We start from the raw sequence: 57,529 nt of genomic DNA, 5'->3' as shown, positions 1-57,529 counted from the left end.
TGACCGATCCGATAACGTGCACGCCGGCATGCTGCGCACGACCCCAATGAAGGTATTCGCCACGACCTGACAACATTTTTGGGGTTTGGAGGTAGAAATCTGCAAACATATGCTTGATTTGCAACAAGCAGAGCATCAATAGCACTGCGCCCAGGCTGGCAGTCAAATTGTTCCTCCCGATATCGTCCATTGAAAAGTTTAGGCGCTAAAGTGGTGCGGCGCAAATGAACTAGTTCACAAACGGCAAATAAATGATCAAACTGGAAATTATTTGCATCCTCTGTCGCGGTTGCGATAAATTCAGGCTGTTGGATTTTCGGCGCTGTCGTCAAGATCGGAACGGTGATCCAGAGCAGGGGCAAGTTATATAGAACGTTCAATTTTCCAGTTTATTTGGAAGTACTCCAAACGCGATCAGCTCATTCTGTTGGCCGTGACCGCTACGCTATTTCCGCTGCTGTATCTGACATTGGAGCTACCCAAACGGATCATCAACGACGCAATCGGTGCCGCCAGCCCGATCGTGGATTTTCTGGGGTATGAACTTACGCAGACGACGTTTCTTGTGATCCTGTGTTTCGCGTTTCTGGCGGCTGTGCTTGCCCACGGCCTGATGAAGATGCGCATAAACACCATGAAGGGTGTGCTAAGTGAACGGATGCTGCGCCGGCTGCGGTACCAGTTGATCAATCGTGCGCTCAGGTTTCCCCAGCCGTATTTCGAACGGGTTAGCCAGGGCGAAATGGTCTCGATGATCACTGCAGAAAGTGAGCCGATGGGCGGGCTGATGGGGGATGCAATTAGTCAGCCGGTCTTGCAAGCCGGGCAGATGATCACGATCCTTTCGTTCCTGTTCCTGCAAAGCGTGTGGTTTGGATTGGCCGCCGTGGCGCTGATTCCGCTTCAAGCCTGGCTGATTCCCAAACTGCAACGCCAGATCAATCTTCTGAACAAGAAACGCATTCAAGAAGTCCGCATCCTTGCTGGCCAGATCGGCGAGAACGCCGCCGGGGCTTCGACCCTGCGCGCGAATGGTGGGTGGCGCTACCGCAGGGCGATGATTTCAGAGCAACTTGGGCGGTTGTTCGGCATTCGGTTCGAGATTTACCAGAAGAAATTCTTCATGAAGTTCATAAACAACTTCATATCCCAACTGACGCCTTTCATGTTCTATCTGGTAGGCGGAATTCTGGTGTTGCAGGGATCGGTTTCGTTGGGCGCGCTGGTGGCGGCGCTTGCAGCCTACAAGGATCTGAGCTCGCCGTGGAAAGAGCTGCTGACTTACTACAATCAGACGCAGGATATGTCTTTGCGGTGGGACGTGGTCATCGAACGCTTTGCCCCGCCGGGAATGCCTGACGAAAAACTGTTCGAAGGTGACCCTAAGACGCGGCCAAATCTGAAGGGGGACATCGTTCTGGATGGCGTTTCCGTCCGGGATATGGACGGAAATCAGGTGCTGGATGATCTGAACCTTAGCTTTACGGGCGGAAAGACCGTTGGTATTGCCGCACCGAGCGAAGAGGACAGGCGCGCGCTGGCTGAATTGTTAACGCGGGAAATTCTGCCCAGTTCGGGACGGGTTGAGATTGGGGGCGAAAACCTTTCGACCCTGCATCAAGCCGTGGTGGCCGCGCGCATTGGCTATGCCTCGTCGCGCCCTGTTATGTTCCAGGGCACTCTGGGGGATAACGTCATGATGCCCATACGGCAAAAGCCCATGACGATGCGAAACGATGATCCCGACTTTGCCGAGACGCAGCGTGCGGGTAACAGTTCTGATCCGTTCAACACCGAATGGCTGGACCCATCCCTTGCCGGGTTGAGCACCCCGAAAGAGCTGCGTGAGTGGTGGATACGCCTGATTGATGGAATGGGGTCGGGGGCTGCTCTGCTCCGCCGCGGGTCCGAGCAAATCTTTGATGCTACCCAGCACCCGGAATTGGCGCGCAAATTGATTGAGGTGCGGCCTCTGGTTCAGCAGGCAGTGCGAAAGGCAGGGCTGGAACAACAGGCACTGATATTCGATCGCAGCACTTACAACCCAGCATTGCCTGTTGCAGAAAACCTGCTGTTCGCAACGCCGCGGGTTCCGGTCACGCAAGAACTGTTGGCCAACCAAACGGTTTTCCTTGGACAACTGCGCGAATTGGGGCTGGATGAAACTTTGGTCGGCCTGACCCGTGACGTGATCGAGATGCTGCGCCAAATCTTTGGCATCGATGGTACCGACCACCCGCTGTTCCGCAAACTCGGGCTACAGGCCCACACTTACGAGGCCGCGTTAGAATTGGTCGAGCGGACACGGAACGAAGGTGTGTCCGGTCTGGATGATGAGCAGTTGGCCAATTTATTATCCGTACCCTTCGTGATTTCCGCCGAACAAATCGGACCTGCCTTCACGCGAGAGCTCAAGGATCGCATTCTTGAGTTGAGGCACAGCCATTCCGAGAAACTGTTGGAGCGGTTGCAAGATGTTTTTGTACCGCTGGATAAGGACGAGTTTGCACCCGGATTGACGGTGATGGAAAACGCGTTGTTCGGTAAGGTAAGCCAGATTGGGGGCGGACGGTCGGATGACGCGCGCAAGCTGATCGTCGATGTTCTGGACGAAAACAATGCCCGGTCGCTTGTGGTTGAACTGATCTATGACATGCCGGTTGCTATCGGTGGTCAGAACTTGCCAGCCGTTCTTGCCGAACCTCTGGCCTTTACTCGTGCGACGATCAAAAAGCCGGATATCCTGATCCTGGAGAACGCGCTGGCCAGTTTTGACATGGCCACTCAGGTCTCTGTTTACAAAAACCTGCGGGAATTGCTGCCGGATACAACGGTGATTTATCTGAACGATCACTTCGAAAACCCCGATGTATTCGACATTTATGTCGAAATCCGGCAGGGTCGGGTGGTTTCGGATGAAGGGGATGCGACCGTGGAAGAGGACAGCGCCGCCTCGGCAGACCTTGCGCGAAAGCTGCGCGCATTGGAACAGACACCGCTGTTTTCGGGTCTAGACCGCAGACAGATTCGACTGCTGGCTTTTGGTGCGCAATGGTTTGATGCAAAACCGGGTGAGGTTGTGTTCCTGAAAGACGATCAGCCTACCGATGGCGCCTATGTGGTGCTCAAAGGCGAGGCTGCGTTGTACCTGCCGCAGATGGAAGGCCCTGATCAACTGATCACGAAGGTCGGACCGGGGGCATTGGTCGGAGAGTTGGCCCTGATCCGCAAAGAACCCCGTGCCCTGACCATGATTGCCGAATCCGAACTGTCCTGCCTGCGGATCGGTGAGGAAGAATTCCTGGCGGTGGTTGAAAACGACGCCGCGACCGCGTTCAAGCTGATGCAGGTGATCGCGGGATACGTCACGAATTAATCGTTGGACCGATAGGGAACATGATAGATTCTCTTGGTGACTTGCGCGTTTCCAGAGGCTTTTTCCGTATTGTCTTCGAAATCGGGGGTGTTTGTTACCCCTCGGTCGCGGGTGCGCCACCCTGAAACGCGTTACCGTTGGCATAGTCGCAAGGGTCTTCCTGCATTTGCAGATGCAGGCCGTCGCCCGAGTAAGGGTTTGCGCGCGCCAAATCTTCGTCTACTTCGATCCCAAGACCCGGTGCGGTAGGGGCCGTCACAAAGCCTTGGTCAACGCGCAACGTACCCTTGATCAGCTGATCGTGGAAAGGGGTTTCAATGGTTTCCAGCAACAACAGGTTGGGGATCGATGCCGCCAGATGTATATTGGCCGCCCACTCAATGGGTCCAGCATAGAGGTGCGGTGCCATCTGAGCGTTGAATATCTCGGCCATGGCTGCGACCTTCTTCATCTCCCAAATGCCACCGGCGCGGCCTAGGGCGGGCTGCAGAATCTCGGCGGCACCTGCACGCAGGACGGCCCCGAATTCGGCTTTGGTGGTCATGCGTTCCCCGGTCGCGACCGGGATGCGGACGTTGCGGGCGACGCGGACCATGTCCTCGATCATGTCGGGCGGGATCGGCTCTTCGAACCAAAGCGGCGAATAGGGCTCCAGCGCCTGCCCCAGCCGAATGGCGCCTGCGGTGTTGAACTGACCATGGGTGCCGAACAGGAGATCGGCCTTGTCCCCAACAGCCTCGCGGATCGCTTTGCAAAACGCCACCGACATCGAGATATCGGACATCGCGGGCATATGCCCGCCGCGGATCGTGTAGGGGCCAGCGGGATCGAACTTGACCGCTGTGAACCCGCGGCGCACCATCTCTGCCGCGCATTCTCCGGCCTGCTCAGGAGAGGTCCAGAAATCTGTCAGATTATGCTGGGGCAGGGGATAAAGATAGGTGTAAGCCCGGATTCGTTGGTTCATCAGACCGCCCAGCAGAGCATAGACGGGGCGGTTGCGATCTTTGCCAAGAATGTCCCAGCAAGCGATTTCCAACCCCGAAAATGCGCCCATCACGGTCAGGTCCGGGCGCTGGGTGAAACCGCTGGAATAGGCGCGGCGGAACATCAATTCGATATTCTCGGGGTTTTCGCCCAGCATATGCCGTTCAAACACGTCCTGGATGACATGGCGCATCGCCTCGGGTCCGACCGAAGAGGCATAGCATTCGCCCCAGCCGGTGATACCGCTATCGGTTGTGACTTTCACCAAGATCCAATACCGCCCGCCCCAACCCGGCGCGGGCGGCGCGGTTACGATGACGTCGAGGTCCTGCAGTTTCATCCCAAGCCCCTTCTGGTCAGTCTCTGTTGAACAGGATCACGTTGCGCTTTGCCGATCCGGTTTTGGTGTCCGCAATCGCCTCATTGATCTGATCCAGCGACCATCGGCCCGAGATCAACTCGTCCAGTTTCAACCGCCCTTGATCATAGAGGTCGATCATCCACGGGATATCGCGCTGAATAACCACATCACCCATTTTAGAGCCAACGATTCCCTGGCCCAGCGCTGCCAAAACGACCGGCTCATAAGTGGACATATCACCCGAATGCGGCATGCCGATCATGATCGCCTTGCCGCCCCGCCCCAGATATCGTGGCGCTTGATCATAGGCCGGGATCGCGCCAACAGTGATCAGGACCACGTCTGCACCGCGCCCACCCAGCGCCTTGAAGGCGGCTTTCCAGGGGTGCTGAGTGCTGGCCAACACACCATGCGTTGCCCCGAACTCCTTGGCGATTTCCAGCTTCTCCTCGGTCATGTCGACGGCCACGATCCGCCGTGCGCCGGCAAGCCGCGCGCCCTGAATGGCGTTCAGCCCCACGCCGCCAGCGCCGATTACAACCACGTCCTGACCCGGACGAAGCTTGGCGGCATTCACCGCAGCACCGACCCCGGTGATGACCCCGCAAGACAGCAGACTGGCAACATCTTTCGGCATGTCCGATGGGATTTTGACGATCTGCCGGTGGCTTACAACGACCTTTTCGGCAAAGGCACCGCAGGCCATCGCCTGATCCAGTGGCCCGTTGTCCGCGGTCCGCAATGGGCCTTTCACGGTATCATAGGGTGTCTCGCATATGGTTGGCTGTCCGCCCGCACAGGACGGGCACGTCCCGCATGCACGGATCAGGGTGACAACGACGGCATCCCCAACCTTGAAATCGCCGACAGCATCACCGATTGCCGTAACAACCCCAGCAGCCTCATGCCCGTAAACGGCGGGCAGATGGCCACCCCACGCGCCGCTGGCGAAGGTGATGTCGGAATGGCAAATCGCGACCGCGTCAAGAGTTACCTCAACCTCACCCGTTGCAGGGGGCGCGATCAGAATATCCTCGATAACCAGAGGTTCGTTGAATGCCCGACATACGGCGGCTTTTATTTTTTGCATGCTGGTATTTGCTCCCTTTTCGGCACGGTGGCGCGGGAAACCGCAGGCCGCAAGACAGAAACCGTCATCAATGCGTCGTTGTTACGCCACGGCAGGGCGCGCGCGCAAAAACATCGCGAATCCCGCGCACATCAGCAACATGGCAAGTAGGAAAGGCGCGCCGGGCAGGTAGAATGTCGCGTCCGGTCTTATGAATTGCGCAAACACGGTCGTCATCACCAGCGGGGAGATTACCATCGACAGAGCATGCAGTGAGGTGAGCACACCCTGCAACTCTCCTTGCTGGGAGTCCGGAGTCGCCCGGGACGTCAGCGCCTGTAGGGCAGGGGTGACAACAGCGCCGATCGCAGTAATGGGGATCAGCATAAGCGCGATGAACCCTTTGGTTAGAAACGCCAGTAGAAAAAAGCTGACAATCTCAAACGCCATACCATAGATAATTGTGACCCTCTCGCCCAGATACCGTGTTGCGGGGCGGATCAGGCCACCTTGAACAGCGGCCATCCCAATTCCGTAGATGCCCAGCGACAGGCCGATCATCTGGGGTGACCAGCCGAATCGTTCAGTCGTGAAATAGGCCCAGATTGCAGGATAGACGTAGATAGAAACCGAATAGAGGAAATAAACCCACAGCATTGGACGGATGCCTGGCAGCGCGGCGATTGCGCGCAAAGAGTTCACGGGATTGGCGCGTCGCAAGCTGAAGGCACGGCGTGTTTTGTCGGTCACCGTTTCCGGCATCACCATCAAGCCGAGTAGAAAAGACAGGGCTGACAAGACGGCAGCCGCCCAGAACGGCGCGCGGGTGCCATATTCGCTCAGCCCTCCTCCGATCACGGGGCCCAGCACGAAACCAACACCGAACGCCGCGCCCAAAAGGCCAAAGTTCGCGGCCTTTTCATGGGGCTTTGAGACATCTGCCATGAAGGCGGCCGCGGTGGCATGGGTGGCGGCCGTGATACCGCCGACAATCCGTCCGATCAGTAACAGCCATATGCTGCCGGCCAGCGCCATCACCACATAGTCAAGGGACATGACAAACAGCGAAACCAATAGAATCGTGCGTCGTCCATAAGCATCAGACAGATTGCCGAGGATTGGCCCGAACACAAACTGCATCGCAGCAAAAGCCGTGCTGAGAACTCCGCCCCAAATCGCCGCATCGGCCAGCGTGCCGCCCTGAACCTCGACAATCAGTTCCGGCATGATCGGCAACACCAGGCCGATACCCATCGCATCGATCATGACCGTGCCGAGAACGAAGAGAAAGGGTAAACGCATGGTGACCGCTCGTGAGTTTCACCGGGACCCTATCACGCATCGTTCACCTGTGAAGCACTTACGTCGCTTGGTTACGCCGCAGGCAGACTCTGTTCCAGATCATTCAGAACTTCCGCCAGATGACGCGGGTGCGAGAAAAACGGGGAATGCGCACTGTCGATCGCCCTGCGTAATCCTTCGGGTGCGATGTGGCTCATCTGCTCTTCGTATTCCGGTGGGATCGTACGGTCATCTGTGGCGCGGATATAGGCCTTGGGAACGTGCGCAAACTTGTCGGTCAAAGACAAAGGTGTCTCTTGCGGCGCGATGGCCTGCGGACACAGGCGCGCAAGGGCATAGGGCACCGTTTCGGGCGGGCAATCATGGTAAAAAATATCTCGGACCGCGCCTGGCTTGACGGTGTATGCCTGTCCATCGGTTGACTTTTCAATTGCGTCGGTGATGAGCTGGCGCGGGGCACGTCGGCGCATCTCGATCATGGAAAGCCCGTCTTGCGGGACATAGGCGCACAGATATATCAGCGCGCGCATTGCTTTGGGGTCGGCCTCAGCAGCGGCGCTGACAGGATAACCACCCCAGGAATGCCCAACGACAATTGTCTCCGGCGCAGAGGCTGACAACACCGCGTCGCGGCAACTGTCCAACGTGACATCCGCAATCGGTGTCGGGTCCGAGCCGTGGCTTGGCAGGTCAATGGCGCGAACAGTATGCCCAAGTGCGGTTAATGGCGGAATCAGATCACGCCAGCACCAGGCGCCATGACAAGATCCATGGACCAACAGAAAATCTGCCACAATCTTGCTCCTTCAAATATGCCCGATGTAGGTCAGGAAACTTCGCAGCAGCGCGGCGTATTCCAATGGTTGTTCAACACAGGGCAAGTGCCCCGCCCGGCGCATCAGCTCGAACTTGGAACCCGGGATCAGGTCGATCGTTTCGCGCACGAGGTCGGGCGGAGTCGATCCGTCCTCACTGCCTGCAATTCCCAGTGTGGGAAGGCGCAGGCCGCTGGTGGGCGTGTAGAAATCGGTGCCAGAAATTGCGGCGCAACATCCAAGATAGCCGCCTACTGGCTGCCGCACCATCATGTTGCGCCACAGCAGGTGATCCGGCGAAGCGCGGAATGATCTGGAAAACCACCGCTCCATCGTCGCATCGGCAAGTGCTTCGATACCACCTTGCCGAACCGCATCCATCCGCTCTTGCCAGATAGAAGGCGTGCCGATCTTGGCGGCGGTGTTCGACAGGACCAACGCACGAACCTGATCCAGACGTTTTACGGCCAGACCCTGCGCGATCAAACCGCCGATGGAAAGGCCAACAAAAACACAATCCCGAACCTCCAGATGATCCAGCAGGGTTTCGGTATCGCGGACCAACGCACCCATCGAATAGGGGGCTGGCGGTTGTGACGACAAGCCATGCCCGCGCTTGTCAAAACGGATGATGCGCAGACCTGTGGGAAGATGAGGCAGCACCGCGTCCCAAAGACGCAAATCGGTACCTAGTGAGTTGGCAAAAACGATGGGCGCGCCGCTCGGATCACCATCGACCCGATAGTGCAGACGCACCTCTCCTATATCCAAGATTTGCATGACTTAATCCCCTATCGTCATACGTTGATGTAGCAAAGAGACTGGACTATTGACCTGTGTCAGGTCAAGAATTTCAGTGCTTTGCCAAAGACTTCGGGGTCTGCATTGCCCCCTGACGCCACGACAATCACTGCGTCACCTTCGATTTCATCCTTTCGAAACAGTGCCGAAGCCAGCGATGCGGCGCCTCCGGGTTCCAGCACGATTTTCAAACGTAGAAACGCCAATGCCATTGCATGCATCGCTTCTTTCTCTGTGATCGTCAGACCCGGCCCGCATAGGCGGTGCATGATCGGAAAGGTGATGTTTCCGGGCTGCGGCGTCAGGATCGCGTCGCAGATATTGCCCGCAGTCGCGGTGTTGCCTTCTATCTGCCCCGTGGCCAAGGATCGTTTGACATCATCAAAGCCCTCAGGCTCACACGGGCGGGTGCGAAGGCCGGGTGCGTGGCCTTCAAGTGCCAGCGCGATCCCCGAGGTCAGACCGCCACCACCGCAACACACCAGAACATCGGCTTGTTCCACGCCCATGGCTGCCGCTTGCCTGGCGATCTCCAGCCCGGTTGTGCCCTGACCGGCAATCACCTGAGGCTCATCGTAGGGGCGGATCAGGGTTAGGCCACGTTCAGCCGCCAGTGCCTCGCCAATTTCTTCTCGGCTCTCGTTTGATCGATCGTACAAAACAACCTCACCACCCAGCGCACGGGTGTTGTCGATCTTCAGCCGTGGCGCGTCCGAGGGCATGACGATCACCGACGATGTCCCGTGCATAGCCGCCGCATGCGCGACCCCCTGCGCGTGGTTGCCAGAGGAATACGCAATCACGCCGCGCTGCCGTTCTGCATCGCTGAGCGCGGAAATCGCCGACCAAGCGCCACGGAATTTGAAACTGCCGGTATGCTGCAAGCATTCAGGCTTGACCAACACACGCCGCCCGGCCAGTTCATCCAGAAAAGGCGAGGTCAGCAAAGGCGTTTCCCGAATGTGGCCCTGTAACCGCCCGGCGGCGGCTTCGATCATCTTCAATGTCGTCATAGTTTGCCAATTACCTTACGGATAAGGTCCAGAGACTGCGGTTCGTCCAGAAACGGCACATGGCCGCGATCAGGGACGTCGGCGGATATAAGACCGGGATGGCGTCTGTGCATTTCATCAAGCGTGTTCTTGCCCAAGACGTCTGAGTTCGCACCACGAATAACTCCGGTCGGGATGTCGCGCAGTGCGTCGAAGAACATCCACATATCGGGCGTAGCACCAGCCGCTGCCTGATCCAGAAGCGCAGTCCGTAACGCGGGGTCATAGCGCAGGACCAACCCCGTTTCGGTCTGTTCGTACTGTATTTCAGCTTGCTGCCGCCATCGGTCCAGCGACACACCGGGGAAATGCTGCGCCATTGCAAGCTGTAGCGTCTTCGCGGCCTCATCATAGGTGCTTGAGGCGGGTTGTTTGCCTACATAGTCCATGATCTTGGCAATGCCGACGGGTTCGATCACCGGGCCTACGTCGTTGAGAATCACAGCCGAAAGACGCTCGGGGTGGCTGGCCGCCAGCGCCATGGCTATCAGACCGCCGCGCGAGGTGCCAAGAAGGACCACGCGCTCAACGCCCAAATGATCCAACAACTCGATCACATCGTGGGATTCGCGAAAGATGTTGTAGTTCATGAAATCCGGATCGTGATCCGATTGGCCACGCCCCCGGTAGTCCATCGTGATCATTCGCAGGTCAGTGACATGCGGTGCGAGAAACGAGAAATCCCGGCTGCAACGGGTTAAACCGGCAAGACACAGCAGCGGGATTCCTGCGCCGGTATCCGAATAAAACAGGCGTCTGTCATCGGAGGTGGTGAAAAAAGCCATTAAAGCCCAGCGAGTTGAGGGATCGTCGTCAGGTCGCACAGTACATGCGCTGGTGTCCAAGGCAAGCGGTCTATCGGCTCGTTGGCTCTGTTTACCCACGCGGTGACGAATCCGTATCCGCTGGCTCCTGCCGCATCCCAACCGTTTGAACTGACGAACAAAACGTTATCCCGTTCGCCACCAAAGCGTTTCTGCACCAGATCGTAGACACTGGAATGCGGTTTGAAGACGCCGACGCTTTCGACCGAAAGTACGTCGTCCAGCACGTCACCAATACCAGCCGACTGCACCGCGCCGTCCAACATCGGCAATGAACCGTTCGACAGGATCGCGGTTTGCAAACCTCCGGCTTTCAGGTCGGCCAGCATCTGGGGAACTTCCGGATAGGCCTGCAACTGCCAGTACAGGTCCAGCAGACGCTGACGCAAGACCGCGTCGCCTTCCAGCCCCGAGGCCTCAAGCGCCCAATCCAACCCATCTTGTGTGACGTCCCAGAAATCGGCATGCGCACCCGTGATCGCGCGCAGCCACGTATACTGCAGCTGCTTTAGCCGCCAGTTATTAGCCAACTCGGGCCATTTCTGCTGCAGTTTCTCGAATCCGGGTTCGGCTGCAGCCTGTCGCGCGGCTGCGGCCACGTCGAACAGCGTACCATAGGCGTCGAATACACAGGTGGTGATAGGCATCAAGTCTTCTCCCTTGGTCAGGCGCAGCGTGTCACAAGAGTTCGGGACGCAAAAGAGGGAAGGGTTTACAATGCCGTGACAGACCCTAGGCTGTGCCGTTCAATTTCCCAACGGCCGGAGGCCACCCATGACCGAGATCAAGCAAGGCGACACGGTTCGCATTCACTACAAAGGGACACTGCTGGACGGTAACGTCTTCGACAGTTCCGAAGGACGTGATCCGTTGGAGTTCGTTGTCGGGTCGGGTCAGATCATTCCGGGGTTGGACACGGCTATGCCTGGCTTGACAGCAGGCGAGAAAAAACGCGTTGAGATCGCTTGTGTCGACGCTTACGGACCCATCAACCCTGCGATGCGGCAGCAGATTCCACGCGACGGTATCCCGGATGACATCCCTTTGGACCTCGGTACGCAGTTGCAGATGCAAGCGCCTGATGGGCAAGCCCTGCCTGTGACGGTTGTGGATGTGGACGAGGCGACCGTTACCCTCGATGCCAACCATCCGCTGGCAGGGCAGGACCTGATTTTCGATATCGAAGTCGTCTCGATCAACTAGGTGACTTGGGTCGGTGTTTGAGGATCAGCCTGAAATCAGGCTGGTCCAGTTTGCAAGGGCTTCGCGTGTATTGGGCTGTGTGAGAAACACGAAAAGCACCAGCAATGTGGTGAGGGCCAGCAACGCGATACGTCCGCGACGGCCCAAGAACCCCGATTTGCGCCGGGACACCTTTGAGGTGTTTGCGATGATTTGGTCTGCTTTGCTCATGCCGTTATCCTTGCCGACGAAAGATGGTTAAATCTTGGCAAGGACAGGGAAAGTTCAGGTCACATGTGATCGGGTTGTGGCATACCCAGAACGTGGAAGCCACCATCGACGCGAATGACCTCACCCGTTGTGCATATCCCGGCGTCAGAGGCCAGATACACCGCGGTGCCGCCAACGGCCTCTAGCGTTGCATTGGACCGCATGGGCGCATTCTGGTCACAAAACTTGTAGGTTTTGCGCGCGCCGCCGATGGCTGCCCCGGCGAGCGTTTTCATCGGCCCGGGCGAGACTGCGTTTACGCGTATGCCATCGGGGCCCAGATCGTTGGCCAGATAGCGCGTGGCCGATTCCAATGCGGCTTTTGCCACACCCATCACGTTATAGCTGGGAACCACACGGTTCGAGCCCTGATAGGTCAATGTAATCAGGGAACCGCCATTCTCTTTCATCATCGGATGCGCCCGGCGGGCAACCTCGATGAAAGAGTAAACTGAGATATCCATTGAGTTCTTGAAATTCGCCCGCGAGGTGTTCAGAAATCGACCCGTCAATTCGGACTTGTCCGAAAAGGCGATGGCATGAACCAAAAAGTCAATGGTTGGCCAGCGTGCGGCCAACTCGTTGAAGGCCCGATCCAGCGAGGCATCATCGGTGACATCCGTATCCACCATGAAGTCGCTTCCGATGCTCGCGGCCAGCGGCTCCAGACGTTTGCCGAATGCTTCACCCTGATAGGTAAATGCAAGCTCTGCGCCCGCTTCGTGCATGGCTTTGGCAATGCCCCACGCAATTGACCGGTCATTCGCCACGCCCATGATCAGGCCACGCTTGCCCTTTAAAAGATCCGACATCATTGTTACCCGCTATACTTTGACAAGACCATGGACCCATTTGTTCCGCCAAAGCCGAAGCTATTGGTCATCACACTGTCCAAACCTGCGTTTTCAACCACTTGAGTGGCAATTTCACCGGGCTGGATGCCTTCGGCTAGTGTTTCAACATTGATCGATGGCGCGATAAAGTCATGCTCCAGCATCAAGAGGCAGAAAACCGCCTCAAGCGCGCCGGCTGCGCCTTGCGCATGGCCCGTCAACGACTTGGTCGAAGAAATCGGAGGCACTTTGCCTTCACCAAAGATGCGGCGAACCGCTTCGACCTCACCCACATCGCCGACCGGGGTCGAGGTGCCGTGTGCGTTGATGTAATTGATCTTGCGGCCTTCGGGCAGGGTTGCCAGTGCCAGACGCATCGCGCGCTCACCACCTTCACCCGAGGGGGCCACCATATCATGCCCGTCCGACGTAGCTGCAAAGCCGGTCACTTCGGCATAAATCTTTGCGCCGCGAGCCAGCGCGTGCTCCAGATCTTCCAACACCACAATGCCGCCGCCGCCGGAGATTACGAAACCGTCGCGGTCCGCATCAAAGGTCCGCGAGGCTTTCTCCGGGGTGTCATTGTATTTCGAAGACATCGCGCCCATGGCGTCAAACAGGCACGACAGCGTCCAGTCCAGTTCTTCCCCGCCACCGGCGAACATGACATCCTGCTTGCCCATCATGATTTGCTCGGCTGCGTTGCCGATGCAATGCAGCGAGGTCGAGCAGGCCGACGTGATTGAATAATTGAGGCCCTTGATCTTGAATGCCGTCGCCAGGTTGGCCGAAATTGTCGAAGACATGCATTTGGGAACCGCAAACGGTCCGATCCGCTTGGTGGCACCGGTTTTCAGCACAGTCTGATGTGCCGTGAGCATCGCGCTTGTCGACGGGCCGCCAGATCCTGCAACCACACCCGTGCGCGGGCTTTGCACATGATCTTCGGTCAAACCGGAATCAGCTATGGCCTGTGTCATGGCGATATGAGCGTAAGCTGCACCAGGGCCCATGAACCGCAGGGTGCGTTTGTCCACGTGCTCGGCCACGTCAATATTCAATGACCCGGCGATCTGGCTGCGAAAGCCATGTTCGACCATCTGCTCGTTGGCCTCAATGCCGGATTTGCCTGATTTGAGCGAGGCGAGCACCTCTTCGACATTGTTCCCGATCGAGGAGACGATCCCCATACCGGTGACGACGACGCGACGCATATGCGTACTCCTGTGTTCCGTTCCCTTTTACATTGCCGAAAGCTGGGGTCAGCTATCAGACAATGCAACTTTCATGTCCTTGACCTGATAGATGACTTCGCCATCCGCTTCGACCCGACCGTCAGCGACACCCATGGTCAGACGACGGGTTTGTACGGCTTTTGTGAAGTCGACGAAATACTTTAACACCTTTCGATCCGGGCGGACCATACCGGTCAGCTTGACCTCGCCCACACCCAGCGCATAGCCACGTCCTTGCCAGCCGCGCCACCCGAGGTTGAAGCCGGTCAGTTGCCACAACCCGTCAAGACCAAGACAACCCGGCATGATTGGGTTGCCGGGAAAATGACAGTCAAAGAACCAAAGATCCGGAGTGATGTCGAACTCGGCAATCACGTGACCCTTGCCATGCGCACCACCATCGCCGGAAATCTCGGTAATACGATCCATCATCAGCATTGGTGGGGCAGGCAGCTGCGCGTTGCCGGGGCCGAATAACTCGCCACGGGCGCATTTCAGCAGATCGTCCTTGTCAAAGCTGCTCGGGAATTGGGCCATTATGCCGCCTCTCCTGCCAGGGGTCTGTTTATGTTATCTGGCCTCGTCTAGCACCCGTATGCAAGGTCCTGCAAGAGCGGTCGCCAGTACCATGAGATGTTCCGAGGGTCCTTTGCGACTGAATTTCATTTGAAATTGCCTGTCCACAGCACTTATATATAGTTCAGCAAATAACAGGTATCGGATCTATGACACCTCAGAGCCAGAACATAGCCACGACTTGGTTGGTCGACGCAGGGTTGCGTCCGACGCGTCAACGCGTTGCACTGGCGGAGTTGCTGGTGGGGGACGGGCTGCACCGCCACGTCACAGCAGAAAGCCTTTTTGAAGCGGCGAAAAAAAACGGCGATGCCGTGTCCCTGGCAACTGTCTATAACACGCTGCGCGCGTTTTGCGACGCTGGTGTGTTGCAGGAAATCACCGTGGACGGGTCGAAAAGCTATTTTGATACCAACACGCATGATCATCCCCATTTCTTTTGGGAGGATGAGGGCCGTCTAAGCGATGCGCCGTCAGATCAGCTTGTGATTCAACGCCTGCCCCAAGCACCAGACGGCGTGGAAATCGCCTCGGTCGACGTCGTGATCCGTCTGCGGAAAAAATAACGTAACGTTTCTTTTGTGAGCAGAGCGTAATTTGGAAAGCTCTGAATTGCGGCGTTTTAACATGTGTGCGCGGACAAAGGGTGACTTGGTGATAGCACCGCCGGAACTCCAGTGTTGAGCAAAGCCAGCCGCCGGGTGCGGAGTCGTGCGCCTGTAGTCAGATACCCAGTACCACGCGTTTCCTTTAAGATATGGGTTGAACACCGGGGCAGTCTCATGCCCAGATCACGCAGGCCTACGGAACGGAGACAGGCATGACGCACCCATTGGTCACGCAAGAGATGATCGATACCTATCAGCGCGACGGTGTCGTGCTGATCAAAGGTCTTTTCTCTGATCATGTTGAAGACCTCAAAGACGGTGTGGCCGAAAATATGGCGAATCCGGGCCCGTACGCGTCGGACAACAGAAAACAGGGCGAGACAGGATTGTTCTTCGATGACTATTGCAACTGGTCTCGGATTGATCAATTTCGAAACGTCATCGAGAACTCTCCGGCCGCCGAAGTCGCGGCGGACTTGATGCAATCGCGAACCGTGCAGGTATTCCACGATCATGTACTGGTGAAAGAGCCCGGCACGTCGATGGCCACACCATGGCATCAGGACGGGCCGTACTATTTTGTCGAAGGTCAGCAAACGATCAGCTTTTGGTCGCCACTTGACCCGGTGCGAGAAGCCACGCTGCGTTGCGTGGCTGGGTCGCATCTGTGGGAGAAAGAGGTCTTGCCCACCCGCTGGGTGTCGGAAGAGGGATTCTTTCCGGATGAGGGTCAGTACATTCCCGTCCCGGACCCGGATGCCGAGGGGATGACGGTCGTCGAGTATGAAATGGAGCCGGGTGACGCGGTGGCGTTCAATTACCGTACGCTTCATGGCGCGCGCGGAAACCGGTCCGATAGTCGTCGCCGGGCGTTTTCCCTGCGTTTTGTCGGGGACGATGCGCGCTATGTCGAACGTCCGGGCCGGACGTCGCCGCCGTTTCCCGGACACGATATGACCCCTGGCCAGCGCCTGCGTGAAGATTGGTTCCCAGTCCTGCTCAGGCGTTGACCTCAGAACCACTGCCCCGGCTCGATGAGTCCAAGATCAAGCAATTGGCCTGACGTCCACTGAAAGGGCACCGAGTTTTGCCAGCAGAAACTTGGGATATCGAAGGTTGAGCCTGCGTTGCTTTTTAACGCTTTCGCCGCGCGGAAAGAACATATGGCTGCGGTCAGGTTGTGGTGCCAGGGGCACGAGTAGGTGTTGTATTCCGGTTCGTTGAACGTGTGATCGGGGCGGAGTTCCAAGCCATTTTGCGATTTGAACAGAGCGATGCGGTCAATCCGCCGGCGCTCATACGGGATGTGATCCTCGAATCGCCATCGCAGACCGCCCGACATATCCAATTGCCGCTCAACCGGGTGCCCCTCTGCATCATGGCGTGAGCGGGCGTAGTATCCTGTGCTGTCCAACATCGCGCGTTCCGGTGACACGCCATTCGGAAAACTGTTCAGGTCATCGGCGTACAGGTCGATCACGTGGCTCAGCATCGCGTCCCGGCGTTCCTCGGTGTGGAAGGTCAGCAATTCGCCAACCGTGCGGGTCTCACAAAACGGAAAGAACAGGTATTCGGCGTTGTAGCAGTAGTACATCCAGATGTTCGGAGCGGCCTGAATGATCCGGTTGATGGTGTCGAAGACAATCGCGCCGGGAACACAGGTCAGGTTGACGCGGTGGATACGGTCCACAAGCGCGGGGTCCAGCGTAAAATCTTGCGGCATGAAGGCAATCACAGACTTAAAGCCAAGATGCAAATGATGCCGGAGGGTGCTGTCGACCTCGATGTTGTCCTCGGCAAAAATGAGCGCAACAGGACCTTCTGCAAGGGCTGATCTGCCTGAGTTCAGGAAAACGTCGAATGAGTCGTATTGCATTGCCTGTCCGGTTCCACTTGGCTGGAATCTGCGTTCAAAATCGGGTATCCGCCTTGGCATTGCAAGCGGCGTTCGTCGGGTATAGATGACGCCGATCCCGCGAACGCAAAGGCCATACCCATGTCAGAACCCAAAAAGCTGTACATCAAAACCTATGGTTGCCAGATGAACGTCTATGACAGCGAACGTATGTCCGAGACGCTGGGCGGGCAGGGCTATGTTGAAACCAAAAGCCCGGAAGACGCGGATATGATCCTGCTGAATACCTGCCACATCCGGGAAAAGGCCGCCGAAAAGGTCTATTCCGAGCTTGGTCGGTTCAAAGGGTTGAAGGCGGAAAAGCCCGACCTCAAGATCGGCGTGGCAGGATGTGTTGCGCAGGCCGAAGGCGAAGAGATCATGCGCCGACAGCCTTTGGTCGATTTGGTTGTGGGGCCGCAAAGCTACCATCGGCTACCCGAGATGGAGGCGAAGACGCGCACTGGCGCCAAAGCGCTGGACACGGATTTCCCCGAGGAAGACAAGTTCGAAAAGCTCAAGAACCGCCCAAAGGCAAAACGCGGCCCAACAGCGTTCCTGACCGTTCAGGAAGGCTGTGACAAATTCTGTGCCTTCTGTGTTGTGCCCTATACGCGCGGGGCCGAGGTGAGCCGCCCGGCTGATCGCATCATTCGTGAGGCGCAAGATCTGGTTGAACGTGGTGTGCGCGAGATCACTCTGTTGGGTCAGAACGTAAATGCCTATCACGGGGCTGGACCCAACGGGGATATGACCCTTGCGGGATTGATCTGGGAATTGAATAAAGTTGATGGGTTGGAACGTATCCGCTTTACCACCTCGCACCCCAATGACATGGCAGATGACCTGATTGAAGCGCATGGAACCTGCAACAAGCTGATGCCGTATTTGCACCTGCCGGTGCAATCGGGATCAGACCGTATTCTAAAGCGAATGAACCGCAGCCACACAGCCGAAAGCTACCTTCGTCTGATCGAGCGTATTCGCGCCGCACGCCCTGATATCGTGATGTCTGGCGATTTCATAGTCGGCTTTCCTGAAGAAACCGAAGAAGATTTTCAGGCGACCTTGGACCTCGTGCAAGCGGTAAAATACGGCTATGCATACTCGTTTAAATATTCCACCCGCCCGGGCACACCTGCAGCCGAGCGGCCCCAGGTGGACCCCGATGCAGCGGATGATCGCCTCCAGCGTTTGCAGGCTTTGATCACGCAGCATCAGCGCGAAATTCAGGATGCAATGGTTGGGCGCAAGGTCAGCGTGCTTTTTGAAAAACCCGGCCGTCTCGCTGGGCAAATGGTCGGAAAATCCGAGTATTTACATTCGGTTCACGTATCCGGTGCCGATGTTGCAGTGGGCGAGTTAAGGGACGTACGGATCACAAACTCAGGTGCGAATTCGCTGGCTGGTGAACTGATCTGAAGCTGAAAACAAGTGCTGTTTGAAAGCCATAGTCAGGATTTATTCCAGTCGTTAACCCTTGATTTATGACTGGCAACTATGTTCCCAGAAAGATTAGTTTTTTGAACCGGGTCATTGGTTCCTAAAGCTACGTACTGTGCTGACCCGTTTGTTGGGTCGATGGAGGAGACGAGTGGAAACCCTGACGCGTTGCTTTGCACCCAACATGCGATTCTTAGCCCCGATCGTGCTGGTGCTTTCATTTCTTTCCGGTGCGACGTTTGCAGGCAACCTGAATACTGGGCTGACTGATCCACCGGTTGCCAGTCCGAAACGCCTGGATGCTGATGTAAGCGCGTTCTATCTTGGGCTGAGCGCGGGCTACGCCTCCACTGGAACGGACCAGTTTGGTCTTCGTACCCCTGCAGATCTATTTGCGATAGGCGAGCTGGATTTGAAAGGCGGCTATGGTGGTCTCCGCGGGGGATGGCGTGGCAGCGTACCTGTGACCGGCGGGCGCGATTATGTCTATGGATTTGAAATCGGATACGATTTTGGCAAGATAGAAGACGACGCGTCGACAGATATTGGCTCTGTTTCAGTTTCGGGAGGGTCCGAAGTTTCGGACATCCTCTCGTTGCGGTTTCGCAATGGTGTAACGAACAAAAGCGGCAAGATTTTGTACTTCCTTACAGTCGGTTATGTGCAGGGCGATGTGACAACCACAAGCGGTCTAGAGTTGGGATCAACAATTCAATCCTTTTCAGACAGCGACACGCGCAATGGCTTTTCGGCGAGTATTGGTGCAGAACACAGGCTGAACGAAAACTGGTCCATCACGGGTGAGTTTGAATACGTTCAGTTCGACTCGCGTGAGGTTGAATTCGGCAATGGCTTCTCGACCGAGTCAACTCCTAAATACCGCGGTTTGCGCTTTGGATTGAACTATACGTTCTGAGACTGCCAACTGTTGTAGGCGGACGCGGTTTCGGCGGTTTTACCATCCGTTTCTTAAAAAATGAAACTGTGGCTTGCGCCCACCGAGAATTGTTGTCTACGCTTGGAGCATTAACGCCAAGACAGGAGAACGGATTGGCCATCGGTGCCCTTACCCCACCGCAAGATGACATGCCCCCGCGCGAGGCGTTTGTTGAATTCCCTGACAACCGGTTGTTGATTGATTTGTGCGGCGAGTATGACCGCAATCTAACCGACATCGAGCAAAAGCTGTCCGTCCAGATTGTGCGTCGCGGCAATCAGTTGGCCGTCATGGGCGATGAAGACGCTCAGAAACAGGCGATCGAGGTTTTGCAGGCGCTCTATACCCGTCTGGAAGGCGGTCGCGACGTAGAGGCCGCTGATGTAGACCGTGAGCTTCGGATGGGCGTATCGGAACAAGGAACCGGCAGCCGCGACGGTGACCAGCTTGAGATGTTCAGAGGCGGCACGGTCGAGATAAAGACAAGGAAAAAACTGGTTGAACCACGCACGGATGCGCAAAAGGCGTATGTTCAATCGCTGTTCAGCAACGAACTGGCCTTTGGCATTGGCCCGGCCGGGACTGGCAAGACGTACTTGGCCGTCGCCGTAGGTGTTTCGATGTTTATTGGCGGGCATGTAGATCGGATCATCCTCAGCCGTCCCGCGGTCGAAGCTGGTGAAAAGCTGGGCTATCTGCCGGGTGACATGAAGGACAAGGTCGATCCGTACATGCAGCCGCTGTATGATGCATTGAACGACTTTCTTCCCGGCAAGCAACTGGCCAAATTGATCGAGGAAAAGCGTATCGAAATCGCGCCGCTGGCCTTTATGCGAGGGCGGACATTGGCCAACGCGTTCGTGGTTTTGGATGAGGCGCAGAACGCCACAACTATGCAAATGAAGATGTTTCTGACGCGTCTTGGTGAAGGCAGCCGGATGGTGATCACTGGTGATCGGTCGCAGGTCGACTTGCCGCGTGGGGTCCAGTCTGGGCTGACGGATGCTGAGCGTCTACTAAAAACGATCCCCAATATCAGCTTCAACTATTTCACCTCTAAAGACGTGGTGCGGCATCCGCTTGTCGCCGCCATCATCGAAGCGTATGAGGCCGACTCAGGCCGCGAGGCGGGTTAAACGTCCGGGGCTGCAGGCTTTGGGCGTCGTAACATGAACCTTGAACTGACCATTGAAGATGCGCGCTGGCAAGGGCTGGAACCCTTGGCCACGCAGTCCATCCAGGCCGTGTTGGAGTATTGCGGCCTGGACAGTGATCTGTGCGAAATCAGTCTGCTGGCCTGTGACAATGCACGGATCGCTGAGCTGAACGCGGAGTTCCGGGAAAAGCCTGTGCCGACAAATGTGCTCAGCTGGCCGTCCGAGGATTTGGCGGCACAAGAACCGGGGCAGGTTCCGACATCTCCGGCGGCGGATTTCTCAGGGGAAATCGCGCTGGGGGATATCGCGATTGCCTATGAAACATGCGCAAGAGAAGCGGAAGAGGCTGGAAAACCGATGGATGATCACGTCAGGCATCTGATTGTTCACGGCACGTTACACTTATTGGGCTACGATCACATTCGTGACCCCGACGCCACTTTGATGGAAAGGGTTGAGGTCGCTATACTTGGCAAAATGGGTGTCGATGACCCATATAGGATATAGACGGGCCACAACGGCCGATTTTTTGGAACAGGACAATGGGTGATACAGACGGCAGTTCTATGGCGGCGCAGAGCGCGCAACCTACGAACGGCGGTGATGCTGGCAAAGAGAAAGCTGGCATCTTCTCTAGAATAGTGGATGCGTTCTCGCCGCAGAGCGAGGATGAGGTCCAGGTGACGAACGGGCAAGATGTCGACAAGGTGCAGCCGCGCGGCATGATCAATCTGCGACGGATGCGGGTCGAGGACGTGGCTATCCCCACGGCTGAGATCATTTCTGTCCCCTCGACTATCACGAAAGACGAACTGGCGCAGGTGTTCCGTGACAGCGGCCTATCCCGGATACCGGTCTATGAGGGCACCTTGGATACGCCTTTGGGCTTCGTGCATCTCAAGGACTTTGCGCTGACCCACGGGTTCAATGGTGGGTCGACCGAGTTCGATCTGGTGTCAATGCTTCGGACATTGCTGTTTGTTCCACCCTCGATGCCGATTGGCGTTCTGCTTACCAAGATGCAGACCGAGCGTCGCCACATGGCGCTGGTGATTGATGAATATGGCGGTGTTGACGGGTTGCTGACCATCGAAGACCTGATTGAACAGGTCGTAGGTGAAATCGCTGACGAGCATGACGCGGATGAAGATCAGCTTTGGGTTCAGGAAAAGCCCGGCTGCTATATCGTGCAGGCGCGTGTTCCATTGGAAGAGTTCGAAGCGGAAATCGGACGCTCGCTTACCAGTCACGAAGACGTGGATGAGGAAGAGATCGACACGTTGGGTGGGCTGGTCTTCATGCTGTCGGGTCGCGTGCCCGCGCGGGGTGAGGTTGTTCTGCACCCCGAAGGTCCGGAATTCGAAGTGATTGATGCCGACGCACGCCGGATCAAACGTTTGAAGGTCATGTTGCCGGGCCGTGCCGCATGAACCCAGCCAAGGGTTGGCCGTTTTGGCTGAGACTGGTTATGGCGTCACTGCTTGGCGTGGTGGCGGCGTTTGGTCTTGCACCTTTCGGGATATGGGCTGCAACATTGGTTGCGTTGGTGCTGCTGTCACCGTTGCTTCTGTCAACCGAAACACGCGGTCAGGCGGCGTGGATTGGTTGGTTTTTTGCCACCGGTTACTTCGCCCATGGGCTCAGTTGGATCACCGAGCCTTTCTTCGTTGATGCCGAGCGGCACGCCTGGATGGCACCGTTTGCGTTGGTCTTCTTGGCGGGCGGGCTGGCCCTGTTCTGGGCGCTTGCCTTTTGGATCGCACGGCGGCCGGGCGCGGCCATGGTGCGTCAGGCAGTTTTACTGGCATTGGCGGTGTCTTTGACAGAATACGCTCGTGGCTATGTGTTGACCGGTTTCCCTTGGGCAGGGCTGGCGCAGGTATGGGTTGGTTCGCCAATGGCGCAGGTTTTGTCGTTGTTTGGACCGTACGGTTTGGGGGCAGTGACACTGTTGGCGACGCTGCCTTTGGGTGCGGCCTTGACGCAGCGCGGCGGTTTTATCCTGCCGCTGGGCTTTACAGTCGGCGCTGCTTGTTTTGCACTGGTTTACGCCAGTTCCCGCCCAGAGGTGACAGAGACTGATCATGTCGTACGGCTTGTTCAACCCAACGCGCCTCAGCATCAGAAATGGGACCCGGATTATGCGCCCGTATTCTTCGCGCGTCAGATCGAGTTCACTGCGACAGCCCCCCGGCCTGACCTGATCGTCTGGCCTGAGACGTCGATCCCGGCATGGTTGGGCAGCGCTCAACCTTATCTCGACGCAGTTATCGACGCGGCGCAGGGAACACCGGTGTTTCTGGGAATTCAGCGGGGGGATGGGCCGCGTATCTACAACTCGATGATCTACTTGGATGAGACCGGCCAGCAGGCAGGGCTGTATGACAAGCACCACCTTGCCCCCTTCGGAGAATACGTGCCGTTGGGAAACCTCATGGCAGAGTTCGGGATTCATGGTATGGCGACCACAGCGGGACATGGGTTCAGCTCTGGTCCCGGGGCGGCTCTGATGGATGCTGGCAAACTGGGGAAGGCGTTGCCGTTGATCTGTTACGAGGCTGTTTTTACACAGGATATCTTGTCAGCACCGGGGCGTGCGGACTTTTTGCTGCAAGTCACCAATGATGCCTGGTTCGGCACTTGGTCTGGCCCGTATCAGCATCTTGCACAGGCACGGATGCGGGCGATTGAGCAAGGATTGCCCATGATGCGGTCTGCCAATACAGGCGTGTCGGCGATGATCGACCCGTTGGGGCGCATCACGGACGCGCTGCCTTTGGGACAGGCAGGGTTCATTGATGCAAAACTGCCTGCACCGCATGCCCCAACTGTCTATGCGCGGATCGGGGATGTTCCCGTATTTGTCCTGCTGGCGGCTATGTTCGCGCTGCTTTGGCGCAACGTGCGGCGGGATCATTCTTAATTACCGATTGACCCTTTGGTTTACTGCGCGTATCCCCACGAAAGCCCGTCACAACGGCTTCCTGGCGTGATGGGGGAAATCTTAATGGAGCACTTTCATGTCCAGACAGAACTACACATTCACTTCGGAGTCCGTATCCGAAGGGCACCCGGATAAGGTTTGTGACCGTATTTCGGATGCCGTCCTTGACGCATTTCTGAAAGAAGAACCAGAAGCACGCGTGGCGTGCGAAACCTTTGCAACCACTGACCGCGTCGTCATTGGTGGAGAAGTAGGTCTGTCTGATCAGGAAAAGCTGCACGACTATATGGGCCGCATTGATGAGATCGCGCGCGCCTGTATCAAGGATATCGGGTATGAGCAGGACAAGTTCCACCACGAAACCGTCGAAGTGACAAACCTGCTGCACGAACAATCCGCCCATATTGCGCAGGGTGTGGATGCCTCAGACGAAAAAGAAGAAGGCGCTGGTGATCAGGGCATCATGTTCGGATATGCTACCACTGAGACACCTGCGCTGATGCCAGCACCGATCCAGTATTCTCATGCAATCCTGCGTCGTTTGGCCGAGGTGCGCAAGAACTGCACTGAGCCCGCGCTTGGGCCTGACGCGAAATCGCAGCTTTCGGTGGTGTATCGTGACGGGAAACCGGTCAGCGTCAGCTCGATCGTGTTGTCGACACAGCATCTGGACGAGGCGCTGAGTTCAGATGATATCCGCGCGATTGTTGAGCCCTATATTCGCGAAACGCTGCCCGAAGGCTGGCTGACCAATGAGACCGAGTGGCACGTGAACCCCACCGGCAAGTTCGTCATTGGCGGACCAGACGGCGATGCCGGTCTGACGGGACGCAAGATCATTGTGGATACCTATGGCGGTGCTGCACCGCACGGCGGCGGCGCGTTTTCGGGGAAAGACCCGACGAAGGTAGACCGTTCCGCAGCGTACGCGGCGCGCTATCTGGCCAAGAACGTGGTGGCTGCGGGCATGGCAGAGCGCTGCACAATCCAGCTGAGCTATGCGATTGGTGTCTCGAGACCTCTGTCGATTTATGCCGATACGCATGGCACCGGTCAGATCGCAGATGCTGTGATCGAAAAAGCGGTCGGTCAGGTTATGGATCTTACCCCGCGCGGCATTCGTGAACACCTGCAACTGAATAAGCCGATATACCAGCGCACCGCGGCCTATGGCCATTTTGGCAGGGAGCCGGACGCTGATGGCGGCTTTAGCTGGGAGCGTACCGATTTGGCTGATGCGCTGAAAGCAGCCGTCTGAACCATTGCTATCAAAAGGTGCGCCCTTGCGGGCGCGCTCTATGGTTTGAAAATGCGGCAAGTGGCGGCCCGTTAACTGCACGGGCACGGCCACCTCTTGCCTCAATGTCGCCTGCGCAGTATGGGCACCGCCATGAGCACCCAGACACCAAAACGCCCCCGCAGAAACTTTTATGGCCGCTTCAAAGGCAAGGCTTTGAAGCAAAGCCAGAAGGCATACCTAAACGAAGACCTTGATGCCCTGTCGCCAGGGGCCGTGGATTGGGAGAGCAACCCGGAACGTCATCCACTGGACCTGAAAACGTTGTTTGGTGGTAAAGAGGTCTGGCTTGAGGTCGGCTTTGGCGGTGGCGAACATCTGGTGCATCAGGCCGCGGGCAATCCGCAAATTGGCATTATCGGGGCTGAGCCGTATATCAACGGTGTTGCCATGTTGCTGGGTAAGATTCGCAAGGCCGGGGTCAAGAACCTTGCGGTGCATCCAGGCGATGCGCGTGACCTGTTCGACGTACTGCCCGAAGCCAGTATATCGCGTGCGTTTCTGCTGTATCCCGATCCTTGGCCCAAGACACGTCATCATCGTCGGCGTTTTGTGACTCCTGAACATTTGGAACCGCTGGCCCGCGCCCTGAAGCCCGGTGCGATCTTTCGGGTGGCCACCGACATTCCGGATTATGTGCGACAGACGTTGGAAGAAGTTCCGCGCGCCGGGTTCGAATGGCTTGCAGAAGGCCCCTCGGACTGGCGCGAACCGTGGGACGACTGGATTTCCACCCGCTATGAGCAAAAGGCTTTGCGCGAAGGGCGCACGCCGCATTACCTGACCTTCCGGCGCAAAGACTGATTGCGGCTGGACCAACCGGCCCCAATTCGCTAATCGGCTTGAGCACTGATAGCGCAATTAAGGAGCCTTCATGTCCGGACACGGCACGCCCATCCCGATGACCTCGCATCCCTGCGGCCCATTGACCGGCACAGCCGAGGTGCCGGGCGACAAGTCGATCTCGCACCGGTCGCTGATCCTTGGCGCGATGGCAGTGGGCGAGACCAGGATTTCCGGGTTGCTGGAAGGTGAAGATGTTCTCGACACCGCCAAGGCCATGCGTGCATTCGGAGCAGAAGTCACCGATCACGGGAATGGTGAGTGGACCGTGCACGGCGTCGGTGTCGGTGGCTTTGCCGAGCCCGATCAGGTGATCGATTGCGGCAACTCGGGCACCGGTGTGCGGTTGATCATGGGCGCGATGGCGACCAGCCCGATCACCGCGACCTTTACCGGTGATGCCAGCCTGAACAAGCGGCCGATGGCACGGGTCACTGACCCGCTGTCGCTTTTTGGCGCGCAATCGGTTGGGCGATCGGGCGGGTGTTTGCCGATGACGATTGTTGGAGCGGCAGAGCCGATCCCCGTGCGCTATGAGGTTCCGGTTCCATCGGCGCAGGTAAAATCCGCGGTTCTTCTGGCGGGCCTGAACGCCCCCGGTAAAACCGTAGTGATCGAGAAAGAGGCCACCCGCGACCATTCAGAGCGGATGCTGGCCGGCTTCGGAGCGGAAATCACTGTCGAAGATACGGATGAAGGCCGGGTTATCACTCTGACCGGCCGCCCCGAGTTGAAGCCACAAGTCATTGCTGTGCCGCGCGACCCATCCAGTGCGGCGTTTCCAGTGTGCGCTGCGCTGATTACGCCCGGTTCCGACGTGTTGGTTCCGGGAATTGGCCTGAACCCAACCCGTGCCGGGCTGTTCACCACTCTGCGTGAGATGGGCGCGGATCTGACCTATGAGAATGAGCGGGAAGAGGGCGGCGAACCCGTCGCTGATCTGCGGGCGCGTTATTCACCGAATATGAAGGGCATCAACGTGCCGCCCGACCGTGCGGCCTCGATGATCGACGAATACCCGGTTCTGTCCGTGGTTGCAGCCAATGCCACCGGCACGACGATGATGGGTGGCGTTAAAGAACTGCGCGTGAAGGAAAGCGACCGGATCGACGCAATGGCGAAAGGCTTACGTGCCAACGGTGTTACCGTCGATGAAGGTGAGGAATGGTGGTCGGTCGAAGGCTTGGGCATCGGCAATATTCCCGGCGGTGGCACGTGTGAAAGCTATTTGGATCACCGCATTGCCATGTCGTTTATGGTGATGGGCATGGGTGCAAAATCACCAGTATCTGTCGATGACGGCAGCCCGATTGCGACGTCCTTTCCAATTTTTGAACCGTTGATGTCCTCGTTGGGCGCCAAGGTCGAGCGCACATGACCTTTACGGTGGCGATTGATGGCCCTGCCGCCGCCGGTAAGGGGACGATCGCGAAAGGTGTCGCGGCGCGTTTTGGGTTTGCGCATCTGGACACCGGGTTGTTGTACCGTGCCGTTGGACGCCGGACACTGGATGGCACGGACGCCATCGCGGCCGCGCAGGCCTTGACGGCGGACGAGTTGGAACAAGGCGATCTCAGGACAGCCGAGATTGCCCAGGCGGCCTCAAAAGTTGCGGTAATTCCAGAAGTTCGCGCGGCGCTGGTTGATTTTCAACGGGCTTTTGCGCGACGGGCCGGGGGAGCGGTTTTGGATGGGCGCGATATTGGAACGGTCATCTGCCCCGAAGCCGAGGTCAAGCTGTTCGTTACGGCAAGCGCCGAGGTCCGGGCGCAGCGTCGCTATCTGGAACTGAAGGCCAAGGGGTCCGATATCACGAAAGAACAGGTACTGGCAGATGTGCGTGAGCGCGATGCCAGAGATGCTGAGCGTATCACGGCGCCAATGAAGCCTGCGGAGGACGCCGTGCGACTGGACACCTCGGACCTGAGTATCGAGGCGGCGCTGGAACGAGCCGTTGCGCTGATCGCAAGCAAACGCCCCGCGACGCAATAGCGCCGCGGGGCAGAGTATTACAGTTCGCCGACTGCAACGCTCTTGATTTTCGACCACTGGTCGTCAGCGGTTTTTGCCGTCGCGGGTACGTCTTTCAAGAAAGCGGCGCGGGTTTCGGCGTTCAGGAACAGGTACAGTTTGCCGTCCGAGACCAGGTACTGGTCTGGGTCGCCGTCAAACTTCTTGCCAACCGAAACGCCAAACGAACAGAATCCGCCGTGCTGCGGCAGATAGGCGGCGGGGTTGGCTTCGAACGCTTCCAGATTCGCAGCGCTGGAGAAGTAGTAGGACGCACCGTCATAGGTCGCCGTGTGCGTTGCAAAGCCCTCGACCGGGTTGCCGTCCTGCAGCAGCGCAACCAGATCGACACCGTGCGCGGCCAAAGGCGCACCGGCTGCCGAAATACCGTTCGAGACGTTGATCTCATCCGCCGCAAAGGCCGGGGCCGCGATCAGGGGCAAGGTGGCAATCAGGCCTGTGAGAACCAGAGATTTCATAGTGATTTCCTTTTCTGTTCAGGTTCGGCTGGCTGAACTGCCAACCGCTGAAACAGAATTAAGGGGCTTGATTTGAACGTGCTATCGCAGAAAGGTCGACAAATCTTGCAGATCGTTCAAAGCTGGCGCGGTACTGTGCGCTCTCTTCACTAAGCTTTGTTTGGTCAGATTAACACGGAACTTCTATAATTGCCTGGTAGCCTATAGGAGAGATGCGTTGATCCGAATAGCCTTAGTATTGATTTTCTTGGCCGGGAGTCTGGCAGCTCAGGATGCCCCTGAAACCGAGCCGCCGATGGATTATGAGCGTCTCGGAAAGATCATTTTCGCACTTGATCCCGAGGCACGGCCGCTTGGGCCGGGGTTTGAGTTGATGGTAGCAGATGTGCAGGTACTTGTTGTTACGGATACGTCTGCGGATCGGATGCGGGCGATGGTAGCGATTGGCAGCGCCGAAGATTTGTCCACCGAGGACCTGCGCCGCATGATGCAGGCGAATTTCGACAGCACTCTGGATGCGCGCTATGCGATCGCGAACGGTACATTGTGGGCCGCATACATTCATCCGTTGTCGTCGTTGGAACGGGATCAGTTGATTTCGGGGTTGGCTCAGACCGTGAATATCGCCAAAACCTATGGCACCTTGTACACCGGTGGTGCAGCAGAATTCGGAGGCGGTGACAGCCACGATCTACAGCGTGCTCTGATCGAAGAGCTTCTGAAAAAAGGTGATGAAATCTAACCCGCGACCGAAATACAGAGCCTCAAGGTTGGCGAGTGAGGCAGTTGCGCTTGCTTTCAGACGCTCTGATAACACAGACCCGGGTGGGTAGGTGTGCATGAGGCCATAAGCCCTAGCTGGATGCAGGAAAGCTGTTATAGTCCAAAGATCGCCAAGAGGGAAAGCTGCACTCAAACCTCACAAGAGGACGCAGCTGATAACTCCCCAAGCTAACAGGGACTAAAAATATGAACAATCGTTTGCGCAAGATCACCATCGTTGGTGGTGGTACAGCGGGTTGGATGACCGCGCTAATTCTGGACATGGTGTTTTCCCGAACGTCTGCCCCCAAAGATCGACCGAGTATCTGCCTGATCGAAAGCCCCGACATCTCAACAGTCGGTGTTGGTGAGGCCACCGTGCCGCGCATGCCGGTCACGCTCCGTCAGGCGGGCATCTCAGAGCGGGATTTTTTCCGCGAGACGAACGCGTCGTTCAAGCTGGGCGTGAAGTTCTGCAATTGGAACAAGGACGCCAAGGGCAATCGCATCGATTACGTGAACCCGTTTGCGCATGGCCAGATGGTCGAAGGGTTGGAAGCCGCCGAGTATTTCTTGCGCTTTGGCAATGGGGAACGGGATTTCACGCAATCTATTTCACCGCACGATCACCTGGGCCGTTTGTGCAAGGGCGCGCGGCAATTGGGCCAGCCTGAATTTGAACAGCGGTTTGGCTATGCGTATCATCTGGACGCCGTGAAATTCGCAGGCATGCTCACCAAGGTCTGCACCCAGCGCGGCGTTGAACATATTCGGGATGAGGTCCAAACGGTTGAGTTGGATGAAAAGGGCAATGTCAGCCATCTGATGCTGGAACGTGCCGGACGCCACGATATCGAAATGGTCGTGGACTGCACCGGGTTCCGCGGGTTGATCATCAACCAGGCGCTTGGTGAGCCGTTTATGGATTATTCGGACTATCTGCCGAACGACCGCGCCATGGCGCTGCAGATCGAGCATCCCAATCCAAGAAAGATCGAAAGCCTCACGCGATCCACGGCACTTGGCGCAGGTTGGACTTGGCGCGTGCCTCTCTACAACCGTGTGGGTACGGGCTATGTGTATTCGTCGGCTCACCGTACGGATGATCAGGCGGCAGATGAATACCTCGAGTGGCTGGGTGACAGCGGCAAGGGCGCTACGCCGCGCGTGATTCCAATGCGCGTCGGGCGCGTGCGCAACGCCTGGGTCAAGAACTGTGTGGCGATTGGTTTGTCAGGCGGCTTTATCGAGCCGCTGGAAAGCACCGCGATCCATATGATTGATCACGCGGTACGCTGGTTTGCCGAACACCTGCCCACGCGAGACATCGAGCCATCGCTACGGGCCAGGTACAACCGGCAGATGGACAAGCTGTATAACGAGGTTCTGGAGTTTATCTGCCTGCACTACAAGTTGGGCAATCGTAAGGATGACCAGTATTGGATCGACGCGCGCACCGAAATGAAGGTGCCGGATCGATTGGCCGAGAACTTGGAGTTGTGGCAGCACCGTCTGCCGATGCAACACGATGTCGAGTTCGCCACGCTATTTGACCATCGCGTCTATCAGACGGTTCTGTTGGGCAAACAGTCTTATGATACCGGTTATGGGACTGGTATCCGAGATCGTGTTCGGCCGTTGAAAAAGCAGATTTGGGAACAGGGTATGAGGCGTGCCAAAGCTGATCTTGCGCAGATCATCAATACAATGCCGGATCACAAAACGCTTTTGCGCGATATCCGCGGCGAGCTGAAGCAACCAGCCTTTGTTATGGCAAATGCCGCAAAACCAACAGTCGCAGTACCAGGTACGGCACCTGAACCCATAACGATTCAGAACATGCCAAACCTTGCTGAAATTCAGAGCGGCAAGAAAGATCTGCAACTCTTTTAGGGTATCATTGCGTTCAACCCGCAAGGTGTTTTGACAAAAGCTTGGGAGGCGGAGCCTTAAACCTCTGCCTTCTGTGACTCAATTTCGGTGTTCAGACCGGAAACCTAGGCCGGAGCGGTGAATGCTGCCCGCTCGCCCAGCAGATAGCGCGCGACATCTGCGTAGTCGAAAACCAGCGAGATCGTAATCGTCAGAAGGATAAAACGAATAATCCATCTGGGTGGTTCAGGCATGTCGGCGCGGGCTTGCTGATACCACAGGTAGACTGCAAGAGGGGTCCAGGGAATGATATGCCCCAACCCCATCAGTCGAACATATCCAAGCTGATTGAAAATAAAAATTACTCCCGCGGCGGCCAACATGCTGCTGATCAAAGTGATGATTGAAGCCACACGCGATTGGCGCCATATCAGCAAGGAAATCGGCAAAAGAAAGGCGCCGAAGGACAGGATATTCAGCCAGATTTGAATCCATTGAGGCTGCTGCGCAACGATCAGGTTGAAGTCTTCCATGGCCCTGATGCTCCTGTGTTACAGGGAATACGTTTTGTGGTGCCGCGTTGGGCATGTCGGGACAACTGGTATGACGCATGATCAAGCCGATGTGAAGCGGGCGGGTTTAAGCGCGACACGTGGGGCTGTTCAGCTTTCGACTTGCGGGGCAACGCCCAAGCCGTTATAGAGCACCCGTCTAAACATGGGCGGTTAACGTCCGGATGACGTATCTGAGCAGGGCCGGGTTTCCTCGGCCCTTTGTGTTTGTGTAATCGGATGCGCCCCGGATCACGCCTGATGACATCAGGAAACAAGACCGGCGGAGACAACCGCTCGGCCAGTAAAAACGTTATGTAAAGGAAAACAACGCCACATGGCTAACGCATCCATGGAGGAATTCGAAGCCCTCCTGAATGAAAGCTTCGAAATGGACACACCCGAGGAAGGGTCTGTTGTCAAAGGCAAGGTTCTGGCGATCGAAGCCGGCCAGGCCATCATCGACGTAGGCTACAAAATGGAAGGCCGCGTTGATCTGAAAGAATTCGCAAATCCCGGCGAAGCCCCTGAAATTGCTGTCGGTGACGAGGTCGAAGTTTACCTGCGCGCCGCAGAAAACGCCCGTGGCGAAGCCGTCATCTCGCGCGAGATGGCCCGCCGTGAAGAGGCATGGGACCGTCTGGAAAAAGCATATGCCGACGACCAGCGCGTCGAAGGTGCAATCTTTGGTCGCGTCAAAGGTGGCTTCACCGTCGATCTGGGTGGCGCAGTTGCGTTCCTGCCCGGCTCGCAGGTTGATGTGCGCCCCGTGCGTGACGCTGGCCCGCTGATGGGTCTGAAGCAGCCGTTCCAGATTCTGAAAATGGACCGCCGCCGTGGCAACATCGTTGTGTCGCGTCGCGCAATCCTGGAAGAATCGCGTGCCGAACAGCGTGCCGAAGTTATCGGCAACCTGTCCGAAGGTCAGACCGTCGAGGGTGTTGTCAAGAACATCACCGAATACGGTGCATTTGTTGACCTGGGCGGCGTTGACGGCCTGCTGCACGTCACCGACATGGCATGGCGCCGTGTGAACCACCCGTCCGAGATCCTGACGATCGGCGAAACCATCAAGGTTCAGGTCATCAAAATCAACAAAGAGACCCACCGCATCAGCCTGGGCATGAAGCAACTGCAGGAAGATCCGTGGGATCTGGTTGCTGCGAAATACCCGCTGGGCTCGGTTCATCAGGGTCGCGTCACCAACATCACCGACTACGGCGCGTTCGTCGAGCTGGAAGCCGGTGTCGAAGGTCTGGTGCACGTGTCCGAGATGTCCTGGACCAAGAAAAACGTTCACCCCGGCAAGATAGTTTCGACAAGCCAGGAAGTCGACGTCATGGTTCTGGAAATCGACGGCGCCAAGCGGCGCGTGTCTCTGGGCCTGAAGCAGACTCAGCGCAACCCATGGGAAGTGTTTGCAGAAACACACCCCGAGGGCACCGAGGTCGAAGGCGAAGTCAAGAACATCACCGAATTCGGTCTGTTCATTGGCCTCGAAGGCGACATCGACGGCATGGTTCACCTGTCCGACCTGTCCTGGGACGAGCGCGGCGAAGATGCGATCCAGAACTACCGCAAAGGCGACATGGTTTCGGCCGTTGTCTCGGAAGTTGACGTGGAAAAAGAGCGTATCTCGCTGTCGATCAAAGCCCTGGGCGGTGACAAGTTCGCCGAAGCCGTGGGCGGCGTGAAGCGTGGCTCGGTCATCACGGTTGAAGTCACAGCGATCGAAGATGGCGGCATCGAGGTCGAGTACGAAGGCATGAAGTCGTTCATCCGTCGTTCGGACCTTTCGCGTGACCGCGCCGAACAGCGGCCTGAGCGTTTCTCGGTCGGTGACAAGGTCGACGTCCGCGTCACCAACGTTGACAGCAAGACCCGCCGTCTGGGCCTGTCGATCAAAGCACGCGAGATCGCCGAAGAGAAAGAGGCCGTGGAACAGTACGGTTCTTCCGACTCGGGCGCGTCGCTGGGCGACATCCTTGGTGCAGCGCTGAAATCCGGCGACTAAGCCAAAGCGCTTAACGAAAGAATTTTCGGCCCCTCGTACCCACGAGGGGCCGTTTTTGTTGCGAATCAATATGTTCCAAAACGTAGTGTTATTTTGATAGTCGTTTGCGCTTTTGGTTGAAATTCGGACCTAGAAGCAAAAAATCACACGACTTATTGCAAAAATGAAGTCTTTCGACACAGAGTCGACGTTCCCCCTTACCGGGTTTTTTTCTATACTGGCCAGACAACTAGAGATGACCAAGGTCGCCTGGGAGGGTAACGCTCATGATCCGTTCAGAACTGATTCAGAAAATCGCCGACGAAAACCCGCATCTGTATCAACGCGACGTCGAGCGGATCGTGAATACTGTGTTCGAAGAAGTGACGGACGCCATGGCGCGCGGAGACCGTGTTGAACTGCGCGGCTTTGGGGCTTTCTCGGTAAAACAACGCGATGCCCGGGTGGGGCGCAACCCCCGTACCGGTGAAACCGTTCAGGTCGAAGAAAAGTGCGTACCGTTTTTCAAAACTGGCAAGTTGCTAAGGGACCGATTGAACGGTAAAGCCTAGGGCATGATGCGTTATCTTCGATATGGATTCCTTGGCATCCTGGGAATCGTGCTGGTGTCAATCTCTCTGGGAAACAGCCAGATTGTTGAGCTCAAACTGATGCCTGATGCCCTGTCCGAGTTACTGGGCTTCAACCTGTCAACATCATTGCCGTTGTTCATTGTGGTGCTGGGTGGTGTCGTGGCCGGTCTGGTGATCGGCTTCCTGTGGGAATGGCTGCGCGAGCACAAGCACCGCAAAGATGCCACGGTGAAGAAGGGCGAAGTGCGCAAGCTTGAACGAGAAGTCAAAAAGCTCAAGAACAAACAGAACGAAGGCAAAGACGACGTTCTGGCATTGCTGGATGAGACCAACTGAAGCCCTCACATGTCTGATGCGTCTGTCAAAATTTGCGGTCTGACCGCGCCTGATCATGTGCGCGCAGCGGCGGAGGCCGGGGCGCGGTATGTCGGCTTTGTTTTCTTCCCCAAGTCGCCGCGACATCTGACTGTTGAGAGCGCGACAGAGCTTGCCCATCTGGTGCCCTCTGGCGTCGCCAAGGTCGCGCTGACCGTGAATGCATCCGATGAGGAGTTGGATCGCATCACTGCTACCGTGCCGCTGGACATGCTTCAACTGCACGGGAAAGAAAGCCCGGACCGCGTGGCAGAGTTGCGCGCACGGTATGGCTTACCGGTCATGAAAGCCGTGGGCGTTGCCGACGCCGAGGATCTGGCCGCGATTGATCTGTATTCCGAAGTGGCCGATCAATTGCTGATCGACGCCAAGCCCCCGCGCCAGTCTGAATTGCCCGGTGGCAACGGCCTTGCTTTTGACTGGCGCCTGCTGGCTGGGCGTAAATATTGGCGGCGTCCATGGATGCTGGCCGGTGGATTAACGCCTGACAACGTTGCGGAGGCCATGCGCATGACCGGTGCCCGGCAAGTTGATGTGTCATCAGGCGTGGAAAGCGCACCGGGCGTCAAAGACGCGGCTAAAATTCGCGCATTTATCGAAGCAGCGCAGTGATCTGAACACTAGATGGCGGCGTATCTCCGTTTAGGAGGGCGCACAAATGCTCGCAGCAATTGGCGGCGTTTCGTTGAAACGGTGGTACTACGGCCCCGAACTGCTCTGGCATGCGCGTCAGGCGCTGCTGCAGGCGCGCGGTGATCCGCTGTGTCTGCAAGCGGACGTGTTCACTCACCGGAGCCTCTATTTCTCACTGAGCGTGTGGCACGATGCAGAGGCCATGCTGACCTTTGCCCATTCCGGTTCTCATCGCCGTGTAATCCAAGTCACGTCGCGGCTGGCGGACGTGAACCAGTTTCATCATTTTCCCTGCATTGCAATCCCCAGTCGAGAGCAAGCTCTAAAGGTCTGGGCGCAGCATTTTGAAGCGGCGGAATAGTGCGTTTTGCGATGGCAAAAGCCGTCGCCACCTCCTATGAACAACGGGTACGACGAGGGAGACACCCATGGCCAACGATCTTTTTAATTCCTTCATGTCCGGCCCGGATGAACAGGGCCGTTTTGGTATTTTCGGCGGGCGGTTCGTCAGTGAAACGCTGATGCCCCTGATCCTGTCGTTGGAGGAGGAATATGAGAAGGCCAAGGACGATCCCACATTCTGGGCCGAGATGGACGATCTATGGGCCAACTATGTGGGTCGCCCGTCACCTTTGTATTTCGCGGAACGCCTGACTGATCATCTGGGCGGCGCGAAGATTTATCTCAAGCGGGACGAGCTGAACCATACCGGCGCGCACAAGATCAACAACGTGCTGGGCCAGATCATTCTGGCACGCCGCATGGGCAAGACACGGATCATTGCCGAAACCGGGGCAGGGCAGCATGGTGTGGCCACTGCAACGGTCTGTGCCAAGTTCGGCCTGAAATGTGTGGTTTACATGGGCGCGCATGATGTGCAGCGTCAGGCTCCAAACGTGTTCCGGATGCGCCTTCTGGGGGCCGAGGTCATCCCCGTGACGTCGGGGCGCGGCACGCTGAAAGACGCGATGAATGATGCTTTGCGTGATTGGGTCACTAACGTACGTGACACGTTCTACTGCATCGGCACCGTGGCTGGGCCACACCCGTATCCAGCGATGGTGCGTGACTTTCAGTCAATCATTGGCAAGGAAGCAAAAGAGCAGATGATGAAGGCCGAGGGCCGTCTGCCTGATACGATCATCGCCGCAATCGGTGGCGGTTCGAACGCCATGGGCCTTTTCTATCCGTTCCTTGACGACAAGGACGTGAACATCATCGGTGTTGAGGCTGGCGGCAAAGGCGTGAACGAAAAGATGGAGCATTGCGCCTCGCTGACCGGTGGTCGTCCGGGCGTATTGCACGGCAATCGCACATACCTGTTGCAAGATGATGATGGCCAGATTCTGGAAGGCTACTCGATCTCGGCCGGTTTGGATTATCCCGGTATCGGCCCCGAGCATTCCTGGCTGCATGACATTGGCCGCGCGAAATATGTCTCGATCACTGACAAAGAGGCGCTAGAGGCGTTCCAGCTTTGCTGCGCGACCGAAGGAATTATCCCGGCGTTGGAGCCCTCTCATGCACTGGCGCACGTGATGAAGATTGCGCCTGATCTGCCCAAGGATCACCTCATTTGTATGAATATGTGCGGACGCGGCGATAAGGACGTTCAAACCGTCGCCAAGTATCTGAACTTCGATATGTCCGATACAGAAGGCCGCACGGCAGATTGAACGCCGAGAAACCAGACAAGATGTAAGCGGCCCCGCTATGGGGCCGGTTTTTCTTTAACCTTCGTGCAGAACGGTTTCGAAACCTTCGAACTGTGGCGGCCCCATCAGCGCGGATTGGGTCTTGCTGTTGCCAGCGTTCTTATGCGCATCGCGAAATTGTTCGGATTTGGTCCAGGCTTCGAAGTCTTCGCGGCGGTCCCAGATCACGTGGCTTGAATACAGGCGGTATCCGTCTCCTTCGGGGCCTTTCAGCAGTCGGAATTCGTTAAAACCGGGCAATTCCTTCAAGCGGCTTTCGCGCTCTTTCCATACGTTTTCGAAATCGGCTTCGCTGCCCAGGCGGACTTTGAAGCGGTTCATTGCGATAAAGCTCATGGGTTACCTCGTATGTTCATCTTGTCGGCTGGCTGAACATTATGTCGGCTGGCTTTTGCATAGTGAACATCCCGTGACCGGCGTCAATCCGCGTTCACAGCATGCAAGCTCAGGATATCCAACGGTACCACATCCAAGGCCTGTTGATGGGTTGCCTCAAGATGAACTTTGGGGGCGCAGCCTTCGTCATGGGCTTGCATGAAACGCCCAGCGCACAGGCACCAACTGTCACCGGGGTTCAATCCGGGAAAGTTGAACTCGGGCCGCGGTGTGCTGAGGTCGTTGCCGACATATTTGGAAAAGGCCAAAAACTCAGCCGTCATTACGGCGCAAACCGTGTGGCTGCCCTGATCCTCGGGGCAGGTGTTGCACGCGCCATCGCGGAAGAATCCGGTCAGTGGATCACGTGAACACGGGGCGAGCACGCCCCCTAATACATTGATACTGTCTTGTTTTTGCATAGAGCTACCTTACAGGCTTTGGGCGATCTTGCGGAACATTTCTATGTTCTCCTCATTGATACCCGGATCACGGAACTTTCGATCTGCGGCGGTCGTGACGATCAGGACACCGCGCGGCTGATCGAAATAGATATACTGACCGTAAACACCACGGGCCAGAAACTCGCCCTCGTGCGCGCCAATTGGTACCCACCATTGATACCTATATCCCATTTGGCCAGACGGGGTTGGTGCGCTGGGCAGAACAGAGTCGGCGATCCAGTCCGCTGGGACAATTTGTTGTTCGTCACGCACACCATTCTGCAAAATCATCTGGCCAAAACGCGCAAAATCGCGGGTGGTGAAGTTTAACCCGCCAAGAACAAAGGCAACTCCGGCACCGTCCGTTAGATAGTAACCATCATATTCCAAACCGAGGGGTTTAATGATCCTTTCAGTCAGCAATTCAGCCACGTTCCGCCCGGTTGCGCCACGGATCACCATGCCAATTACATGGGTGTCGATTGAGACGTACTGCCAGGTCTCGCCGGGTGTGGCGAAGGTGTTCTGAAAAGACGCGGTGAAGTCGTCCAACTCACCGCCCAAGGCCACAACTCGACCCATCCGGTTGATATCTGAATTGCGATCAAAGTAATCCTCGTCGAAGGTTACACCGCTGGCCATGTTCAGAACATTACGGATGGATGCGCTTTCATAGGCAGTGCCTTCCAGTTTTGGCGCGTATTTCACGACCGGATCATCCAATGAGTCGATTGCACCTTCGTCCACAAGAACACCCAAGAGGGCTGACAGATAGCTTTTGGCAACGGACCAGGAAATCCGCCGATCTTCAGGCGCCGTACCCAGATAGTATTCCTCGAACTGGATCATACCGTCCTGCATCACGAGCAGAGAGGTGACTTTGCGCTCTTCGATCCATGCATCAGCACCTTCTGGCAGATCAAAGGCCGGACCATAAGGCAGTTCCCATGTTGGGCCATTGCCACGGGGCAGAGCAACCGTCAGGAATGAGTCGCCCATGTGAGAGAAGTTATGAACAATATTTTCCTCGGAGAACAAAGAGTTGACAGCCATCAGGCGCTGAATCTCTTCGCGTTTCCAGAACCCGACAACACAGGCGGCCAGCACCAGCATCAGAACGATACGCAAAAGCCATTTCAACACTGCTGTCATACTTGCCTCCGCTATCGCCGCAGCATCAAAGCGTGCGTGATATCATTGTGCAATCGGGACGTTACAGTCAGGTGACCAGCCTTATTTGAACTTGTCCAGCAGCTTTTGCATAGCCGAGCGGTTGTCGACCTCTGGTGCAGGGGTTAGGTTTACAGCTGGTCTGCTGGCGTTTGGTGATGATTTGGATGACCGGGGCGGGGCCGTACGCAAAGCGACGGCGTTCATGAATTTCCCGCCATCCCCGTCCGCCAGAAACCCTGCTCCGTCTGACACGCCGCGCAGCACGTCGTCCAGCCAATCGGTGTCAGCCTTGGCAAAATCGCTCAGAACATAGGGAGAGACCAGTTCCTTTCGACCGGGATGGCCGATACCCAGACGCACCCGATCATAGGCCGGGCTGATATGTTCGTGGATCGAGCGCAAGCCGTTGTGACCGGCATGGCCGCCGCCCGCCTTGACCCGAACCTTGCCGGGGGCGAGGTCCAATTCGTCGTGGAAAACCGTCACATCGGTCGAATCTAGCTTGTAGAACCGCATCGCCTCTCCTACGGACTGACCAGAGCGGTTCATGAAGGTCTGTGGTTTGATCAAAAGCACTTTTTGACCGCCCAGCCGACCTTCGGAGATTTCAGCCTGAAACTTGCTTTTCCATGGGCCAAAGCCATGATCCTTGGCAATCCGGTCCACGGCCATAAAGCCAATATTGTGCCGGTTGCGGGCATATTTCGTCCCCGGGTTTCCCAATCCGACAAACAGCTTCATCGTTTCGTCCTTGTCCACAGCGATCTGCACGGGGGTTTGATCGCACGGAATGGTGCTTGTTTTCCAGTGCAGTCGGCAAAAGAAAACGGGGCCCGATCCGAGCCCCGTTCAAAATTCCGGAATATGTTGCCGTACTTATTCTTCGGCTTCTTCCTCGCCGACGATTTCAACCTCGTCTGGGGCCACTTCGGCTTCATCACCTTCTTCTTCGTCATCACTGGTCGACAGCCCGGTCGGCGCCGAAACGTTTGCGATTACGAAATCCCGGTCGATGGTTGGCTTAGTGCCTTCAGGCAGATTCACCGACGAGATTGTTACAACGTCGTTGATTTCCATGCCAGTCAGATCAACTGTGATCTTCTCAGGAATTTCACCTGCGGTGCACAGCAGTTCGACTTCGGGGCGCACAACGGTCAAAACGCCGCCTTTTTTGATGCCGGGTGCTGCTTCTTCGTTGATGAATTCAACGGGAATGAACAACGCGATCTTGGTTGTCCGGCGCAGGCGCATCAGGTCCAGGTGGGTCGGCAGGTCTTTGACGACGTCACGCTGAACGTCGCGGCAGATGACGCGCACGTCTTCGTGGCCATCAACCTTCAGGTTCCACAGGGTAGACTTGAACCGGCCAGCTTTCAGGCGCTTGAACAGTTCATTGAACGGAATCTGAATTGGCAGCGGGTCCTTGTCGCCACCAAAAACAATGCCCGGAACCATGCCGTCGCGGCGTGCTTGACGAGCGGCGCCCTTGCCTGTCCCCGTCCGTTCCAGAGCTACGAGATCAGGAATCTCACCAGCCATGATAAATCTCCAATGTTAGGGCGGGCATCCTCCAAGGCTGTATGCCCGCGTGAAGCCGCGTCCTTAGCTTGATTCACTGCGATTGGAAAGGTCTTTTTGGCCGTTATGACCTTTTGCGAGGCTCTGCCTCGCGCTCCGGGATATTTTGGGCCAGATGAAAGCAGAATTCGTTGCTTCATCTGGCCGCAAATGTCCAGGGAGAGTTGTCCAGAGGACGGCGGGGCAGAGCGCCTTTTTCTGCGCGGTCAATCCTGCCAGCGACCGCCGAAGTCATCGGGGATCAGAAGGTTGTGCCGCCCCAGATCGCCAACACTGCGTTCTCCGCACAGCGCCATCGTCGTATCCAGTTCCTTTTGGATGACATCCAGCGCAGTGGCCACGCCTTTCTGTCCCATTGCACCTAACCCGTACACAAAGGCGCGGCCAATATAGGTGCCTTTGGCACCCAGGGCGATGGCTTTCAGGACGTCCTGGCCGGACCGAATTCCACCGTCCATGTGAACCTCAATATCCCCTCCGACCGCATCCATGATTTGCGGCAGCATGCGAATAGAGCTGAGTGCGCCGTCCAACTGACGCCCGCCGTGGTTTGAAACGATGATCGCGTCGGCCCCTAATTTCATGGCCATCTTGGCGTCGTCAGCATCCAATATGCCTTTGAGGATAACTTTTCCGCCCCATTCCTGCATCAGTTTTTCGACCTTTGTCCAATCAAGGCTGGGGTCGAACTGTTCGGCCGTCCACGCACCTAAGGACGAAGCGTCCGAGATACCGTCCACATGGCCAACGATGTTGCCGAACTCACGACGTTTGGCGTTCAGCATCTCGATCCCCCAGGACCATTTAGTCATCAGGTTTGCGATTGATTTGGGGGTCAGTTTCGGCGGCGCGGACAGGCCGTTCTTCAGATCTTTGTGTCGCTGTCCGAGGATTTGCAGGTCCAGCGTGATCACAAGGGCAGAACACTTTGCATCCTTGGCGCGCTGGATCAGGCGGCTGACATAGTCCTGATCCTTCATCGTATAAAGCTGGAACCAGAAGGGTTTCGTGGTGTGTTCAGCCACATCTTCGATCGAGTTGATCGACATGGTGGACAGGGTGAACGGTACACCAAACTCTTCGGCGGCCTTGGCGGCCTTCATCTCGCCATCCGCGTGCTGCATGCCTGTCAATCCCACGGGGGCAAGCGCGACAGGCATTGCAACGTCTTCACCAATCATTTGCGAGACGGTCGAGCGCCTGGACATATCGACGGCAACACGTTGGCGCAGGCGGATATCCGAGAAATCCGAGCTGTTTTCGCGAAAGGTCTGTTCGGTCCAACTGCCGCTTTCGGCGTAGTCGTAAAACATGCGTGGTACGCGGCGTTCGTAGATGTGTCGCAGGTCTTCGATGGTCGTGATTACGGACATTAAACAGCGCCTCTGGTGAATGGGTCTCGCAGTTTTACTGGCGCAATCCGCTTGGTGCAATCGTGCGCTGGCATGAAAAACCGCAGCACGCTGTTCGCTTGCTGCGGTGTCTCTTGAATAGCTTGTTTGCCGGGCGGTCAGGCCGCGTGCGCACCGTCGGCCAGTGACTTTACAAAGTCCAGAACCTCGGCCACGGGTTTACCAGACGCGATTTGGCTGACGATGGCTGAGCCGACGACCGCCCCATCTGCAACGCTGGCAATCGCTTGGGACTTTTCCGGCGAGTTGATGCCAAAGCCCACAATGACCGGCAGGTCGGTTGCCGATTTGATCCGCGCCACTTCGGGCCCGACATTCGTGGCCTGAGCCTCGGCCGCGCCGGTGATGCCGGTGATCGAAACGTAGTACACAAAGCCCGACGTGTTCTGCAGAACGCGGGGCAGGCGTTTGTCATCGGTGGTAGGCGTGGCAAGGCGGATAAAATTCAGACCTGCGGCCTGGGCTGGCAGGCACAGCTCCTCATCTTCTTCCGGGGGCAAGTCAACCACGATCAGGCCATCGATGCCTGCGGCCTTGGCGTCGTCCAGAAACTTCTCAACACCACGGCTGTAAATCGGGTTGTAGTACCCCATCAGAACAATCGGGGTCGTATCGTCAGTCTCGCGGAACGCACGGGCCAGATCCAGGGTTCGCTGCAAGGTCATGCCCCCGTCCAGGGCCCGCTGACCAGCCGCCTGAATCGTCGGGCCATCGGCCATTGGGTCGGTGAAGGGCAATCCCAGTTCAATGACGTCCACCCCGGCAGCGGGAAGACCCTTCACGACCTCAAGCGATGTGTCGAAATCCGGGTCACCCGCCATGATATAGGCGACAAACGCCTTCTTCTTTTCGGCCTTGAGGGCGGCGAACTTTGCGTCGATACGGGTCATCTGCAGTCCTTGCAATCAGGTTTCGACCTGATGTGCAGAAACTTTGCGCGAAAATCAATCCCGGTCCTGCCGCAAGACCTCAGTAGGTGAAGTGATATCTTAGCAGGGCCTCGTTGACGCCAGGGTTGTCGTCCTGCGTGCTGGCATTCGATTTGTGGGTAATTGCAAAAGACAGCTTGTCACCGTTGTTCAGCGTATAGCCGATGCCCAGCAGACTGCGGATCTGAAACTCACCCCCCAGGTCATTCCTGTCTTCGCCTTCGGAATAATAGCCAGGCATGACGCTGCCTTCCACGAACCAACGGTCCGCAAACGTGTAAAACCCGATCAAACCGACCCCGACATGGACATCGCCGGCTGTATCCACAGTCAGGGCCGTTCCCCATGCAGCGGAGAAGCGTGTAGCCTCATGAAAGGGTCGATGCTGGTACTCAAGCGAAAAGACGGCTTCATCGCTGGCCGCGCTGTGAGAAAAATCTGCATACCCTGCACCAAAGACAATGGACTGCGCCTGTGCTGTCTGGGCCACAAGCATGAGCGCAAGCGCTGCGATAGTTTTCTTCATATCAGGTTTTCACTATTTGTTTTATTTCGGCTTGTTACGTGGCGACCCTATGCGGTGGTTTTCAATACGCGCAAGTTCACAGATGGCGAACGTTTACGTGATGTTGCAAATTGGACTGATGAGCCAATCCGCCGCCTGGCTTGCGCATTTCCCCTGACATGCCTAGAAGACGCCGTCGTATCGCTTCAGGAGGGCAGGATGGGCTTTAAAATGGGAATCGTGGGTCTGCCGAATGTGGGCAAGTCGACCCTCTTCAATGCGTTGACCAAAACCGCTGCTGCCCAGGCGGCGAATTTCCCGTTCTGCACCATTGAGCCCAACGTGGGCGATGTGGCGGTTCCTGACGCGCGGCTGGACAAGCTGGCGTCAATTGCGTCGTCCAAGCAGGTTATTCCCACGCGTATGACGTTTGTGGACATTGCCGGATTGGTCAAAGGCGCGTCCAAAGGCGAAGGGCTGGGCAATCAGTTTCTTGCAAACATACGCGAGACTGACGCCATCGCCCACGTGCTGCGCTGCTTCGAAGATGGCGATGTAACCCATGTTGACGGTCGCGTGGATCCGGTTGCCGATGCCGACACGATCGAAACCGAGCTGATGTTGGCCGATCTGGAAAGCATCGAAAAGCGACGCGCTAATCTGGTGCGCAAACTTAAGGGCAACGACAAGGAAGCGCAGCAGCAAGACCGCCTGCTGGCCGACGCTCAGGCCATGTTGGAAAGTGGAAAACCGGCGCGCCTAGTCGAGGTTTCGGACGAAGATGCCAAGGCGTGGAAGATGCTGCAGCTGCTGACGACCAAGCCAGTGCTTTATGTCTGCAACGTGTCCGAGGAAGAAGCAGCCGAGGGCAACGAATATTCAGCCCGCGTGGCCGAAATGGCCGCGGCGCAGGGCAATTCCCACGTCATCATCAGCGCCAAGATCGAGGAAGAGATCAGCCTGCTGGAAGAGGGTGAGGCGCAGATGTTCCTCGAAGAGATGGGTTTGGAGGAACCCGGCCTCGACCGTCTGATCCGCGCCGGGTATGATCTGTTGAAGCTGGAAACCTACTTCACAGTCGGCCCAAAAGAGGCTCGCGCCTGGACCATTCGAACCGGCACAGCCGCGCCGCAGGCCGCTGGCGTGATCCATGGCGATTTTGAGAAAGGGTTCATCCGCGCCGAGACCATCGCCTATGACGACTACATCGCCGCCAATGGCGAGCAGGGGGCGAAGGAAGCTGGCAAAATGCGGGCCGAGGGCAAGGGGTACATCGTCAAGGATGGCGACGTGATGCACTTCTTGTTCAATACCTGACCCATGAGTTTCCGACCAATCTGACCTGTGTGAATTAGGTCGCGATGCCAATTGTCGTCAGGCGCATTCAGCCTGCCGACAACCAGGCTTGCCTGCGCAGAACGGATATATCGCACACCGTGGCGTATCCCATCGCGCGTTTGATGTTCGGAAGAAGTGCCGCGCCGTTCATCGCAAAACTCACCTCAATCACACCAGCGCCTCCATAGGCTGTCTTGATGATATCACGTGCCTCAGAGTCATCCTCGTGTCGACCAACAACCGCATCTGTCAGATTTGCGACGGCCGTCACGTCCTCGGGAAGCTCTGAATAATCGGATCGCAATACAGCGTCTATCGTTGCTTCGTCCAGGCCTGCTTGCCCCGCAAGGTTGATTTCCGCTTCTACACAGATGCCGCAATCTGCAGCAATCGCGCCGCGTAGGCGGGCCGTGTGATAGGCCAGTGCGGGAACGTGTTTGTTCGGGTCGAGAAATCCAAAAATGCGATTATACCGCATGAGAAGACCTATGTCGGTTTCTGCAATCTTGTGAGTATAATCCAGTTTGACACCAATACGGTTTTCTGCGCGCCGAATAATGCGCGCGGCGAGTTTCTTGAGTAACACGTTGTCCTCCCTTTGAACTGTGTTGTCCTCACACGTAGTACCGAGTTTTTCTTCACGAATGACTTAACTTGCCGTGAAGCTCACAATCGGTTTATCCAGCGCGGTCACGGGTACTGGAAAATGATCCGCGTGCTGCTGGCTTCATGCGACAGTCTTGGTCAATTCATTCATTTCTATGCAGCACGCCCGCCGTTAAGGTGGGGGCTGATTTGCCTTTTGAGACGCCCTGAAATGATCGAAATCCGTGACCTACAATTGCTCAGCGCCCTCGCGCGGCACCGGCATTTTGCCAAAGCGGCCGAAGAATGCGGGATCTCGCAGCCTGCCTTTTCGATGCGTATTCGCAACCTTGAGGATCGGCTTGGGGTTTCGATTGTGCGCCGCGCGAACCGGTTTCAGGGGCTGACCGAGGAAGGCGCGATGATCGTCCAGCGCGCACGGCGCATCCTCGACGATACCAAAGCGCTGGAACAGCAGGTTTTGGCGGCCAAGGGTGAGATTACCGGCACTTTAATTCTGGGTGTGATCCCAACGGCGATTGCATTCACGGGGCATCTGATCAAGCGCCTGCGGGACGCGCATCCTCGTATTGTGACCCGGATTGAAACCCTGTCCTCCACCGCCATACAGTACCGCCTGGACGAAGGCAGCATAGATGCCGGTGTGACCTACGGCGACAGTATCGGCACTGACTTGCGCCGAGTGCAGCCATTATATGAAGAGACCTATGTGCTGCTGGCCCCGTCGCATATGACGGACGAAACCGGCCCAATTCCGTGGGACCGCGTTGCTGAATTCCCGCTGAGCCTGCTTGAGCCGCAGATGCAGAACAGGCGTATTCTTGACCGAATTTTTGCCGAGCATGGTTTGCATCCAGACGTGGTTGCCGAAACTAGTGGTTTTTCCGCCTCAATGGTCATGGCGTGCGAGGGTCTGGCGGCAACCGTTGTCCCGCACGTTCTGGTACGTGCATTGGGTGATCTGAAGGGGACAAGGGTGTTGCCGCTGGTCGACCCGGTGGTCAGCAAACCGATTTGTCTGGCGACCTTGGTCCGCAAGCCAGAGTTGCCCACGGTTGACGCTCTACTTGATGTGGTGGTCTCTTTTAAGCGATAAGATTTCGTTATCGTGCGATTGAAATATGCGATTTGACGATATGCTAGTCTGATGACATTCGGATTCTCAATCGGAGGACATCATGGCACCATTAGATACCAAGCCATCCGGCGCCCCCAAGGGCGTCTGGAAGTCAGGTAAAGGCAAAGGACGGCACACACCCAAGGGCCGTCAATTCACGGACGAGGCGCAGGCTGAAATTGCTGCCCTTTTGGGCGACCGACCGCGACGCCGGGACTTACTTATTGAGTTTCTGCATTTAATTCAGGATGCGTACGGCCATATAAGCGCCGATCATATCGCTGCCTTGGCCGTGGAAATGCGCGTTGGTCAGGCTGAAATCTATGAAACGGCCACCTTCTATGCGCATTTCGATGTGGTGAAAGAGGATGAGGTCCCTCCGCCCGCGTTGACGATCCGGGTTTGTGATTCTCTGTCCTGCGAAATGGCCGGTGCCCAGCAGTTGAAAAAGGCGCTGGAAGATGGGTTGGATGCATCACAAGTTCGTGTCTTGCGCGCGCCCTGCATGGGACGTTGTGATACGGCCCCTGTGCTTGAGATCGGTCACAACCACATCGACCATGCGACCCCTGAAAAGGTGAAGGCGGCGATTACTGCCGATGATACGCACGCCCATCTGCCCGACTATGAAGGTTTCGCCGCCTACGAGGCAAACGGCGGTTACGCCAAGCTAAAACAGTTGCGTGACAGTGGTGACTGGGAGCAGGTGCAGGAAGATGTGCTGTCCTCGGGCCTGCGTGGTCTGGGTGGTGCCGGCTTCCCGTCCGGTAAAAAATGGGGTTTTGTTCGTATGAACGAAGGTCCGCGTTATCTGGCGGTGAATGGCGACGAGGGCGAGCCGGGCACCTTCAAAGACCGCTACTACCTTGAGCGCACTCCGCATGTATTCCTTGAGGGCATGCTGATTGCCGCGTGGGCGGTCGAGGCGCAGACCTGCTTCATCTACATGCGCGACGAATACCCGGCGGTTCTGGAAATCCTGCGCCGCGAGATTTCGGCGTTGGAGAAGGCCGGAATCGTTGACGAAGGCTATATCGATCTGCGTCGCGGTGCCGGTGCCTATATCTGTGGTGAAGAATCCGCGATGATCGAATCGATTGAGGGAAAGAAGGGCCTGCCGCGTCATCGTCCTCCGTTTGTGGCGCAGGTTGGGGTCTTTAACCGCCCGACCTTGGTCCACAATGTCGAGACACTCTATTGGGTCTCGAAAATCTGCCGCGAGGGCCCGCAGATCCTGAATTCAGTTGAAAAGAATGGCCGCAAAGGCCTGCGCAGCTATTCGGTCTCGGGCCGGGTTGCGCAGCCGGGTGTCTACCTGCTGCCCGCAGGATCGACCATTCTGGACGTTATCGAAGCGGCCGGAGGCATGGCTGAAGGGCAAACTTTCAAGGCCTATCAGCCGGGCGGCCCGTCCTCAGGTCTGCTGCCCGCGTCTATGGACGATATCCCGTTGGACTTCGACACTCTGCAACCACACGGTACCTTCATCGGGTCCGCTGCAGTGGTGGTTCTGTCCGATCAGGACACCGCGCGTGATGCGGCGCTGAACATGCTGCGGTTCTTCGAAGACGAAAGCTGCGGCCAGTGCACCCCCTGCCGGGCGGGCTGCGAAAAGGCAGTAAAGCTGATGCAGGCCGACAAATGGGATCACGACCTGCTGGAAGACCTGTGTCAGGTCATGGGCGATGCCTCGATCTGCGGTCTGGGGCAAGCGGCCCCGAACCCGATCCGTCTGGTCATGAAACATTTCGCTGACGAAATCTGAAGGAGACAGCCATGCTTGATGCAAGCCCTACCAAGACCGTCACCTTCAACCTGAACGGACAAGACGTCACCGTGCCCGAAGGCTGGACCATCTGGGAAGCCGCCAAGGGGCAGGGGTTCACCATCCCGCACCTGTGCCACAAGCCGCAGCCGGGGTATCGCCCGGATGGCAACTGCCGCGCCTGCATGGTTGAGGTGGAAGGCGAGCGCACTCTGGTCGCCTCGTGCATCCGTCCTGCGGCAGAGGGAATGGTGGTGAAGACCGACTCAGAGCGGGCCGAGAAATCGCGCGCGATGGTCATGGAGTTGCTGGTCGCCGACCAACCCGAAGCAGCGCATGACAAGTCCAGCCATTTCTGGAACATGGCCAAGCTGAACGATGTCAGCGACAGCCGTTTCCCAGCGAAGGAGCCTGAAAAAATCCCGCTGTTGGATGACAGCCATGTTGCGATGCGCGTCAATCTTGATGCTTGTATCAACTGCAACCTTTGCGTCCGTGCCTGCCGTGAAGTTCAGGTGAATGACGTGATCGGCATGGCTGGTCGCGGGCATACCTCGCAGGTGGTGTTCGACCAGAACGACCCGATGGGTGATTCAACCTGTGTCGCTTGTGGGGAATGCGTTCAAGCCTGCCCGACCGGCGCACTTATGCCCGCAACGGTGCTGGATGATCAGCAAATTGGCGACAGCAAGGACTACGATTCCGAGACCGAAAGCGTCTGCCCGTTCTGCGGTGTGGGCTGTAAAGTCTCGCTGAAGGTCAAGGACGGCAAGGTCAAGTATGTCGAGGGCATCAACGGCCCCGCCAACGAAGGCCGCTTGTGCGTCAAAGGCCGCTTTGGCTTTGACTACATCCACCACCCGCACCGCCTGACCAAGCCTCTGATCCGGCGTGAGGATGCGCCTGAAAAGGGTCTGAACGTCGATCCGGGCAACTTGTCGACCCATTTCCGCGAAGCGACCTGGGAAGAGGCGATGGATCTGGCCGCCACCAAGCTGATGGCCCTGCGCGACGAAGACCCGCGCAGCGTCGCAGGGTTTGGTTCTGCCAAGTGTACCAACGAAGAGGCCTACCTGTTCCAGAAGTTCATCCGTCAGGGTTTCAAGCACAACAACGTCGACCACTGCACCCGTCTGTGCCATGCGTCGTCCGTTGCGGCGCTGATCGAAAACGTGGGTTCGGGCGCTGTGACCGCGACCTTCAACGAGATCGAAAACGCTGACGTGGCGATCATCATCGGGGCGAACCCGGTCGAAAACCATCCTGTCGCGGCGACCTATTTCAAGCAGTTCGCCAAGCGCGGCGGCAAGTTGATCGTGATGGACCCGCGCGGCGTCGGCATGCGCAAATTCGCAAGCGAGATGCTGCAATTCCGTCCGGGGGCGGATGTTTCGATGCTTAACGCGATCATGAACGTGATCGTCGAAGAGGAGCTGTATGACAGCCAGTACATCCACCGCTGGACCGAGGACTGGGCCGCAGAAAAAGAACATCTGCGCCAGTTCACGCCCGAGGCGATGGCCCCGATCTGCGGTATCGAACCCGATCAGATACGCCGCGTGGCGCGTACCTTTGCACAAGCCAAGGCCGGTCTGATCTTCTGGGGTATGGGCGTCAGCCAGCATATCCACGGCACCGACAACTCGCGCTGCCTGATCTCGCTGGCTCTGATGACTGGCAACGTTGGGAAACCCGGTGCGGGCCTGCATCCGCTGCGTGGTCAGAACAACGTGCAGGGCGCCTCAGACGCGGGCCTGATCCCGATGTTCCTGCCGGACTATCAGACTGTGACCGATGACAATATCCGGGCCAAGTTCAACAACGTCTGGAACTCGGACGACTTTTCGAATGAAAAAGGCCTGACAGTTACTGAGATCATTGATCACGCCTATGCGGGCAACATCAAGGGTATGTACATCATGGGTGAAAACCCCGCGATGTCCGACCCGGATGTGAACCACGCGCGCGATGCGCTGGCCAAGCTGGATCTTATGATCGTGCAGGATATCTTCCTGACCGAGACGGCAAACTACGCCGATATCATTCTGCCGGCCTCGGCGCTGTATGAAAAGAACGGGACCACCTCGAACACCAATCGTCAGGTGCAGCGTGTGCGGCCTGCCGTAGCGCCTCCGGGGGATGCGCGTGAGGATTGGAAGATTACGGTCGAACTGGCGCAGCGCATCGGGCTGAACTGGGATTACACGGACGTTTCCGAGGTGTTTGCCGAGATGAAGCTGACCATGGCGTCGCTGGACAACATCACGTGGGAGCGGTTGGAAAACGCCTCGATCACTTATCCGTCGCTTAGCGAGACCGATCCAGGTCAGTCCATTGTATTCGGCGACGGATTCCCACGGGCAGGTGGCAAGGCCAAGTTCACCCCGGCCAGTGTTATCCCACCGGATGAAGTTCCGGATGCGGAATACCCGATGATTGCCACCACTGGCCGCCAGCTTGAGCATTGGCACACCGGCGCAATGACCCGCCGAAGCACGGTTCTGGACGCGGTCGAGCCTGAAGCGAACTGTTCGATGAATCCGCGTACGCTCAAGCTGATGGGAATTGAACCTGGCGAGATGGTCCGCCTGACCACGCGTCGCGGCTCGATCGAGATCATGGCGCGCGCCGACCGGGCCATTGCCGAGGACATGGTGTTTATTCCGTTTGCCTTCGTTGAGGCGGCTGCAAATGTTCTGACCAATTCGGCCATCGACCCGTATGGGAAGATTCCCGAGTTCAAGTTTGCGGCCATTCGCGTTGAAAAGATCGGGGACGCGATCGCGGCAGAGTAACTCTATGTTAGTGAAAATCTAGAAAAGGCGGGGCTGCAACAGCCCCGCTTTTTGTCTTTTCAAAGGTCCACGCTTGGCGGCTCTGATCCAGGTAGATTCACGCTTCAACCGGGCTCACCTCACGGGTCGAACAATCCGACGGTGCCCAGTGGCTTGGCTAGTAATCGCGTTCGAAAAACACACCGAGTCCAGTTTCACCGCGCCCGTCCACTGTGCCGCGCACAGTGAAATTGTCAGTCACATCAAGGTTCAAGTTCACTTCGGTGTCGCCTTCCGTGTTGACGGTGAAATCGGTGTAGAGGTTATCGCTCAGGTATGCCCCGGCACCCAGGCGCCCGGTACCGCCCTCGCTTGCACCGATGTCCACCGTATCCACGCCCGCAGCCTCACGTAGACCCTTGGTTGTGTCTCCGACAGCGCCGCTGAGTTGCGCCAGCGACGCCGCCATCTGGGCGATTACAAACGGTGAGAGTTCTGAAAAACGGTTGCCAAACAGAAGCATGGCCAGCGCTTCCTCGGCTGGGCGTTCAGGGTCCGAGAAAACATCAACTTCGGGCGAGTCCAATGGCCCGGCGATTTCGATGGTGGCAGTGCCGTCGGATGTGCTGGTGGACGACGCGAATTCGATATAGGGTGTCAGGTCTCCTTGCAACGTCACAAGCCCCTTGGTCAGCGCCAGCCTGCGCCCCAGAATATCAAAGTTTCCTCGGATTAGTTCGATCTGTCCGGATGGAATGACCGAGGCCGTCGTGCCGCCGATAAACAATTGTCCACCCAGTTCGGCGTTCACGCCGCGCCCGCGCACAAAAACCGCCTTGGGTGCTAACAGACTGATGTCAAGCGAGATGCGGGACTCGCTTTTGGTTTGACCTTCTTTAACGACCAGCCCCGCCCTCTCGCGGGTGACAAAGCCCGGCCGGCTTTCGTTGAAATGTTCGATCTCGGGGATCGGCGCGGCGCCCACTGCACCCGATGCGGCGGCAAGGTTTATGTTTGTCTCTTCAAATGTGATCTGACTAGACAGCGCACTATTCCCGGCCAAAGCACCGGTCATGGCTATTTCGCCATTTAGAGTTGTTTCGTACAACAACCTGTCGGTCAGCACGAGGTTGTTCAGACGTGTAACGATGTTCGCGTTCAGCGGCGGTGTTAGGTCCAAGGGGCCGGACACGGTGAAGTTTCCGCCTGCACGCACCCCACCGCTCAACGAGATCGTCGCCCGGCTTTGCGCAAGATCGACTGATCCGCTGATGCCGGTGAGAGTCTGCCCAATAGCGGGCAGCGCAAGCGACGTACCAGAGGTGGTGATGGACCCGCTTAGCGCGCCAAGACCGGGTTTCCCCCGCAGCCGTAGATTGTGGCGTGCAGTTCCTTCAATCTTGTTGGGCGTGATAAAGAGGTTGGCAACACCCAAGTTGACACTGCCTTGCGCCTCTAGATCGGCCTCGCCCGAGGTCTCATCAAACGTTCCTTTGATCGTGCTGCTAATCTCAGCAGGGCCATTTGCCGACCCGTCGATTGTCCATACACCGCCATTCCGTTTAGCGTTGCCAATTGCCGCAACTGTGCCGGGGAACTCGGGTGCAAAGCGTTCAATCCTGTTCAGTTTGGCGTCGAAATCCAGGTCGGCCGAGCCATCCGAGTCTACGGTTCCGGTTAATTCTGCATAAGAACTGTCGGGCCCGGTCAACCGCGTGGTGCCTTCCAACCCTGAAGACGTTGGGGCGACATTACCGTCCAGTGTCAGTGGCCCGGACACCAAGGTGCTGACCCGGGCAAGATCATCAAGCCGGGCATTGAAGCTTAACCCTCCGGCCTCGCGGTCCAGCTGGCCAGATGCCGTTGCGGACAGGGCAGTGCCCGTCAGGCGAAAGGTGCGGATATCTACCCCTTGCTCACCCCTCGCGGCGTCAATATTCAGAGTGGTGCGACCTTGGATCAGGGTGTCAACCACTTCGATGCCGGTTTGAATGTCGTCTGCGTTCACCTCACCCTGAATGTCGAACACCCTGCTGGCAATGGCTGCTTTCCCTTGGAGATCCGCAGCGATCGAACCGCCCAGATCGCGTTTTGCCAACCCTGAGAACAGTGACAGATCGGGGGCATTCACTTGGGCATTACCGTCTATGGCCAGATCGCCGGTCGGATCATCAACCGTTGCGGCAACCTCTGCAGTCAAGGCAACACCGTTCACCGTCGCATTGCGAATGTCGATCCGGTCGCTTGTACGCGCGCCATCCCAGTTGATCACGGTTTTGCCGGCCAGCAGAGGATCAATGTCGGACATCCCGGTCTTGATGTCCTGAGCGGTCACACTGGCCGTGCCGTCGAATTCAAGCGTCTGTACCGTGACTTTCCCGTCAACCGTTGCTTGCAGCGCGCCGCCAAGGTCACGTCTTGCCAATCCGGAAAAAACAGACAGGTCAGGCGACGTGACGCTGGCTTGGCCGTCAATGGTCAGGTTGCCATTGGGGGTTGTGACATCTCCGTTGGCCTGCGCCTGCGCTGCTGCGCTATTCAGCGCAAATTCGCGGATGGTGATACCATCACTACCACGGCTACCATCCACGGTAATCGTTGTTTCTCCTTTGATAATCGGGTCGATGTCGTCGCGACCCGTCACAAGGTTGCGACCTTCTACAGTCAATTTACCGTCAAAACTGCCCTCTAATGGTGACCCGTTGCCATCAATCCGGGCCGACGCCTGACCGCCAAGGTCAAGCTGTGCCAGGTCTGAAAACCGAGCCAGATCCGTTGCGTTGAGCATGGCAGAGCCATCCACCGTCAATCCAGTGTCCAGCCCGTCGATCAACGCATCCAGTGCCAAAGTATAGTCAGTTCCGACCAGTTCGAACCCGGACAGGTTCAGGGATTGGTCGCTGCCATAGTCGAATTGGCCGTCCAAAGTCAGGCGGTCCCCCAAAGCTTTATTGATGGCCTGATTATTCAGATCAACCCCATCCACAATAGCCTGAAGATCGCCTTGAATGCTGAAGGCGTCGCCCTGTTCCAGTGTACCCTGTGCTGTGATCGCGGCATCCCTCAGGCTCGCTTGGGGCGATTGAAACGCGTCTGCGGTCAGGCTCAGATCCCATAGGTTGCCATTTGCCTGATCAAACAATGCTGAAATCTGTGCCGCTTCGATCGAAGTGTCCCCACCGCTGACTGGCAAGACCACGGTATCTCCGTCAGGTGGTGTGATCCGGCCCTGCAGGGCCACCATTTCCAACTTGCCTCCCTCGGCCAGTTGCAGTTCACCCTTCAAGTCCAAAGCTTGCGTGGTCAGTTCAATGTCAGGAAGGTCTAGCGCGCCTTGTGGTTTGGTCTGGCCGTCCACAAACAGGCGTGTTCTCGGGCCAAAGAACGGGTCAAGATCCTCGGCCATGAACGGGGTCAGGTCACCGCCCAGATCGGCGGTAAACGCTATTCCGTCCGCCGCGCCGGTTTCTGCGGCGCGCAGTTGGACCTGTCCGGTAACTCTCGGCTGTCTGTTACTGCTCAGGGCAATATCGGCTGTGAAATCCGTTAGTGGCCCCGCTCCCTTGGCGGTGAACCCAATCGCAGGGCTGTCGGGGATTTTTAACGCCGTTGAGATAACGCCGCCTTCAGCCTCATTCACCTCCAAGTCCAGATTGATTTCACGCGACGCGTTCTGGAACCCGGCTGTCAGCGTTACCCTGTCGCCCGAACGGTCCAATCGGGTTATGTCCAGGTTTGTGTCCAACGTACCATCGGCCAACGAGAGATTGCCTGTCACTGACAGTGCAGCGGCAACACCAATCAATGGCTCACCCAGCAACAGCTCATCGATTCGGATTTCCCCGATCTCAACCGAAACCGGTAGCTCTGGCAGTTCAAACGGCTGAGTTTCAGCAGCAGGTGCCGGCGTGTCCTTGGTGGTTGTACCGGGTGCGCGCGCGATGTCGATCTCTTGCGCGGTCAGAGCGTTGACCGAGAACCGTCCCCGGATCAAGGCGAGCCTGTTCCAGTCCAGTTCGGCCTGTTTGATGGTCAGCCAGACGCCTTGATCATCGGATACAGTGATCTCTTCGATCGTGGCGCGTGCGCTCAGCGCACCTTGCAGGCCTTTCACGGTCACGTTCTGATCGTCACCTGACAGAGTGTCCTGAAGGAACCGCTCTAGCATGCTGCCGCCGCCGTCGTCCTGCTGTGCGAAAACGGGCGGTGCGGTCAGGATAAGCACCGTTGTTACAACCGGATATGAATACTGCCGTATCAAAATGCCTGTCCGATCCCGATGTAAAACTGTAGTCCGCCATCCGTGTCGCCCTGAACCGGCAGGGCCAGGTCAAGACGCAGCGGGCCAAAGCCGCCCAGATCATACCGTACCCCAAGGCCTGCGCCCGAGTGATACTCGGCACCGCTGCCAATAAACGAGGACGTGTCTACGGTACCGAAATCATAGAACCCGACAAGTGATATCGCATCGGTAATCTTGCCGCGGATTTCACCAGAAAGCCCAAGAAAGGATTTGCCGCCCGCGACGCCACCATTGACCGGGATGCCGAGGCTTTCAAACGGTTGCCCGCGTACCGTCCCGGCACCGCCTGAGAAAAACAGGAAATCCGGCGTCACCCCGTCTAAGGCTGGGCCGATTACCGAGCCAAGTTGCACGCGACCCGCCAGCACAAGTCGCCCGCCTGTGCGCAGACTGGTGTAAGCCCGCCCGTCGAAAAACAGCCTAAGACCGGTTTCCGTGCCTGAAAGGCCGACAAAGGGCATCGCCTGCGCATCCAGATAGAAACCCCGGGTGGCGCTGACCTTGCTGTCGCGCTCATCCCATTCTGACCGCAGCGGAAGGATGAAGTAGCGGAACTTACGCCCATCGCCAAAGGCATCATCCGCATCCGACCATTGAAACCCGGCCGATGCTTCGGCGTATAACCGATCGGAAAAAGTGCGCCGTGCACCATAGGCCAGCGAGGTGATTGTTACGTTGTAGTTGTCGGTATTCTTCCGCTCCAGCAACGCGCTCCAGAAAGTATTGTCGTCCGGGCCGAGCCGGTCAGGTTGATCCAGACGCAGGCCAAAACGTCCGTCCAGGTCTTCGGTCCCGCCAATGTTGCGCAATGCGGCCTCGAACCGCAATCGTTCAGCGCGGCGGAAAACATTGCGATGTGTCCACGTTGCAGTTACGTCCAGCCCGGCATTCGAAGCAAGCTCGACCCCGAATGTCAGGCGGCGTTTGGGCATGTCTTCGAACGTGGCAATGAAATCCAGTGTTCCATCCGGGTTGGGCGTCTCTTCTTCTTCGAGCGAAACGACGCTGAATGTGCCGGTTCGACGCAGCCGAGTGCCAACCTTCTGGATCTTTTCTGGGGAAAAGACTTCTCCCGAGGGAAACCCGGCGATCTTTTCAATCGACCGATGACGCACATCAGTGTCGCCTTGAATGACCATCTTGCCAAAGGTCAGGCGCGGACCGGGCGCAAGCGCGATCTGTGCATCCAGCCTTCTTTGGGCATGGCGGGCGATAACGCTTTGGCTCTCAAGTTCTGCCTTGGCATGGCCAGCATTGCGCCACCCCTGCACCCCGTCCGAAACTGCCCGTTGGATAGCCCCGGTCGTCGCCAGCTTACCAGTGGCGAAGTCCTCCGGCAGGACTGTTTCCGGTGCGACTGGCGCGATTACTGCGGTGCCGAAGGTGAAGGTCGGCCCTGTCTCGACCGTAATGACCGCGCGGTTGATTGCGTTGGGTACCGTCAGCGAACTCATCTCAGCCGCTTCCTGCCCGTCCAGTTTTATGCTGACAACGGGGCTGAAATAGCCCTCATCATACAGAATCTGAACAATGGTTCGGTAATCCGACAAGGCCGCGGACAGGATTTCCAAGGGCGTGTCCAACCCCCTGCTATCCGCCGTTGCGACCGAGGAGGTTTCCTCGATACGCTCAACCAGCGCCTTTGGCGCACCGGGCGCATTCAGTGTTATCTCTAACGCAGCCAGAGAGGATGGAAAGGCGACCATCACGCCGAGCAGACAGTATTTTACAAAGGCCCGTGGCCCGCGTCCCCGCATCGAATGGCTCCAACTGCCCCAAGTCGAAATCAGTTTCACCGTCTTATGCAAAATGACGGCTGGTTACATTCAACATAGAGCATCAGTTTCAGAGCAGGGAAAGAAATTATCGACACAAACGGCGAATAAGCAGTTTATGTGCCTGTATGGCCCCTGATTCACGATCCGGCATTGCGGAACCAGCGGATGATCGCTGCGCGATCTTCAGGTTCCATATAGGTCACGTTGGCGGGCGGCATGGCATGGCTGACGCCTGCCTGAAGGTATATCTGCCTGGCATTACGGGCGATATCCCCTTCGGTTTCCAACAAGACGCCTTTCGGAGCCCAGAGGATGCCGTCCCAAACCGGTTCGCGCGCGTGGCACATCGAACAGCGACCAAGCACGATGTCATGCGCCTCTGCAAACCCGTCCGCGGCAGCGAATTTCTGTTCGTATTGCGTAAGCGGCTGCATCTCGGCCTCTTCCAGCGGCTTATACATCGGTGCGGTGGACAGCCACATGATCGCGATGAACAGCAGGGCGGTCACGGCCCAGGTCCAGGTCGGATCGCCTGCACGGGCGTGTCGGGTGTTAAAGTAATGCCGGATGGTGACGCCCATCAGGAACACCAGCGCGGCAATGATCCAGTTGTATTCGGTCGCAAAGGCCAGCGGATAGTGGTT

54 protein-coding genes and 1 riboswitch (2 of these 55 cut by a window edge) are annotated in these 57,529 nt (G+C 57.1%); of the genes, 26 read left to right on the top strand and 28 right to left on the bottom strand.

What is annotated here, in order from left to right; translation table 11 throughout:
- Positions 1-136, bottom strand: partial view of a DUF3307 domain-containing protein gene (locus ACXAET_RS09105; RefSeq protein ID WP_475187185.1) — the beginning only. The gene continues 224 nt to the left of window position 1, outside the view; only the first 136 of its 360 coding nucleotides appear in the window; the start codon lies at positions 134-136; its stop codon lies off the left edge, out of view.
- 243 nt (positions 137-379) lie between these two features.
- Between ACXAET_RS09105 and ACXAET_RS09100 the strand changes: the two genes are divergently transcribed.
- Positions 380-3,376 carry an ABC transporter transmembrane domain-containing protein gene (locus ACXAET_RS09100; RefSeq protein ID WP_475187183.1) on the top strand — a complete coding sequence of 999 codons (2,997 nt, stop codon included), beginning with the start codon at positions 380-382 and terminating at the stop codon, positions 3,374-3,376.
- Between the two features lie 94 nt (positions 3,377-3,470).
- Here ACXAET_RS09100 and ACXAET_RS09095 read toward each other — a convergent pair whose 3' ends face one another.
- The 8 genes from ACXAET_RS09095 to ACXAET_RS09060 all read right to left on the bottom strand — a co-directional run bounded on the left by ACXAET_RS09095 (position 3,471) and on the right by ACXAET_RS09060 (position 11,234).
- Complete coding sequence (locus ACXAET_RS09095) at positions 3,471-4,703, bottom strand: mandelate racemase/muconate lactonizing enzyme family protein (protein WP_475183894.1); 1,233 nt, start codon at positions 4,701-4,703, stop codon at positions 3,471-3,473.
- Positions 4,704-4,719: 16 nt separating this feature from the next.
- Complete coding sequence (locus ACXAET_RS09090; RefSeq protein ID WP_475183892.1) at positions 4,720-5,814, bottom strand: Zn-dependent alcohol dehydrogenase; 1,095 nt, start codon at positions 5,812-5,814, stop codon at positions 4,720-4,722.
- Positions 5,815-5,895: 81 nt separating this feature from the next.
- The gene (locus ACXAET_RS09085; protein ID WP_475183890.1) at positions 5,896-7,095 is read right to left on the bottom strand and encodes a TCR/Tet family MFS transporter; all 1,200 of its coding nucleotides are present in this window, start codon (positions 7,093-7,095) and stop codon (positions 5,896-5,898) included.
- 71 nt (positions 7,096-7,166) lie between these two features.
- Positions 7,167-7,889 carry an alpha/beta fold hydrolase gene (locus ACXAET_RS09080; protein WP_475183888.1) on the bottom strand — a complete coding sequence of 241 codons (723 nt, stop codon included), beginning with the start codon at positions 7,887-7,889 and terminating at the stop codon, positions 7,167-7,169.
- A 12-nt stretch (positions 7,890-7,901) separates the two neighbouring features.
- Positions 7,902-8,690, bottom strand: coding sequence for a 3-oxoadipate enol-lactonase (gene pcaD / locus ACXAET_RS09075; protein WP_475183886.1), 789 nt, complete (start codon positions 8,688-8,690; stop codon positions 7,902-7,904).
- Between the two features lie 59 nt (positions 8,691-8,749).
- Positions 8,750-9,724 (bottom strand): threonine ammonia-lyase, encoded by a 975-nt coding sequence (locus ACXAET_RS09070; RefSeq protein WP_475183884.1) that lies wholly within the window; start codon positions 9,722-9,724, stop codon positions 8,750-8,752.
- Positions 9,721-10,548 carry an alpha/beta fold hydrolase gene (locus tag ACXAET_RS09065; RefSeq protein WP_475183882.1) on the bottom strand — a complete coding sequence of 276 codons (828 nt, stop codon included), beginning with the start codon at positions 10,546-10,548 and terminating at the stop codon, positions 9,721-9,723. The genes ACXAET_RS09070 and ACXAET_RS09065 overlap by 4 nt, the downstream gene beginning before the upstream one ends.
- On the bottom strand, positions 10,548-11,234 hold the full coding sequence (locus ACXAET_RS09060) for a haloacid dehalogenase type II (protein WP_475183880.1): 687 nt from the start codon (positions 11,232-11,234) through the stop codon (positions 10,548-10,550). Before ACXAET_RS09060 ends, ACXAET_RS09065 begins: the two co-directional genes overlap by 1 nt.
- Positions 11,235-11,361: 127 nt before the next feature.
- On the opposite strand from ACXAET_RS09060, the gene ACXAET_RS09055 reads away from it, so the two are divergent.
- On the top strand, positions 11,362-11,790 hold the full coding sequence (locus ACXAET_RS09055; RefSeq protein ID WP_475183878.1) for an FKBP-type peptidyl-prolyl cis-trans isomerase: 429 nt from the start codon (positions 11,362-11,364) through the stop codon (positions 11,788-11,790).
- Positions 11,791-11,814: 24 nt separating this feature from the next.
- Here ACXAET_RS09055 and ACXAET_RS09050 read toward each other — a convergent pair whose 3' ends face one another.
- From ACXAET_RS09050 to fabA, 4 genes are read right to left on the bottom strand one after another with little or no spacing between them, the layout of a single operon-like run.
- Positions 11,815-12,000 carry a hypothetical protein gene (locus tag ACXAET_RS09050; RefSeq protein ID WP_068337776.1) on the bottom strand — a complete coding sequence of 62 codons (186 nt, stop codon included), beginning with the start codon at positions 11,998-12,000 and terminating at the stop codon, positions 11,815-11,817.
- 59 nt (positions 12,001-12,059) lie between these two features.
- Entirely contained in the window at positions 12,060-12,851 is a 792-nt protein-coding gene (locus ACXAET_RS09045) for an enoyl-ACP reductase FabI (RefSeq protein WP_475183876.1), read from the bottom strand.
- Between the two features lie 5 nt (positions 12,852-12,856).
- A complete protein-coding gene (gene fabB / locus ACXAET_RS09040; RefSeq protein WP_475183875.1) occupies positions 12,857-14,086 on the bottom strand; it encodes a beta-ketoacyl-ACP synthase I in 1,230 nt (409 codons plus the stop codon).
- A 48-nt stretch (positions 14,087-14,134) separates the two neighbouring features.
- The gene (gene fabA, locus ACXAET_RS09035) at positions 14,135-14,644 is read right to left on the bottom strand and encodes a bifunctional 3-hydroxydecanoyl-ACP dehydratase/trans-2-decenoyl-ACP isomerase (protein WP_475183873.1); all 510 of its coding nucleotides are present in this window, start codon (positions 14,642-14,644) and stop codon (positions 14,135-14,137) included.
- A 188-nt stretch (positions 14,645-14,832) separates the two neighbouring features.
- Between fabA and irrA the strand changes: the two genes are divergently transcribed.
- Positions 14,833-15,249: an iron response transcriptional regulator IrrA gene (gene irrA, locus ACXAET_RS09030; RefSeq protein WP_068337773.1), complete on the top strand. Its 417-nt coding sequence runs from the start codon at positions 14,833-14,835 to the stop codon at positions 15,247-15,249.
- A 254-nt stretch (positions 15,250-15,503) separates the two neighbouring features.
- Positions 15,504-16,301, top strand: a complete 798-nt coding sequence (locus ACXAET_RS09025) for a phytanoyl-CoA dioxygenase family protein (protein WP_475183871.1) — start codon at positions 15,504-15,506, stop codon at positions 16,299-16,301.
- 2 nt (positions 16,302-16,303) lie between these two features.
- Here the strand turns inward: ACXAET_RS09025 and ACXAET_RS09020 are convergent, their stop codons facing one another.
- Positions 16,304-17,167, bottom strand: a complete 864-nt coding sequence (locus ACXAET_RS09020) for a hypothetical protein (RefSeq protein ID WP_475183869.1) — start codon at positions 17,165-17,167, stop codon at positions 16,304-16,306.
- A gap of 120 nt (positions 17,168-17,287) precedes the next feature.
- Here ACXAET_RS09020 and miaB point away from each other — a divergent pair, with 120 nt between their 5' ends.
- The 10 genes from miaB to cmk all read left to right on the top strand — a co-directional run bounded on the left by miaB (position 17,288) and on the right by cmk (position 27,798).
- Positions 17,288-18,607 carry a tRNA (N6-isopentenyl adenosine(37)-C2)-methylthiotransferase MiaB gene (miaB, locus tag ACXAET_RS09015; RefSeq protein ID WP_475183867.1) on the top strand — a complete coding sequence of 440 codons (1,320 nt, stop codon included), beginning with the start codon at positions 17,288-17,290 and terminating at the stop codon, positions 18,605-18,607.
- 172 nt (positions 18,608-18,779) lie between these two features.
- A complete protein-coding gene (locus ACXAET_RS09010) occupies positions 18,780-19,544 on the top strand; it encodes an outer membrane protein (protein ID WP_475183865.1) in 765 nt (254 codons plus the stop codon).
- 134 nt (positions 19,545-19,678) lie between these two features.
- Positions 19,679-20,701 (top strand): PhoH family protein, encoded by a 1,023-nt coding sequence (locus ACXAET_RS09005; protein ID WP_475183863.1) that lies wholly within the window; start codon positions 19,679-19,681, stop codon positions 20,699-20,701.
- A gap of 33 nt (positions 20,702-20,734) precedes the next feature.
- A complete protein-coding gene (ybeY, locus tag ACXAET_RS09000; protein WP_475183861.1) occupies positions 20,735-21,229 on the top strand; it encodes an rRNA maturation RNase YbeY in 495 nt (164 codons plus the stop codon).
- Between the two features lie 35 nt (positions 21,230-21,264).
- Positions 21,265-22,152: a hemolysin family protein gene (locus ACXAET_RS08995; RefSeq protein ID WP_475183860.1), complete on the top strand. Its 888-nt coding sequence runs from the start codon at positions 21,265-21,267 to the stop codon at positions 22,150-22,152.
- The gene (gene lnt, locus ACXAET_RS08990; RefSeq protein WP_475183858.1) at positions 22,149-23,645 is read left to right on the top strand and encodes an apolipoprotein N-acyltransferase; all 1,497 of its coding nucleotides are present in this window, start codon (positions 22,149-22,151) and stop codon (positions 23,643-23,645) included. The genes ACXAET_RS08995 and lnt overlap by 4 nt, the downstream gene beginning before the upstream one ends.
- Before the next feature lie 42 nt (positions 23,646-23,687).
- Positions 23,688-23,737: riboswitch (SAM-SAH riboswitch) on the top strand.
- Positions 23,738-23,742: 5 nt separating this feature from the next.
- Positions 23,743-24,924, top strand: a complete 1,182-nt coding sequence (gene metK, locus ACXAET_RS08985; RefSeq protein ID WP_475183856.1) for a methionine adenosyltransferase — start codon at positions 23,743-23,745, stop codon at positions 24,922-24,924.
- Between the two features lie 132 nt (positions 24,925-25,056).
- Positions 25,057-25,767, top strand: coding sequence for a tRNA (guanine(46)-N(7))-methyltransferase TrmB (trmB, locus tag ACXAET_RS08980; protein ID WP_475183855.1), 711 nt, complete (start codon positions 25,057-25,059; stop codon positions 25,765-25,767).
- Between the two features lie 70 nt (positions 25,768-25,837).
- Entirely contained in the window at positions 25,838-27,184 is a 1,347-nt protein-coding gene (gene aroA / locus ACXAET_RS08975; RefSeq protein ID WP_475183853.1) for a 3-phosphoshikimate 1-carboxyvinyltransferase, read from the top strand.
- Positions 27,181-27,798 (top strand): (d)CMP kinase, encoded by a 618-nt coding sequence (cmk, locus tag ACXAET_RS08970; RefSeq protein ID WP_475183852.1) that lies wholly within the window; start codon positions 27,181-27,183, stop codon positions 27,796-27,798. The genes aroA and cmk overlap by 4 nt, the downstream gene beginning before the upstream one ends.
- A gap of 17 nt (positions 27,799-27,815) precedes the next feature.
- Here cmk and ACXAET_RS08965 read toward each other — a convergent pair whose 3' ends face one another.
- Positions 27,816-28,295 carry a YHS domain-containing (seleno)protein gene (locus ACXAET_RS08965; protein ID WP_475183851.1) on the bottom strand — a complete coding sequence of 160 codons (480 nt, stop codon included), beginning with the start codon at positions 28,293-28,295 and terminating at the stop codon, positions 27,816-27,818.
- Positions 28,296-28,512: 217 nt separating this feature from the next.
- Between ACXAET_RS08965 and ACXAET_RS08960 the strand changes: the two genes are divergently transcribed.
- Complete coding sequence (locus tag ACXAET_RS08960) at positions 28,513-29,037, top strand: hypothetical protein (RefSeq protein WP_475183849.1); 525 nt, start codon at positions 28,513-28,515, stop codon at positions 29,035-29,037.
- Between the two features lie 227 nt (positions 29,038-29,264).
- Positions 29,265-30,950, top strand: coding sequence for a tryptophan halogenase family protein (locus ACXAET_RS08955; RefSeq protein WP_475183848.1), 1,686 nt, complete (start codon positions 29,265-29,267; stop codon positions 30,948-30,950).
- Between the two features lie 104 nt (positions 30,951-31,054).
- On the opposite strand, the gene ACXAET_RS08950 is transcribed toward ACXAET_RS08955, so the two are convergent.
- Positions 31,055-31,462 carry a hypothetical protein gene (locus tag ACXAET_RS08950; RefSeq protein WP_475183847.1) on the bottom strand — a complete coding sequence of 136 codons (408 nt, stop codon included), beginning with the start codon at positions 31,460-31,462 and terminating at the stop codon, positions 31,055-31,057.
- A 355-nt stretch (positions 31,463-31,817) separates the two neighbouring features.
- Between ACXAET_RS08950 and rpsA the strand changes: the two genes are divergently transcribed.
- The 6 genes from rpsA to trpB all read left to right on the top strand — a co-directional run bounded on the left by rpsA (position 31,818) and on the right by trpB (position 36,750).
- A complete protein-coding gene (gene rpsA / locus ACXAET_RS08945; protein ID WP_039532111.1) occupies positions 31,818-33,494 on the top strand; it encodes a 30S ribosomal protein S1 in 1,677 nt (558 codons plus the stop codon).
- A 266-nt stretch (positions 33,495-33,760) separates the two neighbouring features.
- Positions 33,761-34,045: an integration host factor subunit beta gene (gene ihfB / locus ACXAET_RS08940; protein WP_037310872.1), complete on the top strand. Its 285-nt coding sequence runs from the start codon at positions 33,761-33,763 to the stop codon at positions 34,043-34,045.
- 6 nt (positions 34,046-34,051) lie between these two features.
- The gene (locus ACXAET_RS08935; protein WP_068337892.1) at positions 34,052-34,402 is read left to right on the top strand and encodes a lipopolysaccharide assembly protein LapA domain-containing protein; all 351 of its coding nucleotides are present in this window, start codon (positions 34,052-34,054) and stop codon (positions 34,400-34,402) included.
- A gap of 9 nt (positions 34,403-34,411) precedes the next feature.
- Complete coding sequence (locus ACXAET_RS08930) at positions 34,412-35,053, top strand: phosphoribosylanthranilate isomerase (RefSeq protein WP_475183845.1); 642 nt, start codon at positions 34,412-34,414, stop codon at positions 35,051-35,053.
- 46 nt (positions 35,054-35,099) lie between these two features.
- Positions 35,100-35,435: a hypothetical protein gene (locus ACXAET_RS08925; protein WP_475183844.1), complete on the top strand. Its 336-nt coding sequence runs from the start codon at positions 35,100-35,102 to the stop codon at positions 35,433-35,435.
- Positions 35,436-35,502: 67 nt separating this feature from the next.
- Positions 35,503-36,750 (top strand): tryptophan synthase subunit beta, encoded by a 1,248-nt coding sequence (gene trpB, locus ACXAET_RS08920; protein WP_475183843.1) that lies wholly within the window; start codon positions 35,503-35,505, stop codon positions 36,748-36,750.
- Positions 36,751-36,804: 54 nt separating this feature from the next.
- Here the strand turns inward: trpB and hmuQ are convergent, their stop codons facing one another.
- From hmuQ to ACXAET_RS08880, 8 genes are all read right to left on the bottom strand, one after another.
- Complete coding sequence (gene hmuQ, locus ACXAET_RS08915) at positions 36,805-37,125, bottom strand: heme-degrading protein HmuQ (RefSeq protein WP_475183841.1); 321 nt, start codon at positions 37,123-37,125, stop codon at positions 36,805-36,807.
- A gap of 83 nt (positions 37,126-37,208) precedes the next feature.
- Positions 37,209-37,586, bottom strand: a complete 378-nt coding sequence (locus ACXAET_RS08910; RefSeq protein WP_475183840.1) for a DUF2237 family protein — start codon at positions 37,584-37,586, stop codon at positions 37,209-37,211.
- A 9-nt stretch (positions 37,587-37,595) separates the two neighbouring features.
- Positions 37,596-38,759, bottom strand: coding sequence for a serine hydrolase domain-containing protein (locus tag ACXAET_RS08905; RefSeq protein WP_475183839.1), 1,164 nt, complete (start codon positions 38,757-38,759; stop codon positions 37,596-37,598).
- Between the two features lie 81 nt (positions 38,760-38,840).
- Entirely contained in the window at positions 38,841-39,521 is a 681-nt protein-coding gene (gene pth / locus ACXAET_RS08900) for an aminoacyl-tRNA hydrolase (protein ID WP_475183838.1), read from the bottom strand.
- 135 nt (positions 39,522-39,656) lie between these two features.
- The gene (locus tag ACXAET_RS08895; RefSeq protein WP_475183836.1) at positions 39,657-40,319 is read right to left on the bottom strand and encodes a 50S ribosomal protein L25/general stress protein Ctc; all 663 of its coding nucleotides are present in this window, start codon (positions 40,317-40,319) and stop codon (positions 39,657-39,659) included.
- 245 nt (positions 40,320-40,564) lie between these two features.
- Positions 40,565-41,731, bottom strand: coding sequence for an alpha-hydroxy acid oxidase (locus ACXAET_RS08890; protein WP_475183835.1), 1,167 nt, complete (start codon positions 41,729-41,731; stop codon positions 40,565-40,567).
- A 137-nt stretch (positions 41,732-41,868) separates the two neighbouring features.
- Positions 41,869-42,660, bottom strand: a complete 792-nt coding sequence (gene trpA / locus ACXAET_RS08885; protein ID WP_475183834.1) for a tryptophan synthase subunit alpha — start codon at positions 42,658-42,660, stop codon at positions 41,869-41,871.
- Between the two features lie 79 nt (positions 42,661-42,739).
- Positions 42,740-43,225 carry an acyloxyacyl hydrolase gene (locus ACXAET_RS08880; protein ID WP_475183832.1) on the bottom strand — a complete coding sequence of 162 codons (486 nt, stop codon included), beginning with the start codon at positions 43,223-43,225 and terminating at the stop codon, positions 42,740-42,742.
- Positions 43,226-43,423: 198 nt separating this feature from the next.
- On the opposite strand from ACXAET_RS08880, the gene ychF reads away from it, so the two are divergent.
- Positions 43,424-44,521 carry a redox-regulated ATPase YchF gene (ychF, locus tag ACXAET_RS08875; RefSeq protein WP_475183831.1) on the top strand — a complete coding sequence of 366 codons (1,098 nt, stop codon included), beginning with the start codon at positions 43,424-43,426 and terminating at the stop codon, positions 44,519-44,521.
- Between the two features lie 67 nt (positions 44,522-44,588).
- On the opposite strand, the gene ACXAET_RS08870 is transcribed toward ychF, so the two are convergent.
- Positions 44,589-45,128 (bottom strand): hypothetical protein, encoded by a 540-nt coding sequence (locus ACXAET_RS08870; RefSeq protein ID WP_475183829.1) that lies wholly within the window; start codon positions 45,126-45,128, stop codon positions 44,589-44,591.
- A gap of 231 nt (positions 45,129-45,359) precedes the next feature.
- Between ACXAET_RS08870 and ACXAET_RS08865 the strand changes: the two genes are divergently transcribed.
- The 3 genes from ACXAET_RS08865 to fdhF all read left to right on the top strand — a co-directional run bounded on the left by ACXAET_RS08865 (position 45,360) and on the right by fdhF (position 50,825).
- Positions 45,360-46,244 (top strand): LysR family transcriptional regulator, encoded by an 885-nt coding sequence (locus tag ACXAET_RS08865; RefSeq protein ID WP_475183828.1) that lies wholly within the window; start codon positions 45,360-45,362, stop codon positions 46,242-46,244.
- Between the two features lie 82 nt (positions 46,245-46,326).
- Positions 46,327-48,030 (top strand): NAD(P)H-dependent oxidoreductase subunit E, encoded by a 1,704-nt coding sequence (locus ACXAET_RS08860; protein ID WP_475183826.1) that lies wholly within the window; start codon positions 46,327-46,329, stop codon positions 48,028-48,030.
- Positions 48,031-48,041: 11 nt separating this feature from the next.
- A complete protein-coding gene (gene fdhF, locus ACXAET_RS08855) occupies positions 48,042-50,825 on the top strand; it encodes a formate dehydrogenase subunit alpha (RefSeq protein WP_475183825.1) in 2,784 nt (927 codons plus the stop codon).
- 157 nt (positions 50,826-50,982) lie between these two features.
- On the opposite strand, the gene ACXAET_RS08850 is transcribed toward fdhF, so the two are convergent.
- The 3 genes from ACXAET_RS08850 to ACXAET_RS08840 form a co-directional block, all read right to left on the bottom strand.
- A complete protein-coding gene (locus ACXAET_RS08850) occupies positions 50,983-55,065 on the bottom strand; it encodes a translocation/assembly module TamB domain-containing protein (RefSeq protein ID WP_475183824.1) in 4,083 nt (1,360 codons plus the stop codon).
- The gene (locus tag ACXAET_RS08845; protein WP_475183822.1) at positions 55,062-56,903 is read right to left on the bottom strand and encodes an autotransporter assembly complex protein TamA; all 1,842 of its coding nucleotides are present in this window, start codon (positions 56,901-56,903) and stop codon (positions 55,062-55,064) included. Before ACXAET_RS08845 ends, ACXAET_RS08850 begins: the two co-directional genes overlap by 4 nt.
- Positions 56,904-57,022: 119 nt before the next feature.
- Positions 57,023-57,529, bottom strand: partial view of a urate hydroxylase PuuD gene (locus tag ACXAET_RS08840; RefSeq protein WP_475183821.1) — the final stretch only. The gene runs 717 nt beyond the window's last position; only the last 507 of its 1,224 coding nucleotides appear in the window; the start codon falls outside the window, past its right edge; the stop codon is at positions 57,023-57,025.

The organism is Ruegeria sp. AWH4_226, from assembly GCF_056159225.1.
Note: the sequence above shows the minus strand (reverse complement) of the source record. Positions and strands in the feature narration are given on the sequence as shown.

Excerpts from the sequence above, each read along its gene's own strand:
- lnt (WP_475183858.1), top strand. The coding sequence starts at position 22,149 with ATGAACCCAGCCAAGGGTTGGCCGTTTTGGCTGAGACTGGTTATGGCG.
- ACXAET_RS08955 (WP_475183848.1), top strand. The coding sequence starts at position 29,265 with ATGAACAATCGTTTGCGCAAGATCACCATCGTTGGTGGTGGTACAGCG.
- trmB (WP_475183855.1), top strand. The coding sequence starts at position 25,057 with ATGAGCACCCAGACACCAAAACGCCCCCGCAGAAACTTTTATGGCCGC.
- ACXAET_RS09070 (WP_475183884.1), bottom strand. The coding sequence starts at position 9,724 with ATGACGACATTGAAGATGATCGAAGCCGCCGCCGGGCGGTTACAGGGC.
- metK (WP_475183856.1), top strand. The coding sequence starts at position 23,743 with ATGTCCAGACAGAACTACACATTCACTTCGGAGTCCGTATCCGAAGGG.
- ACXAET_RS08905 (WP_475183839.1), bottom strand. The coding sequence starts at position 38,759 with ATGACAGCAGTGTTGAAATGGCTTTTGCGTATCGTTCTGATGCTGGTG.
- pcaD (WP_475183886.1), bottom strand. The coding sequence starts at position 8,690 with ATGCAAATCTTGGATATAGGAGAGGTGCGTCTGCACTATCGGGTCGAT.
- rpsA (WP_039532111.1), top strand. The coding sequence starts at position 31,818 with ATGGCTAACGCATCCATGGAGGAATTCGAAGCCCTCCTGAATGAAAGC.
- ACXAET_RS08895 (WP_475183836.1), bottom strand. The coding sequence starts at position 40,319 with ATGGCTGGTGAGATTCCTGATCTCGTAGCTCTGGAACGGACGGGGACA.
- ACXAET_RS08880 (WP_475183832.1), bottom strand. The coding sequence starts at position 43,225 with ATGAAGAAAACTATCGCAGCGCTTGCGCTCATGCTTGTGGCCCAGACA.
- ACXAET_RS09050 (WP_068337776.1), bottom strand. The coding sequence starts at position 12,000 with ATGAGCAAAGCAGACCAAATCATCGCAAACACCTCAAAGGTGTCCCGG.
- ACXAET_RS08965 (WP_475183851.1), bottom strand. The coding sequence starts at position 28,295 with ATGAAATCTCTGGTTCTCACAGGCCTGATTGCCACCTTGCCCCTGATC.
- trpA (WP_475183834.1), bottom strand. The coding sequence starts at position 42,660 with ATGACCCGTATCGACGCAAAGTTCGCCGCCCTCAAGGCCGAAAAGAAG.
- fabA (WP_475183873.1), bottom strand. The coding sequence starts at position 14,644 with ATGGCCCAATTCCCGAGCAGCTTTGACAAGGACGATCTGCTGAAATGC.
- ACXAET_RS09085 (WP_475183890.1), bottom strand. The coding sequence starts at position 7,095 with ATGCGTTTACCCTTTCTCTTCGTTCTCGGCACGGTCATGATCGATGCG.
- fdhF (WP_475183825.1), top strand. The coding sequence starts at position 48,042 with ATGCTTGATGCAAGCCCTACCAAGACCGTCACCTTCAACCTGAACGGA.
- ACXAET_RS08995 (WP_475183860.1), top strand. The coding sequence starts at position 21,265 with ATGGGTGATACAGACGGCAGTTCTATGGCGGCGCAGAGCGCGCAACCT.
- fabB (WP_475183875.1), bottom strand. The coding sequence starts at position 14,086 with ATGCGTCGCGTCGTCGTCACCGGTATGGGGATCGTCTCCTCGATCGGG.
- miaB (WP_475183867.1), top strand. The coding sequence starts at position 17,288 with ATGTCAGAACCCAAAAAGCTGTACATCAAAACCTATGGTTGCCAGATG.
- ACXAET_RS08930 (WP_475183845.1), top strand. The coding sequence starts at position 34,412 with ATGTCTGATGCGTCTGTCAAAATTTGCGGTCTGACCGCGCCTGATCAT.
- aroA (WP_475183853.1), top strand. The coding sequence starts at position 25,838 with ATGTCCGGACACGGCACGCCCATCCCGATGACCTCGCATCCCTGCGGC.
- trpB (WP_475183843.1), top strand. The coding sequence starts at position 35,503 with ATGGCCAACGATCTTTTTAATTCCTTCATGTCCGGCCCGGATGAACAG.
- ACXAET_RS09090 (WP_475183892.1), bottom strand. The coding sequence starts at position 5,814 with ATGCAAAAAATAAAAGCCGCCGTATGTCGGGCATTCAACGAACCTCTG.
- ACXAET_RS09020 (WP_475183869.1), bottom strand. The coding sequence starts at position 17,167 with ATGCAATACGACTCATTCGACGTTTTCCTGAACTCAGGCAGATCAGCC.
- ACXAET_RS09065 (WP_475183882.1), bottom strand. The coding sequence starts at position 10,548 with ATGGCTTTTTTCACCACCTCCGATGACAGACGCCTGTTTTATTCGGAT.
- ychF (WP_475183831.1), top strand. The coding sequence starts at position 43,424 with ATGGGCTTTAAAATGGGAATCGTGGGTCTGCCGAATGTGGGCAAGTCG.
- ACXAET_RS08950 (WP_475183847.1), bottom strand. The coding sequence starts at position 31,462 with ATGGAAGACTTCAACCTGATCGTTGCGCAGCAGCCTCAATGGATTCAA.
- ACXAET_RS08865 (WP_475183828.1), top strand. The coding sequence starts at position 45,360 with ATGATCGAAATCCGTGACCTACAATTGCTCAGCGCCCTCGCGCGGCAC.
- ACXAET_RS09045 (WP_475183876.1), bottom strand. The coding sequence starts at position 12,851 with ATGTCGGATCTTTTAAAGGGCAAGCGTGGCCTGATCATGGGCGTGGCG.
- ybeY (WP_475183861.1), top strand. The coding sequence starts at position 20,735 with ATGAACCTTGAACTGACCATTGAAGATGCGCGCTGGCAAGGGCTGGAA.
- ACXAET_RS08860 (WP_475183826.1), top strand. The coding sequence starts at position 46,327 with ATGGCACCATTAGATACCAAGCCATCCGGCGCCCCCAAGGGCGTCTGG.
- ACXAET_RS08890 (WP_475183835.1), bottom strand. The coding sequence starts at position 41,731 with ATGTCCGTAATCACGACCATCGAAGACCTGCGACACATCTACGAACGC.
- ACXAET_RS09025 (WP_475183871.1), top strand. The coding sequence starts at position 15,504 with ATGACGCACCCATTGGTCACGCAAGAGATGATCGATACCTATCAGCGC.
- ACXAET_RS08935 (WP_068337892.1), top strand. The coding sequence starts at position 34,052 with ATGCGTTATCTTCGATATGGATTCCTTGGCATCCTGGGAATCGTGCTG.
- ACXAET_RS09095 (WP_475183894.1), bottom strand. The coding sequence starts at position 4,703 with ATGAAACTGCAGGACCTCGACGTCATCGTAACCGCGCCGCCCGCGCCG.
- pth (WP_475183838.1), bottom strand. The coding sequence starts at position 39,521 with ATGAAGCTGTTTGTCGGATTGGGAAACCCGGGGACGAAATATGCCCGC.
- cmk (WP_475183852.1), top strand. The coding sequence starts at position 27,181 with ATGACCTTTACGGTGGCGATTGATGGCCCTGCCGCCGCCGGTAAGGGG.
- ACXAET_RS08925 (WP_475183844.1), top strand. The coding sequence starts at position 35,100 with ATGCTCGCAGCAATTGGCGGCGTTTCGTTGAAACGGTGGTACTACGGC.
- ACXAET_RS08910 (WP_475183840.1), bottom strand. The coding sequence starts at position 37,586 with ATGCAAAAACAAGACAGTATCAATGTATTAGGGGGCGTGCTCGCCCCG.
- ACXAET_RS09060 (WP_475183880.1), bottom strand. The coding sequence starts at position 11,234 with ATGCCTATCACCACCTGTGTATTCGACGCCTATGGTACGCTGTTCGAC.
- irrA (WP_068337773.1), top strand. The coding sequence starts at position 14,833 with ATGACACCTCAGAGCCAGAACATAGCCACGACTTGGTTGGTCGACGCA.
- ihfB (WP_037310872.1), top strand. The coding sequence starts at position 33,761 with ATGATCCGTTCAGAACTGATTCAGAAAATCGCCGACGAAAACCCGCAT.
- ACXAET_RS09055 (WP_475183878.1), top strand. The coding sequence starts at position 11,362 with ATGACCGAGATCAAGCAAGGCGACACGGTTCGCATTCACTACAAAGGG.
- hmuQ (WP_475183841.1), bottom strand. The coding sequence starts at position 37,125 with ATGAGCTTTATCGCAATGAACCGCTTCAAAGTCCGCCTGGGCAGCGAA.